Source organism: Mesoterricola sediminis, assembly GCF_030295425.1.
GTDB lineage: Bacteria > Acidobacteriota > Holophagae > Holophagales > Holophagaceae > Mesoterricola > Mesoterricola sediminis.
Genome location: NZ_AP027081.1, coordinates 4,052,128 through 4,108,097, shown reverse-complemented (window position 1 = coordinate 4,108,097; position 55,970 = coordinate 4,052,128). Strand labels below are relative to the sequence as shown.

49 protein-coding genes (2 of these 49 only partly in view) are annotated in these 55,970 nt (G+C 71.6%); 14 read left to right on the top strand and 35 right to left on the bottom strand.

From position 1 onward, the window contains the following. On the top strand, positions 1-3,641 hold the 3' portion of the coding sequence (locus R2J75_RS17865) for a CHASE domain-containing protein (RefSeq protein ID WP_316410725.1). 928 nt of this gene lie to the left of the window's left edge; 3,641 of the gene's 4,569 nt are visible here — the last part of the coding sequence; its start codon lies beyond the left edge, outside the window; its stop codon occupies positions 3,639-3,641. A 9-nt stretch (positions 3,642-3,650) separates the two neighbouring features. Here the strand turns inward: R2J75_RS17865 and asnB are convergent, their stop codons facing one another. Further along, the gene (asnB, locus tag R2J75_RS17860; RefSeq protein WP_243328991.1) at positions 3,651-5,342 is read right to left on the bottom strand and encodes an asparagine synthase B; all 1,692 of its coding nucleotides are present in this window, start codon (positions 5,340-5,342) and stop codon (positions 3,651-3,653) included. Between the two features lie 219 nt (positions 5,343-5,561). Between asnB and R2J75_RS17855 the strand changes: the two genes are divergently transcribed. The 5 genes from R2J75_RS17855 to leuD all read left to right on the top strand — a co-directional run bounded on the left by R2J75_RS17855 (position 5,562) and on the right by leuD (position 11,556). Further along, on the top strand, positions 5,562-6,605 hold the full coding sequence (locus R2J75_RS17855) for a prephenate dehydrogenase/arogenate dehydrogenase family protein (protein ID WP_316410724.1): 1,044 nt from the start codon (positions 5,562-5,564) through the stop codon (positions 6,603-6,605). An 84-nt stretch (positions 6,606-6,689) separates the two neighbouring features. Beyond that, positions 6,690-8,369 carry a dihydroxy-acid dehydratase gene (gene ilvD / locus R2J75_RS17850; protein WP_243328993.1) on the top strand — a complete coding sequence of 560 codons (1,680 nt, stop codon included), beginning with the start codon at positions 6,690-6,692 and terminating at the stop codon, positions 8,367-8,369. Positions 8,370-8,478: 109 nt separating this feature from the next. Then, complete coding sequence (gene leuB / locus R2J75_RS17845; protein WP_243346049.1) at positions 8,479-9,558, top strand: 3-isopropylmalate dehydrogenase; 1,080 nt, start codon at positions 8,479-8,481, stop codon at positions 9,556-9,558. Further along, entirely contained in the window at positions 9,555-10,961 is a 1,407-nt protein-coding gene (leuC, locus tag R2J75_RS17840) for a 3-isopropylmalate dehydratase large subunit (RefSeq protein ID WP_316410723.1), read from the top strand. The genes leuB and leuC overlap by 4 nt, the downstream gene beginning before the upstream one ends. A gap of 7 nt (positions 10,962-10,968) precedes the next feature. Beyond that, positions 10,969-11,556: a 3-isopropylmalate dehydratase small subunit gene (leuD, locus tag R2J75_RS17835; RefSeq protein ID WP_316410722.1), complete on the top strand. Its 588-nt coding sequence runs from the start codon at positions 10,969-10,971 to the stop codon at positions 11,554-11,556. A 22-nt stretch (positions 11,557-11,578) separates the two neighbouring features. Here leuD and R2J75_RS17830 read toward each other — a convergent pair whose 3' ends face one another. From R2J75_RS17830 to R2J75_RS17800, 7 genes are all read right to left on the bottom strand, one after another. Then, positions 11,579-12,469 (bottom strand): LysR family transcriptional regulator, encoded by an 891-nt coding sequence (locus tag R2J75_RS17830; RefSeq protein ID WP_243328997.1) that lies wholly within the window; start codon positions 12,467-12,469, stop codon positions 11,579-11,581. A 27-nt stretch (positions 12,470-12,496) separates the two neighbouring features. After that, positions 12,497-13,522, bottom strand: a complete 1,026-nt coding sequence (ilvC, locus tag R2J75_RS17825; protein WP_316410721.1) for a ketol-acid reductoisomerase — start codon at positions 13,520-13,522, stop codon at positions 12,497-12,499. 11 nt (positions 13,523-13,533) lie between these two features. Beyond that, positions 13,534-14,046, bottom strand: a complete 513-nt coding sequence (ilvN, locus tag R2J75_RS17820; RefSeq protein ID WP_243346044.1) for an acetolactate synthase small subunit — start codon at positions 14,044-14,046, stop codon at positions 13,534-13,536. Continuing rightward, on the bottom strand, positions 14,028-15,737 hold the full coding sequence (gene ilvB / locus R2J75_RS17815; protein ID WP_243329000.1) for a biosynthetic-type acetolactate synthase large subunit: 1,710 nt from the start codon (positions 15,735-15,737) through the stop codon (positions 14,028-14,030). Before ilvB ends, ilvN begins: the two co-directional genes overlap by 19 nt. Beyond that, entirely contained in the window at positions 15,734-17,428 is a 1,695-nt protein-coding gene (leuA, locus tag R2J75_RS17810; protein WP_316410720.1) for a 2-isopropylmalate synthase, read from the bottom strand. The genes ilvB and leuA overlap by 4 nt, the downstream gene beginning before the upstream one ends. 268 nt (positions 17,429-17,696) lie before the next feature. Then, on the bottom strand, positions 17,697-18,398 hold the full coding sequence (locus R2J75_RS17805) for a response regulator transcription factor (RefSeq protein ID WP_243329002.1): 702 nt from the start codon (positions 18,396-18,398) through the stop codon (positions 17,697-17,699). 163 nt (positions 18,399-18,561) lie between these two features. Then, positions 18,562-20,001 (bottom strand): glutamine synthetase family protein, encoded by a 1,440-nt coding sequence (locus R2J75_RS17800; RefSeq protein WP_243329003.1) that lies wholly within the window; start codon positions 19,999-20,001, stop codon positions 18,562-18,564. Between the two features lie 167 nt (positions 20,002-20,168). On the opposite strand from R2J75_RS17800, the gene R2J75_RS17795 reads away from it, so the two are divergent. Next, a complete protein-coding gene (locus R2J75_RS17795) occupies positions 20,169-22,223 on the top strand; it encodes an ATP-dependent DNA helicase (RefSeq protein ID WP_243329004.1) in 2,055 nt (684 codons plus the stop codon). A 60-nt stretch (positions 22,224-22,283) separates the two neighbouring features. Here R2J75_RS17795 and yihA read toward each other — a convergent pair whose 3' ends face one another. From yihA to R2J75_RS17770, 5 genes are all read right to left on the bottom strand, one after another. Beyond that, positions 22,284-22,874, bottom strand: coding sequence for a ribosome biogenesis GTP-binding protein YihA/YsxC (yihA, locus tag R2J75_RS17790; protein ID WP_243329005.1), 591 nt, complete (start codon positions 22,872-22,874; stop codon positions 22,284-22,286). 62 nt (positions 22,875-22,936) lie between these two features. Continuing rightward, positions 22,937-23,221 (bottom strand): hypothetical protein, encoded by a 285-nt coding sequence (locus tag R2J75_RS17785; RefSeq protein ID WP_243329006.1) that lies wholly within the window; start codon positions 23,219-23,221, stop codon positions 22,937-22,939. A gap of 246 nt (positions 23,222-23,467) precedes the next feature. Further along, positions 23,468-24,196 carry a cell division ATP-binding protein FtsE gene (gene ftsE / locus R2J75_RS17780; RefSeq protein ID WP_243329007.1) on the bottom strand — a complete coding sequence of 243 codons (729 nt, stop codon included), beginning with the start codon at positions 24,194-24,196 and terminating at the stop codon, positions 23,468-23,470. A gap of 4 nt (positions 24,197-24,200) precedes the next feature. Beyond that, positions 24,201-25,202: a ThiF family adenylyltransferase gene (locus R2J75_RS17775; RefSeq protein WP_243329008.1), complete on the bottom strand. Its 1,002-nt coding sequence runs from the start codon at positions 25,200-25,202 to the stop codon at positions 24,201-24,203. Positions 25,203-25,266: 64 nt separating this feature from the next. After that, on the bottom strand, positions 25,267-25,728 hold the full coding sequence (locus tag R2J75_RS17770; RefSeq protein ID WP_243329009.1) for a DUF6941 family protein: 462 nt from the start codon (positions 25,726-25,728) through the stop codon (positions 25,267-25,269). A gap of 109 nt (positions 25,729-25,837) precedes the next feature. Between R2J75_RS17770 and R2J75_RS17765 the strand changes: the two genes are divergently transcribed. Then, positions 25,838-27,442 carry a bifunctional metallophosphatase/5'-nucleotidase gene (locus R2J75_RS17765; protein ID WP_243346041.1) on the top strand — a complete coding sequence of 535 codons (1,605 nt, stop codon included), beginning with the start codon at positions 25,838-25,840 and terminating at the stop codon, positions 27,440-27,442. A 5-nt stretch (positions 27,443-27,447) separates the two neighbouring features. Then, positions 27,448-28,020: a thiamine phosphate synthase gene (locus tag R2J75_RS17760; RefSeq protein ID WP_243346040.1), complete on the top strand. Its 573-nt coding sequence runs from the start codon at positions 27,448-27,450 to the stop codon at positions 28,018-28,020. 10 nt (positions 28,021-28,030) lie between these two features. Here R2J75_RS17760 and pip read toward each other — a convergent pair whose 3' ends face one another. Further along, positions 28,031-29,005, bottom strand: coding sequence for a prolyl aminopeptidase (gene pip, locus R2J75_RS17755; protein ID WP_243329012.1), 975 nt, complete (start codon positions 29,003-29,005; stop codon positions 28,031-28,033). A gap of 101 nt (positions 29,006-29,106) precedes the next feature. Here pip and R2J75_RS17750 point away from each other — a divergent pair, with 101 nt between their 5' ends. After that, a complete protein-coding gene (locus R2J75_RS17750; RefSeq protein WP_316410719.1) occupies positions 29,107-32,499 on the top strand; it encodes a DUF2339 domain-containing protein in 3,393 nt (1,130 codons plus the stop codon). 1 nt (position 32,500) lies between these two features. Here R2J75_RS17750 and hemW read toward each other — a convergent pair whose 3' ends face one another. Together hemW and gmhA are read right to left on the bottom strand one after the other, a co-directional pair. Beyond that, on the bottom strand, positions 32,501-33,658 hold the full coding sequence (hemW, locus tag R2J75_RS17745; protein ID WP_243329014.1) for a radical SAM family heme chaperone HemW: 1,158 nt from the start codon (positions 33,656-33,658) through the stop codon (positions 32,501-32,503). Next, positions 33,639-34,205 (bottom strand): D-sedoheptulose 7-phosphate isomerase, encoded by a 567-nt coding sequence (gene gmhA, locus R2J75_RS17740; RefSeq protein ID WP_243329015.1) that lies wholly within the window; start codon positions 34,203-34,205, stop codon positions 33,639-33,641. The genes hemW and gmhA overlap by 20 nt, the downstream gene beginning before the upstream one ends. A gap of 95 nt (positions 34,206-34,300) precedes the next feature. On the opposite strand from gmhA, the gene R2J75_RS17735 reads away from it, so the two are divergent. Next, a complete protein-coding gene (locus R2J75_RS17735; RefSeq protein ID WP_243329016.1) occupies positions 34,301-34,675 on the top strand; it encodes an Hpt domain-containing protein in 375 nt (124 codons plus the stop codon). A 54-nt stretch (positions 34,676-34,729) separates the two neighbouring features. Here the strand turns inward: R2J75_RS17735 and R2J75_RS17730 are convergent, their stop codons facing one another. Genes R2J75_RS17730 through R2J75_RS17690 form a run of 9 tightly spaced genes read right to left on the bottom strand, consistent with a single transcriptional unit; the run spans position 34,730 to position 43,872 of the window. Next, complete coding sequence (locus R2J75_RS17730) at positions 34,730-35,782, bottom strand: NAD(P)-dependent alcohol dehydrogenase (RefSeq protein WP_316410718.1); 1,053 nt, start codon at positions 35,780-35,782, stop codon at positions 34,730-34,732. 37 nt (positions 35,783-35,819) lie between these two features. Beyond that, entirely contained in the window at positions 35,820-36,647 is an 828-nt protein-coding gene (locus R2J75_RS17725) for a transglycosylase SLT domain-containing protein (RefSeq protein ID WP_243329018.1), read from the bottom strand. Between the two features lie 32 nt (positions 36,648-36,679). Then, a complete protein-coding gene (locus R2J75_RS17720) occupies positions 36,680-37,249 on the bottom strand; it encodes a cob(I)yrinic acid a,c-diamide adenosyltransferase (RefSeq protein ID WP_316410717.1) in 570 nt (189 codons plus the stop codon). An 8-nt stretch (positions 37,250-37,257) separates the two neighbouring features. Further along, a complete protein-coding gene (locus tag R2J75_RS17715) occupies positions 37,258-37,887 on the bottom strand; it encodes an orotate phosphoribosyltransferase (RefSeq protein ID WP_316410716.1) in 630 nt (209 codons plus the stop codon). 8 nt (positions 37,888-37,895) lie between these two features. After that, positions 37,896-40,319 carry a leucine--tRNA ligase gene (leuS, locus tag R2J75_RS17710; protein ID WP_243329021.1) on the bottom strand — a complete coding sequence of 808 codons (2,424 nt, stop codon included), beginning with the start codon at positions 40,317-40,319 and terminating at the stop codon, positions 37,896-37,898. Positions 40,320-40,374: 55 nt separating this feature from the next. Beyond that, positions 40,375-41,454 (bottom strand): 23S rRNA (adenine(2503)-C(2))-methyltransferase RlmN, encoded by a 1,080-nt coding sequence (rlmN, locus tag R2J75_RS17705; protein ID WP_316410715.1) that lies wholly within the window; start codon positions 41,452-41,454, stop codon positions 40,375-40,377. Further along, positions 41,451-41,717, bottom strand: a complete 267-nt coding sequence (locus R2J75_RS17700; RefSeq protein ID WP_243329023.1) for a hypothetical protein — start codon at positions 41,715-41,717, stop codon at positions 41,451-41,453. The genes rlmN and R2J75_RS17700 overlap by 4 nt, the downstream gene beginning before the upstream one ends. A 41-nt stretch (positions 41,718-41,758) precedes the next feature. Further along, the gene (locus R2J75_RS17695) at positions 41,759-43,174 is read right to left on the bottom strand and encodes a cyclic nucleotide-binding domain-containing protein (protein WP_243329024.1); all 1,416 of its coding nucleotides are present in this window, start codon (positions 43,172-43,174) and stop codon (positions 41,759-41,761) included. Between the two features lie 50 nt (positions 43,175-43,224). After that, complete coding sequence (locus R2J75_RS17690) at positions 43,225-43,872, bottom strand: DedA family protein (protein ID WP_243329025.1); 648 nt, start codon at positions 43,870-43,872, stop codon at positions 43,225-43,227. Positions 43,873-43,918: 46 nt separating this feature from the next. Between R2J75_RS17690 and smpB the strand changes: the two genes are divergently transcribed. Continuing rightward, entirely contained in the window at positions 43,919-44,374 is a 456-nt protein-coding gene (smpB, locus tag R2J75_RS17685) for an SsrA-binding protein SmpB (RefSeq protein ID WP_243329026.1), read from the top strand. Between the two features lie 4 nt (positions 44,375-44,378). Here the strand turns inward: smpB and rseP are convergent, their stop codons facing one another. The 4 genes from rseP to uppS are packed head-to-tail and all read right to left on the bottom strand — an operon-like array spanning position 44,379 to position 48,276. Then, the gene (gene rseP, locus R2J75_RS17680) at positions 44,379-45,503 is read right to left on the bottom strand and encodes an RIP metalloprotease RseP (protein ID WP_316410714.1); all 1,125 of its coding nucleotides are present in this window, start codon (positions 45,501-45,503) and stop codon (positions 44,379-44,381) included. After that, on the bottom strand, positions 45,500-46,666 hold the full coding sequence (gene dxr, locus R2J75_RS17675; RefSeq protein ID WP_243346036.1) for a 1-deoxy-D-xylulose-5-phosphate reductoisomerase: 1,167 nt from the start codon (positions 46,664-46,666) through the stop codon (positions 45,500-45,502). The genes rseP and dxr overlap by 4 nt, the downstream gene beginning before the upstream one ends. 3 nt (positions 46,667-46,669) lie before the next feature. Continuing rightward, positions 46,670-47,575 carry a phosphatidate cytidylyltransferase gene (locus R2J75_RS17670; protein WP_243329029.1) on the bottom strand — a complete coding sequence of 302 codons (906 nt, stop codon included), beginning with the start codon at positions 47,573-47,575 and terminating at the stop codon, positions 46,670-46,672. A 14-nt stretch (positions 47,576-47,589) separates the two neighbouring features. Further along, positions 47,590-48,276 carry a polyprenyl diphosphate synthase gene (gene uppS, locus R2J75_RS17665; protein ID WP_243329030.1) on the bottom strand — a complete coding sequence of 229 codons (687 nt, stop codon included), beginning with the start codon at positions 48,274-48,276 and terminating at the stop codon, positions 47,590-47,592. Between the two features lie 158 nt (positions 48,277-48,434). Between uppS and R2J75_RS17660 the strand changes: the two genes are divergently transcribed. Next, complete coding sequence (locus R2J75_RS17660; protein WP_243346035.1) at positions 48,435-50,801, top strand: response regulator; 2,367 nt, start codon at positions 48,435-48,437, stop codon at positions 50,799-50,801. Here the strand turns inward: R2J75_RS17660 and R2J75_RS17655 are convergent. The 6 genes from R2J75_RS17655 to R2J75_RS17630 form a co-directional block, all read right to left on the bottom strand. Next, positions 50,798-51,940 (bottom strand): D-alanyl-D-alanine carboxypeptidase/D-alanyl-D-alanine-endopeptidase, encoded by a 1,143-nt coding sequence (locus R2J75_RS17655; protein WP_243329031.1) that lies wholly within the window; start codon positions 51,938-51,940, stop codon positions 50,798-50,800. The two genes, R2J75_RS17660 and R2J75_RS17655, sit on opposite strands and share 4 nt — an antisense overlap. 19 nt (positions 51,941-51,959) lie before the next feature. Continuing rightward, positions 51,960-52,526: a type II secretion system protein gene (locus R2J75_RS17650; RefSeq protein ID WP_243329032.1), complete on the bottom strand. Its 567-nt coding sequence runs from the start codon at positions 52,524-52,526 to the stop codon at positions 51,960-51,962. A gap of 67 nt (positions 52,527-52,593) precedes the next feature. After that, positions 52,594-54,297: an HD-GYP domain-containing protein gene (locus tag R2J75_RS17645; protein WP_243329033.1), complete on the bottom strand. Its 1,704-nt coding sequence runs from the start codon at positions 54,295-54,297 to the stop codon at positions 52,594-52,596. Between the two features lie 88 nt (positions 54,298-54,385). Next, the gene (locus R2J75_RS17640; RefSeq protein WP_243329034.1) at positions 54,386-54,589 is read right to left on the bottom strand and encodes a cold-shock protein; all 204 of its coding nucleotides are present in this window, start codon (positions 54,587-54,589) and stop codon (positions 54,386-54,388) included. Positions 54,590-54,725: 136 nt separating this feature from the next. Further along, entirely contained in the window at positions 54,726-54,929 is a 204-nt protein-coding gene (locus tag R2J75_RS17635; RefSeq protein ID WP_243329035.1) for a cold-shock protein, read from the bottom strand. A gap of 224 nt (positions 54,930-55,153) precedes the next feature. Further along, complete coding sequence (locus R2J75_RS17630) at positions 55,154-55,357, bottom strand: cold-shock protein (protein WP_243329036.1); 204 nt, start codon at positions 55,355-55,357, stop codon at positions 55,154-55,156. A gap of 320 nt (positions 55,358-55,677) precedes the next feature. On the opposite strand from R2J75_RS17630, the gene R2J75_RS17625 reads away from it, so the two are divergent. After that, a protein-coding gene (locus R2J75_RS17625) for a pyridoxal phosphate-dependent aminotransferase (protein ID WP_316410713.1) crosses the window boundary here: on the top strand, positions 55,678-55,970 show its 5' end (the start). It continues 922 nt past the right edge of the window; 293 of the gene's 1,215 nt are visible here — the first part of the coding sequence; the start codon lies at positions 55,678-55,680; its stop codon lies off the right edge, out of view.

Sequence of the window (55,970 nt, the reverse complement as noted above, 5' to 3'; positions counted from 1 at the left end):
TCGTGATCCTGACGGGGGCCCTGGCGACCCTCCTCCTGGCCACCCTCGCCTGGGAGCTGGCCCGGGCCCGCGACCTGGCCATGTCCCGGGCCCAGGCCGGCGAATCCATGTTCAAGAGCCTCCTGGACGCCATCCCGGACGTGGTGTTCTTCAAGGGGCTGGACGGGCGGTACCTGGCCTGCAACCCGGCCTTCCAGGAGCTGGAGGGGCGGACGCGGTCGGAGATCGTCGGCCTGCGGGACGAGGACCTCTATCCTCCGGAGATGGCGGCGGGGTTCCGCCGGGACGATCACCGGGCGCTGGAGGGGGGCGGCCCCATCCACATCGACGAAGTCCACCACTACCCCGATGGCCGGGTGCTCCACGTGGACACCCTCAAGTCCCCGGTGCGGGATGCGAACGGCAAGGTGCTGGGCGTGCTGGCCGTGGGCCGGGACGTGACGGAGGCCCGCAACCTGCGGGACGAACTGGCCCGCCTCAGCCGGGAGCAGCAGGCCATCCTCGATTCGGCCAGCGTGGGCATCACCCACGTGAAGGACCGCCACTTCGTGTGGACCAACCGCCGCATGGCGGGCCTGGTGGGCTGGTCTTCCGAAGAGCTGGAGGGCAGCTCCGTGCGGCGGGTGTATCCCGACGAGGCCGCCTACGAGGCCCTCCGGGCCCAGGCCTACCCGGTCATCCTGGCCGGCGGCGTCCACAAGGCCGAGGTGGCGATGGTCCGCAAGGACGGCACGCCCATCTGGGTCTGGCTGTGCGGCTCCCTCGTCGATCCCCAGGACCCCGCCCGCGGCAGCATCTGGACCTGGGAGGACATCACGGAGCGGAAGGCCACCGAGCACAAGCTCTCCCTGAGCGAGGCCCGCCACCGCATGCTCTTCGACGAGTCCCCCGACGCCTACCTCCTCATGACGGGGGGCCGCTACACCGCCTGCAATCCCTCGGCCCTGTCCCTGCTGGGGGTGGACCGGGCGTCCCTCCTGGGGCATTCCCCGGTGGATTTCTCGCCGGAGGTCCAGCCGGATGGCACCCCCAGCGTGGACCTGGCGCGCCGCCACCTGCGCCGGGCATCGGAGGTGGGGGTGATCCGCTTCGACTGGACCCATGTCCGGCCCGACGGCACCTCCTTCATCGCCACCATCGCCCTGTCGCGCTTGCCCGTCCCCGAGGGCAACACCTTCCTGGTGAGCATGCGGGACGAGACCCCCCGCATCCAGGCCGAACGCCGGCTCACCTACGCCATGGAGGCCACGGGGGAGGGCATCTGGGACTGGGAGATCCGCAGCGGCCGCGTGACGCACAACGTGCGCTGGTGCCGGATCCTGGGCCTGGACGAGCGCTTCCTGGAGCACCCCTTCGACACCTTCTCCGCCTGGATCTTCCCCGACGACCTGCCCGCGCTGCAGGACCGAATCCAGGCGAGCCTGGACACGGGGGCGCCCTACCTGAGCCGGCACCGCCTCCGCCGCACCGATGGCGAGACGGTCTGGGTGCTGGACCGGGGGCAGGTGGTGGAGCGGGATGCCGCCGGCGCGCCCCTGCGCATGGTGGGCAGCATCGCGGAGATCACGGACCTCATGAACGCGGAACTGGCCCAGCGCCGCGCCCTGGAGGAAGCCGGCCGCCTGAACAGCCTGCTCCAGGAGGAGACCCAGCGCGCCAACGCCGCCAGCGTCGCCAAGTCGGAATTCCTCGCCAACATGAGCCACGAGATCCGGACCCCCCTCCACGGCGTGCTGGGCATGGCCGAGCTCCTGGCCGGAACCTCCCTCTCCCCGGAGCAGCAGGATTACGTCCTGGCCATCAACCGCTCCGGCGAGGCCCTCCTGGACCTGCTCAACGACCTCCTCGATTTCTCCAAGATCGAGGCGGGTCAGCTTTCCCTGGCCAGTCTGCCCTTCGACCTGGAGGAACTGGTCTTCGAGGTGGCGGAGCTGTTCCGCGCCCGGCTCCGCAACCGGCGGGTGGAGGTCCTGGTCGACTACGATCCCGCCACCCCGGCCCGGGTGGTGGGGGACGCGGGACGCGTCCGCCAGGTGCTCAACAACCTGGTGAGCAACGCCATCAAGTTCACGGAGGAGGGCCACGTCTTCATCGGCGTCGAGCGGGATCCGGACGGCCCCTTCCGCCTCACCGTGCAGGACACGGGGATCGGCATCCCCGAGGAAAAGCAGGGGCGCCTCTTCCAGCCCTTCGTGCAGGCGGAGTCCTCCACGGCCCGCCGCTTCGGCGGCACCGGCCTCGGCCTCGTGCTGGTCAAGCGCATCCTGGCCTCCATGGGCGGCTCGGTCCGCCTGGAGAGCCGGCCCGGCCTCGGCACCACCCTGTTCGTGGAACTCCCCCTCCAGGCCGATCCCGCCGCGCCCCCCGAACCCCGCATGCCGGAAGACCTGGCCGGGAAGCGGATCCTCATCCTGGATGACAACCCCCTGGACCAGAAGCTGCTGGCCCGGCAGCTGGAGGCCGCCGGAGCCGAACCGGCCTGCGCCGCCTCGGCCCCGGAGGCCCGGGCCCTGCTGGCGGAGGCCCTCGCGCAGGGGACCCCCTTCGACGCCGTCACCGTGGACTTCCACCTCCAGGGCCGGGAGGACGGCAGCGCCTTCGCCCAGGCCCTCCGGGAGGATCCCCGGTTCTCGCCCCTGGCCCTTGCCCTGCTCACCGGCACCGCCGTGGGGGACGGCTCGGTGCGCAGGGCGGGTCCCTGGTTCGACGCCTACCTGTTCAAGCCCATCAACCGGAAGAGCCTCGTCCATGCCCTCCGGGCCGCCCTGGGCCGCGAGCCGGGCCGCCCCGAGGTGGTGCGGCAGTCCCTCCCCGACCCGATCCGGCGCGGGGCTGAGCGGCCCGTTCAGCGCCTGACCGGACGGGTTCTCCTGGCGGAAGACCATGAGGTCAACCAGGCCATCGCCCGCAAGTTCCTGGAGGAGGCGGGCCTGGAGGTGACGGTCGCCCGGGATGGCCTGGAGGCCCTGGCCGCGGCGGAGCGGACGGGCTTCGATCTGGTCCTGATGGATTGCCAGATGCCCGAAATGGACGGGTTCCAGGCCACCCGCCTCCTCCGGGAGCAGGAGGCCCTCACCGGCCGGCGCGTGCCCGTCGTCGCCATGACCGCCAACGCCATGGCCGGGGACCGGGCCCGCTGCCTCGACGCGGGCATGGACGACTACCTCACCAAGCCCATCACCCGGGAGGCCATGCTCACGGCCGTGGGCCGCTGGCTGAAGGGGGAGGCCCCGACTCCGGTGCCCGACGCCGCGGGGAGCTTCCCGGCCCCCGACCCCGGCCTCGCCCTGGACGCGGTGCTCTTCGACAAGGTCTGGCAGGTGTTCGGCCGCGACGCGGTGGCGTTCCGCGAGGCCATCGTGGATCCCTTCCTGGGGCGCGGCATCGCCCTGGTGGAGGATCTCCGGCGGGCCGCCTCGGAGGGCGACGGCCGAGGCCTCGCCTTCGCCGCCCACGCCCTCAAGGGCTCGGCCCGCACCATCGGCCTCACCGCCCTCGGCACCGCCTGCGAGCGCCTGGAGGCGGCCGCCGAGGCCGGGGACCCGCTCCCGGTCCCCGGCCTCGCCGACGCCGCCACGGAGGCCTTCAAGGCCGCCCGGGCCTTCCTCGAGTCCCTGGGCGGCGTGGAGGAGCCCCGCTGAGGCCCTCCCTCACCCGAGCGCGTCCCGGTGGACCCCGGCGACGGCCCGGCCCGAGGGGTCGGCCCGTCCCGCGAAGCTGGGATCCCAGGCCAGGGCCGCCGGGGTGCTGCAGGCGACGCTGGCCTCGAAGGGCACGCAGTTGACGGCCGTCGCCATGGGGAAGTGGCTCTCGAAGATCTGGCGGTAGAGGTAGGCCTCCTTGGTGAGCGGGGTCTTCACGGGGAACCGCTCCGCGGCGCCGCGCATCATGCCGTCCGTGACCTCGATCTCCGCGTGGGCCTTGAGGCTGTCGATCCAGCGGTAGCCCACCCCGTCCGAGAACTGCTCCTTCTGGCGCCAGAGCACCTCGTCCGGGATCCAGCCGTCGAAGGCCTCCCTCAGCAGGTGCTTCTCCATGCCGCTGGCGGTGTTGCGGGGCAGCTTCGCCGCCGGGTCCATGGCCATGGCCACGTCGAGGAACTCCCGGTCCAGGAAGGGCACCCGGGCCTCCACGCTCCAGGCCGCCGCGGACTTGTTGGCCCGCAGGCAGTCGTAGAGGTGCAGCTTCGAGAGCTTGCGCACCGTCTCCTCGTGGAGGGCCGCCCCCGAGGGCGCCTTGTGGAAGTACAGGTAGCCCCCGAAGATCTCGTCGGCGCCCTCGCCGGAGAGGACCATCTTGATGCCCATGGCGCGGATCTTCCGCATCATGAGGAACATGGGCGTGGAGGCCCGGACCGTCGTGATGTCGAAGGTCTCCAGGTGGTAGATCACGTCGGAGAGGGCGTCCAGCCCCTCCTGGACGGTGAAGTGGATCTCGTGGTGGATGGCCCCGATGTGCTCCGCCACGCGGCGGGCGGGAGCCAGGTCCGGCGCCCCCTCCAGGCCCACGGCGAAGGAGTGGATGCGGGGCCACCAGGAGGGGCCGCGGTCCTCCTCCTCCACCCGCGCCTCGCGGTACTGGGCCGCCACCGCCGCGATGATGGAGGAGTCCACCCCGCCCGAGATCAGGAGGCCGTAGGGGACGTCGCACATGAGCTGGCGGTGGACCGCGGCCTGGAGGGCCTCGCGGATGGCCGTCGGATCGGCAGGGCGGTCCGGCACGTGGCCGGGTTCGGCCCAGGCCGGCGTGTAGTAGCGCTGGAAACCCTTCTCCCGCTCGCTTCCCAGCAGGTAGCACCCCGGCGGGAATTCCTGGATGCGCTCGCAGGTGCCGGCCAGCGCCTTGAGCTCGGAGGCGGCGTAGAGGTTCTCGTTCCGGTCCCAGCCCAGGTACAGGGGCACCACCCCGAGGGGGTCACGGGCGATCAGCCAGGTGTCCCGGCGGGGATCGTAGAGGACGAACGCGAAGATCCCGTTCATGCGGTTGAGGAAGGCGCGCGGCGAATCCTCCTCGTAGAGGTACAGGATCACCTCGCAGTCCGAGCGGGTCTGGAACAGGTGGGCGTCCCGCAGGCCCCGGCGGAGCTCCTGGTGGTTGTAGATCTCACCGTTGACCGTCAACAGGCAGCCCGTCCGCACATCCTCCAGCGGCTGGGCCCCGTGCTCCACGTCCACGATGGACAGGCGCTCGTGGGCCAGGATGGCGCGCCCGTCGCTGCGGATCCCGCTCCAGTCGGGCCCCCGGTGGCGCAGCTTCCGCGCCATGGCGAGGGCCTGCCGCCGGAGCTCGGCGGGATGGGACCGGGCCGGGTCGATGTCGAGGATGGCGAGGATTCCGCACATGGGCGCTCCTGAAAAAAAAAGCCCCACGTCGGGACGTGGGGCGAAGGTCGGGATCCCGCGGATCACCTGCTCCACCCCGGGGGAGGATGATTGCTGGCGACGTTGGCGAGGACGAAGGTCATCCGGGGAGTATCGTTCCCGGTCCCCCTTCCGTCAAGGCGCCCCCCCGGTTGTGGCGGAGCGCCGACCCGTGCGAGCCTGTTACGCGGGGAGGGCTGCGTGCGGGTCGGGATCCTGGGCTTCGGACAGTTCGGGCGGGCCCTGGGCGGCCTGATGGAGGAGGCCGGCGTCCCCTACCGCGCCCTGGATCCCCGCGCCGACATCCCCGCCCTGGTCCAGGCCTCGGACCTGCGCGGCCTGGTGGCCGAGGCCGACCTGGTGGCGCTGGCGGTGCCGGTGCTGGCCCTGCCGGGCGTCCTGGACACGGTGGCGCCCCTCCTGGAGCCCGGCCAGGTGGTGTTCGACGTGGCCAGCGTGAAGGTGCTCCCCGCGCGGTGGATGGCCGAACGCCTCGGCGACCTCCCCCGGGCCGGCGCCCATCCCCTCTTCGGGCCCATGAGCCTCGTGCGCGCCGAGCGCCCCATCCGCACCGTGGTCTGCCCCGATCCCGCCTGCCCCGGCGCGGCGGAGCGCGTCTCGGCCCTCTTCGGCGCCCTGGGCTGCGAGGTGCTCGTCCAGACCCCCGAGGACCACGACCGGGTGATGGCGACCACCCACGCCCTGACCTTCTTCCTCGCCAAGGGCCTGCTGGACGCCGGCGCCGGCGCCGACCTGCCCTTCGCGCCGCCCTCCTTCCACGCCGTTCAGCGCACGCTGGAGACGGTGCGCGAGGACGCGAGCCACCTCTTCGCGGCGATCCAGAACCTCAACCCCTTCGCCGCCGAGGCCCGCACGCGGCTCCTGGAGGCCCTCGGCGCCATCCACGCGGGCCTGGAGGCCGCGGGACAGGGCGGGCCCGTGCCCGCCGCCCTGGCCCTGCCGGACCTGGGCCAGCGTTCGCCGGCCCTGCAGGAGATCCGGGAGGGCATCGACGCCGTGGACCGGGACCTGGTGGCCCTCCTCGCCCGGCGCGCCGAGCTGAGCCGCCGCGCCGGCCGGGCCAAGGCCGCCCTGGGCGCGCCCGTGCTGGACCCCGTCCGCGAGGCCGCCGTGATGGCGGAGCGCCGGGCCTGGGCCACCGCCGCCGGCCTGGATCCCGAGACCGCCACCGACGTCTTCCAGACTGTCATTCGTGCGAGCAGACGCGACCAGGGCCAGGCCTGAATTCGTTATGGGCCTATTCGAATTGAAACCGGCGGGCCGTAGGACCGCCCCAAGCTGATAGGGTTCGGCCAGGGAGGCCGGTCCATGCGCTCGGATGCGGTGAAACAGGGTTTGGAGAGGGCGGGCCACCGGAGCCTGCTGCGGGCCGCCGGCGTGGCCGAAGCGGACCTGGCCAAGCCGTTCATCGGCATCGCCAATTCGTACACGGACCTGGTGCCCGGCCACGCCCACCTCCACGGCTTCGCGGCCCTCGTGAAGGAGGCGGTGCGGGAGGCGGGAGGCGTGCCCTTCGAATTCAACACCATCGCCGTGGACGACGGCATCGCCATGGGCCACGACGGGATGCGCTTCTCCCTGCCCAGCCGGGAACTCATCGCGGACGCCGTGGAGACCATGGCCCAGGCCCACTGCCTCGACGCGCTCGTGTGCGTCTCCAACTGCGACAAGATCACCCCCGGCATGCTCATGGCCGCCGTGCGCCTCGACCTCCCCACGCTCTTCGTCACCGGCGGGCCCATGCTCAAGGGCACCCGGCCCGACGGCGGCCCCGCGGACCTCATCACCGTCTTCGAGGGGGTGGGCGCCGTGCAGAGCGGCCTCATGACGGAGGAGGAGCTCCGCCGCCTGGAGGCCTCGGCCTGCCCCACCTGCGGCTCCTGCTCCGGCATGTTCACGGCCAACTCCATGAACTGCCTCCTGGAGGCGGTGGGCATGGCCCTTCCCGGCAACGGCACCATCCCCGCCACCGATCCCCGGCGGCTGGACCTGGCGCGCGCCGCGGGCCGGCGGATCCTCGACCTCCTGGCCACGGGCCCCACCCCCCGGCAGCTGGTGACGCAGGCCTCCCTGGACAACGCCTTCGCCCTCGACATGGCCATGGGGGGCTCCACCAACACCATCCTCCACACCCTCGCCGTGGCCTTCGAGGCCGGCCTCGACTACCCCCTGGCGCGCATCAACGCCATCTCCGCCCGGACCCCCTGCATCTGCAAGGTCTCGCCTTCCGTCAGCGACGTCCACATCCAGGACGTGGACGCCGCCGGCGGCGTCCCCGCCATCCTGAAGGAGCTCTCCCGCCGGGAGGGTCTGCTGGACCTCGCGTGCCCGACGGCGGCCGGGGGCACCCTCGGGGACCTCGCCGCCGCCGCCCCGGACCCGGACGGGACCGTCATCCGGCGGCTGGAGGACGCCTTCTCCCCGGACGGGGGCCTCGCCGTGCTCTTCGGGAACCTGGCCCCCGGCGGCGCCGTGGTCAAGAGCGCCGGCGTGGACCCCGGCTGCCACGTGTTCGAGGGGTACGCCCGGGTCTTCGAGGGCCAGGACGCCGCCCTGGCCGCCCTGGGCCGCCGGGAGGTGCGGCCGGGGGACGTGGTGTTCATCCGCTACGAAGGGCCCCGGGGCGGACCGGGTATGCCCGAGATGCTCTCGCCCACCTCCATGATCAAGGGCCAGGGCCTGGGCCGCGCCGTGGCCCTCGTCACCGACGGGCGCTTCTCGGGGGGCACCGCCGGCCTCTGCATCGGCCACGTGAGCCCGGAGGCCGCCCAGGGCGGACCCATCGGCCTGGTGCGGGACGGCGACCCCGTGCGCATCGACATCCCGGCGCGCCGCCTGGACCTGCTGATCCCCGACGGCGAATGGGCGGCGCGCGAAGCGGCCTGGACGCCCCCGGCGCCGCCGCGGCGGAACGGCTGGCTCGGTCGCTACCTCCGGATGGTGACGAGCGCCGACCGGGGCGCCGTCCTGGATCCCGAACGCCGGTGATTGCCCCCGGTTATCGGACCGGTAGGTTTGTGGATAGTCGTGGACGCTCCCGGCCGCGGCCGTGCCTAATGGACCTCCGCGCGCCCAGCGCGGCGAGGAGGAGTCCCCCATGAAGGCCCGGATCGCAGTGCTTCCAGGAGACGGCATCGGCCCCGAAGTGGTCCGCGAGGCCCTCGGGTGCCTGGACCGCATCGCGGACCTGGGCGGCCACACCTTCGTCTGCCAGGCCCTGCCCGTCGGCGGCGCGGCGCTGGACGCCTGCGGGGATCCCCTCCCGGCCTCGACGCTGGAGGCCTGCCTCGCCTCCGACGCGGTGCTCCTGGGCGCGGTCGGGCACCCCCGGTTCGACGCCAACCCCAACCCCCTGAAGCCCGAGACGGGCCTGCTCCGCCTGCGGGCGGGCCTCGGCGTCTACGCGAACCTGCGCCCCGCCTTCGTGCACCCGATGCTCGCCGGCGCCTCGCCCCTGCGGGAGGAGATCGTCCGCGGCACCGACATGATGATCGTCCGGGAACTGGCCGGCGGGCTCTACTTCGCCGAGCCCCGGAGCCTCACGGCCGAGCGTGGCGTGAACACCCTGGCCTACGCCCGGTTCGAGGTCGAGCGCATCGCCCGCGCCGCCTTCGAGGCGGCCCGGGGCCGCCGGCGCCGCGTGACCAGCGTCGACAAGGCCAACGTGCTCGAATCGAGCCAGCTGTGGCGGACGGTGGTGAAGGAGGTGGCCGCGGACTATCCGGACGTGGCCCTGGACCACCTCTACGTGGACGCCTGCGCCATGGCCATCGTCACCCGCCCCGCCTCCTTCGACGTGATCCTCACCGACAACATGTTCGGGGACATCCTCAGCGACGAGGCCTCCGTGCTCACCGGCGGCCTCGGCATGCTCCCCAGCGCCAGCCTCGGGGGCGCGGTGGCCCTCTTCGAGCCGGTGCACGGCTCCGCCCCCGACCTCGCGGGGCAGGACGTGGCCAACCCCTTCGGCGCCATCCTGAGCGCGGCGATGCTGCTCCGGCACGCCCTGGGCCTGGCGGCGGAGGCCGCGGCCCTGGAGGCGGCGGTCTACGACGTCCTCGCCAGCGGCCGGGGCACCCGCGACCTGGCCGTGCCCCGCGCCACCCTCGGCACCGCCGAGGCGGGCGAGGCCGTCCGCGCGGCCCTCGTGCCCCGGCTCCAGGGGATCCCCGCATGAAGACCCTCTACGCCAAGCTCTGGGACAGCCACGTCGTCGAGGACCTGGGCGACGGCAACGCGCTCCTCTACATCGACCGGCACCTGGTGCACGAGGTCACCAGCCCCCAGGCCTTCGAGGGCCTCGACCGGGCCGGAAGGCCCGTTCGGCGGCCCCAGGCGGCCCTGGCCGTGGCCGACCACAACGTCCCCACCCGCGACCGCGCCCTGGGCGCCGCCGGCATCGGGGATGCCACCAGCCGCCTGCAGGTGGAGACGCTCGAGGCCAACGTCGCCCGGTTCGGCGTGCCCTACATCCCCCTGCGGGACCCGCGCCAGGGCATCGTCCACATCGTGGGGCCCGAGCAGGGCTTCACCCTCCCCGGCACCACCGTGGTGTGCGGCGACAGCCACACCAGCACCCACGGGGCCTTCGGTGCCCTGGCCTTCGGCATCGGCACCAGCGAGGTCGAGCACGTCCTCGCCACCCAGACCCTCGCCCAGCGCCGGGCGCGCACCTTCCGCGTGGACGTGCGGGGCGTCCTCCCCCCGGGCGTGGGCGCCAAGGATGTCGCCCTCCGCCTGATCGGGGACATCGGCATGGCCGGGGGCACCGGCCACGCGCTGGAATTCACGGGCGAGGCGGTGCGCGCCATGGGCATGGAGGCGCGCATGACCCTCTGCAACATGGCCATCGAGGCCGGCGCCCGGACGGGTCTCGTGGCCCCGGACGAAACCACGTTCGCGTGGCTCGAGGGCCGGCCCATGGCGCCCCGGGGGCCCCGCTGGGACGACGCGGTGACCCGCTGGCGGGCGCTGCGGTCCGACGCGGGCGCGGCCTTCGACCGGGAGCACCTGCTCGACGTCTCGGACCTGGCCCCCCAGGTCACCTGGGGGACCAACCCGGAGGACGTGGCCGCCATCACCGGGCAGGCCCCCGACCCCGCCGCCCAGCCGGACGCGGCCAGGGCCGAGGCCGTGGCCCGGGCCCTCGCCTACATGGGGATCCGCCCCGGCCAGCCCCTGGCGGACCTGGCGGTGGACGTCGTCTTCATCGGTTCCTGCACCAACGGGCGCCTCGCCGACCTGCGGGAGGCCGCGGCCGTCCTCCGGGGCCGGAAGGCGGCCCCCGGCGTGCGGGTCCTCGTCGTGCCCGGCAGCGGCCTCGTCAAGGCCCAGGCCGAGGCCGAGGGCCTCGACCGCGTCTTCCTGGAGGCCGGCTGCGAATGGCGCGAGCCGGGCTGCTCCATGTGCCTGGCCATGAACGAGGACCGGCTGCGCCCGGGCCAGCGCTGCGCCAGCACCAGCAACCGCAACTTCGAAGGCCGCCAGGGCAGGGGCGGCCGCACCCACCTCGTCTCGCCGGGCATGGCCGCCGCCGCCGCCGTCGCGGGGCGCCTCGCCGACGTGCGCGACTACCTCTGAGGCCGCCATGGAACCCTTCACCGTCCACAACGGCACCGCGGCCGCCCTCGTGCGCGGGAACATCGACACCGACTTCATCATCCCCAAGCAGTTCCTCACGACGATCTTCCGGAGCGGCCTGGGCCGCCACCTCTTCCACGACGAACGCTACCTGGAGGAGGGGGTGGAGAACCCCGCCTTCGTCCTGAACCGCCCCGAGGCCCGCGGCGCCACGGTCCTCCTGGCCGGGCCCAACTTCGGGTGCGGATCCAGCCGGGAGCACGCCCCCTGGGCCCTCCTGGACTACGGGTTCCGCGTCGTGATCGCGCCCGGCTTCGCCGACATCTTCCGCACCAACAGCTTCAAGAACGGCCTGCTGCCGGCCGTGGCGCCGCCGGAGACGATCGCCGCCATCCAGGCCGCCGGAGGCCCGGTGACCGTGGACCTGGCGAACCTGGAGATCCGGGCCGGGGGAGGCGCCTGGCCCTTCACCTGCGAAGCCTGGGGCCGGGCGGCCCTCCTGGAGGGCCTGGACGAGATCGCAGGCACCCTCCGGCGCCTGCCCGCGATCGAGGCCTACGAGGCCGCCCGCGCCGCGGCGGGGTGGATGGTCTGAGGGGGCCGGCGGACCTGCCCGGTCACGCCGGCGGATAGGCCCGGTCGATGATCTCCAGGAAGGCCTTGCCGGCCAGGGAATGGTTCCGGGCCGCGCGATGGACGAGGCGGACGTCGCGGCCGATGGCGAGGCCGCGGACCTTGGGGGACACGAGGGTCCCGGCCTCCAGCTCGGCGCGCATGCTCATGCGGGGGATCAGGGCGATGCCCTCCCCGGCCTTCACGAAGTCCTTGATGGTCTCCAGGCTCGAGAGCTCCATGACGATGCGGAGCGGCACCCGCTCCCGGGCGAAGAGATCGACCAGGTGCATGCGGGCCGGGGTCTGGGCCAGGTGGGCGATGAAGCTCTCCTTCCCCAGATCCTCCAGGTCGACGGCGGCCCGGGCGGCCAGGGGGTGGCCCGGGAAGAGGGCCAGGGCCAGCTCGTCCCGGAAGAGGACCCGGGATTCCAGGTCCTTGTGGGGCGGCGCGTAGGAGAGGAACCCGAAATCGAAGTCCTGGTCCACGAGGAGCACGGGGATGGAGGACGAGGTGCTCTGGACGACCTCGAGCTTGATGGCCTGGTACGCGTGGCGGAAGGCCCGCAGGAGCGGGGGCAGCACGTAGTGGCAGACGCTCTCGCTGGCGGCGATGCGGATCACGCCGCGCTTGAAGTGGCGCAGGTTCTCCAGGGTGTGGAGCGCGTCCTGGCGCAGCTGGACCATGCGGGTGGCGTGGTCCAGGAGGGCGGCGCCGGCGGCGGTGAGGGTCACCTTGCGGCTGGAGCGGTTGAGGAGGGGCAGGCCCACCTCGTCCTCCAGCCTTTTGATGGCCTGGCTCACCGCCGGCTGGGACCGGTTGAGACGCTCCGCGGCCCGGGAAAAGCTCCCCTCCTGGGCGAGGCTGATCAGCACTTCCAGTTCTGGGAAATCCATCCGGTCGCCGCCTCCAGTATTTATCGATTATACCTTCGCCGGATCCGGGGCGAGCAGGTCCACGGGCTCGAGGAAGGGCATGGCGCGCCGGAGCTCGCGGCCCACCTGCTCGATGGCGGACGCCCGACCTTCTGCACGCTGGGCTTCGAACCAGGTCCGGCCCTCCCGGTTCTCCTGGATCCAGGCCGCCGCGTACGTGCCGTCCTGGATCTCGCGCAGGATGCGCTTCATGGCCTCCCGGGAGGCGGCGTTGATGACCTGGGGGCCGCCGGTGTAGTCGCCGTACTCGGCGGTGTCGCTGATGGAATGCCGCATGTAGGTGAGGCCGCCGCGGTACATCAGGTCGACGATCAGCTTGAGTTCATGGAAGCACTCGAAGTAGGCGATCTCCGGCTGGTAGCCGGCCTCGACGAGGGTCTGGAACCCGGCCTGGACGAGGGCCGAGACCCCGCCGCAAAGCACGGCCTTCTCGCCGAACAGGTCGGTCTCCGTCTCCTCCGTGAAGGTGGTCTCGAGCACGCCGGCGCGGGTGGCGCCCAGGCCCTTGGCGTAGGCCAGGGCGAAGGCCCGGGCGCGGCCCGAGGCGTCCTGGTGGACCGCGAAGAGGGCCGGGACGCCGCCCCCCGCCGCGAAGACCTCCCGCACGCGGTGGCCGGGGCCCTTGGGGGCGACCATGCTCACGTCCACGCCCTCGGGGGCCTTGATGAGCCCGTAGCGGACGTTGAAGCCGTGGGCGAACATCAGGGTCTTGCCGGGCGCGAGGCCCGGGGCGATGGCCTCGTCGTAGAGCTTCGCCTGGCCCGTGTCGGGGGTGAGGACCATGATGGCCCGGGCCCAGGCGCAGGCCTCGGCCGGCGCCATGACCTGGAAGCCGTCGGCCTCGGCCCGGGCCCGGGAGCGGGAGCCCTCGGGCAGGCCCACGCGCACGTCGGCGCCGCTGTCCCGGAGGTTCTGCGCGTGGGCGTGCCCCTGGGAGCCGTAGCCCAGGATGGCGATGCGCTCGCCGCGGATGAGGGACAGGTCGGCGTCGGATTCGTAGTGGAGCTTTGCCATGGGTTCTCCTTTCAGAACGAGGCGGCGGGATGGAGGGCGGAAGCGGGGTCCCCGCTGGAGCGGACGGCGATGACGCCGGTCCGGCCGAATTCGAGCAGGCCGTAGGGGCGCAGGCTCTCCACGAAGGCCCGGATGCGCTCCGGGGCGTCGCAGCAGGCCAGCACCGCCGACTCGGGGCCCACCTCCAGGATCTCGGCCCGGAAGATGGCCGCGAGCTGGAAGAGCCCGGGCCGGTCGGCGGGGCCTGCCGCGACGCGGATGAGGGCCGTGTCGCGGAGGAGGGGGCCCGCGTCGGTGAAGTCCTCGACGCTGTGGACGTTCACGAGGCGCTCCAGGAACGACTTGGCGGCGCGCGCCGCGCGGTCGTCCAGGTCCGTGACGAGGGTGATCCGGCTCACGTCGGGATCCAGGGTGGGGCTCACCGTGAGGCTGTGGATGTTGAAGCCGCGGCGGCGGAAGATGGAGGCCACGCGGTCCAGGACGCCGGGCTCGTTGTCGGTGAGGGCTACAAGGATCCGCTGCATGGGGCCTCCGTGGGCGGGGGGGTGTGGATGGTCGCCGAGATGCCGGCGCCGGGGGGGACCATCGGGTAGACGCCGGCTTCGGGACTGATGACGAATTCGATGAGGGTGGCCCCGCCGCCGGCGCGGGCCTCCCGGATGGCCTCCCGGGCCTCGTCGAGGGTGCGGGCCGAGGCGGCCTTGAGGCCGTAGGCGCGGGCCAGGAGGCCGAAGTCCGGGGCCAGGAGGTCCACGGAGGCGCGGCGGTCGCCGTAGAAGTGGGTCTGGAACTGGCGGACCATGCCCAGGTAGCTGTTGTTGAGGACCGCCACGTTCAGCTCGAGGCCCTCCTGGGTGAGCGTCATGAGCTCCTGGACGTTCATCTGGGTGCCGCCGTCCCCGGCCACCACCCAGACCTCGGCCTCGGGGCACGCCAGCTTCGCGCCGATGGCGGCGGGCAGGGCGAATCCCATGGTGCCGAGCCCGCCGGAGGTCAGCAGGGTGCGGGGCCGGCCGTGGGGGACCACCTGGGCCTCCCACATCTGGTGCTGGCCGACGTCGGTGACCCAGATCGCGCCGGGGGCCTGGGCGCTCAGCTCGCGCAGCACGGCGGTGGGGCTGAGCCCCTCGCCCTGGGGATCCGGGGGCCAGGCCGGGGCGTCGTGGGCGGCCCTGAGTTCGGCGATGCGGTCCAGCCACGCCCCGGAATCCAGGGCCGGGACCGCGGGCGCGAGCCGCTCCAGGACCTCCCGCAGGTCGCCCAGGAGGGCCACGTCCACCGCCACGTTCTTCCCGACCTCGGTGGGGTCCACCTCCACGTGGATCTTGCGGGCATAGGGAGCGAAGGCCTTGAGGTCGCCGGTGACGCGGTCGTCGAAGCGCATGCCGAAGGCGAGGAGGAGGTCGGCCTCCTGGATGGCCTGGTTCGTCCAGGGGGACCCGTGCATGCCCATGAAACCCACGTAGAGCGGGTGCCCGGGAGGGAAGGCGTCCAGGCCCAGCAGGGTCGCCGCCACCGGGGCCCCGGCCTTCTCGGCGAAGGCCAGGAGGGCCCGGTGGGCGCCGGAGAGGGTGACCCCGTGGCCGGCCAGGATGAGCGGGCGCCGGCTCGCGGAGATGAGGGCCAGGGCCCGGGCCAGGTCGGCCTCGGGCACGGGCGGCGGCAGGTGCCGGGTGTGCCGGCGGGGCTCCGCCCCCTCCCAGTCGAACACCGCCTCCCGGGTCTGGGCGTCCTTCGTGATGTCGACGAGGACGGGGCCGGGACGGCCCGCGTTGGCCAGGGCGAAGGCCTCGCGGAGGGCGGGGGCGATGCCCTCCGGCTCCCGGACGAGGAAGTTGTGCTTGGTGATGGGCAGGGTGACGCCGGTGACGTCCACCTCCTGGAAGGCGTCGGAGCCCAGCAGGGGCGAGGCGACCTGGCCCGTGATCGCCACCAGGGGCACCGAGTCCATCATGGCCGTGGCCAGCCCCGTGACGAGGTTGGTGGCGCCGGGGCCCGAGGTGGCGATGACGACGCCGGTGCGCCCCGAGGCGCGGCTGTAGCCGTCGGCCATGTGGGCCGCGCCCTGCTCGTGGCGGGCCAGGATGTGGCGGATGCCGCTGGCTTCGAGGGCGTCATAGGTGGGGAGGATGGCGCCGCCGGGGTAGCCGAAGACGAGATCGACCCCTTCCCGGGCGAGGCATGCGCAGAGGATATCGGCCCCCTTCATCCTCATGCGGCACCCCCCGCCTGGGCGGCGGCGGGCTCACGCTCCGCGGGGGCCAGGCGGTTCACGCCGCTGAGCACGGCGCGCAGGGACGCGGCCACGATGTCCCGGTCCTCGCCCACGCCGAACCTGGCCGGGCCGTTCCCCGCGCGGATCCGTACGTAGGCGACGGCCTCGGCGTCCTGGCCCGCGTCCAGGGCGTGCTCGCTGTAGTCGCACACGGCCAGGGGCAGGCCGAGCCAGCCAGCGAGGGCGCCCACGAAGGCGTCGATGGGCCCGTTGCCCGTGCCCGCCAGGTCCACCTCCCGGGCCCCGTCGCGGAGCTTGAACTGGAGGGCGGCGCGGCCGCCGGGCTCGTGGCGGGCGTGGAAGTCCAGCAGCTCGATGCGGCCCGGGGCCAGGTACTCCCGCTGGAAGGCCGCGAACACCCCGTCGGGGGAGAGCTCCTCCCCGGTGGCGTCCGTGATGCGCTGGACGGCGCGGCTGAATTCGGCGGCGAGGTCCCGGGGCACCTGGAAGCCGAAGGCCTGCTCCAGCACGAACGCGATGCCCCCCTTCCCGGACTGGCTGTTGATGCGGATGATCGGCTCGTACTGGCGCCCGATGTCGGCGGGATCGATGGGCAGGTAGGGCACCTCCCAGAGGGGGTTGGCCTCCGCCTCGAGGGCGGCGAGGCCCTTCTTGATGGCGTCCTGGTGGCTGCCGCTGAAGGCGGTGAAGACCAGCTCGCCGGCGTAGGGGTGGCGCGCGGGCACGGGCATGCGGGTGCAGTGCTCGTAGGCCTCGATGACCGAGGGCAGGTCTCCCAGCTCCAGGCGGGGGTCGACGCCGTGGGTGTAGAGGTTGAGGGCGAGGGTGACCAGGTCCACGTTCCCGGTGCGTTCCCCGTTCCCGAAAAGGGTCCCCTCGACCCGGTCGGCGCCCGCGAGCATCGCGAGCTCCGCGGCGGCCACCGCGCAGCCCCTGTCGTTGTGGGGATGGACGCTGAGGACCATGCGGTCCCGGTTCCGGAGGCGGCGGCCCATCCACTCGATCTGGTCCGCATAGTGGTTGGGGCCGGCCATCTCGACGGTGGCGGGCAGGTTGATCAGCACCCGCTCCCCGGGGGCGGGGGCCCAGGTCTCGGTCACGGCGTCGCAGACCTCGGCGGCGAAGTCCAGCTCGGTGCCGGTGAAGCTCTCGGGGGAGTATTCCAGGTCCACCCTGCAGCCGCGGAGGAGGGAGGCCGCCTCCTTCACCCAGCGGGTGCCGCGCAGGGCCAGGTCGAGGATGGCCTCCCGGTCCTGCCGGAAGACCACGCGCCGCTGCAGGGCGGAGGTGCTGTTGTAGAGGTGGATGATGGCCCGGCGGGCGCCCCGGAGGGCCCCGGCCGTGGCGGCGATGAGGTCCTCCCGCGCCTGGACGAGGACCTGGATGGTCACGTCGGCGGGGATCCGGTCCTCCTCGATGAGGAGGCGCACGAAGTCGAGGTCGGTCCGGGAGGCGGAGGGGAAGCCCACCTCGATCTCCTTGAAGCCCAGTCCCACCAGGGTGTCGAAGAGCCGGAGCTTGCGCTCGGGGCCCATGGGCTCGACGAGGGCCTGGTTGCCGTCCCGCAGGTCCACGCTGCACCAGCGGGGGGCTTGGGTCAGGGTCCGGCCCGGCCATTGCCTGTCAGGCAGATGGATGGGGGGGACGCCTCGGTATCGACTGGGATTCATCAGGTGCTCCGGAAAGGGGGTCTGGTTCCGGAGCGGCCTGCCTCATCAGCCCCCTCCGGTCAGCGCGGGAGAGGGATGAGAGCCATGAATGATGGATGTGCTCAGTCCTCCCCCGCGCCGCTAATAAGCAGCAGGCCAAGGTGGAGGTTCAGTACGTTGAGCGAGAACATCAGAGGGCCAGTCTGCGATCCAAAGGCTTCCCGGTCAATGTGCCATCCTGGAAATTTATGGCCCTATCATCAAACCTGGGGTTGGCCCGCCGGAAGCCTCAGCCGTTCCAGCTGTACCCTTCCCCGTCCAGGGTGAGGATCCAGGGGTGGTCGGACTCGCGGCCGAGCTTGCTGCGGAGACGCGTCACATACACGTCCACGGTCCGGGGACTGGCGGGCCTGCCGTCGGGTGGCCAAGCCTTCTCCAGGAGCTCCGCCCGGGGCACGGGCCGGTCCGGCGTCCGGATCAGGTGGCTGAGGACCCGGAACTCCTGGGGGGTGAGGTCCAGCACCTGGCCCTCCCGCTCGACCCGCATGGCGGCCCAGTCGATCGTGAATGGCCCATGAACCGAGGTGTCCGGAGGCAGGGCGGGAGACGGGCGGGCGCGGCGCAGGAGGGCCCGGATCCGGGCCTCCAGTTCGTCGACGGAAAAGGGCTTGCCCATGTAGTCGTCGGCCCCTTCCCCGAGGCCCTCCAGCTTGTCGCCCAGTTCGCCGCGGGAGGTGAGGAGGATGATGGGCACGGCGTCGCCCTTGTCCCGGAGGTGCCGCAGCGTGTCCAGGCCATCCGCGCCGGGGAACATGCGGTCGAGGAGGATGAGATCCGCCCGGTGGACGGCATGGAGGGCGAGCCCCACCTCGGGGTGGGACGCCACGGTCACGGTCAGCCCGCGGCCCTCCAGGACTTCCTGCACCATCGCCGCCAGGATCTCGTCATCTTCGATGAGCAGGACCCGGGCCGCCGAAAGGTCATGGCGCACAAAATCATTCATGATCCCAACGATAGCAGACCCTCGCGCGCGCCTCGCGGGGGTTTTGGCCGGCCCCGGGGCTCCGGCCACCCCCTTCCGTTCCCCTTCATGCCAAGTGCGGGCGGCGCCTGGGGTTACCCTCGCGCCGCCCGCACCCGCCGGAGCGGTCCCCTCAGAACTGGGACCAGAGGAGCTGGTTCGTGACCTCGTGGTGGAACTGGATCTCGCAGGCCTTCACGATGGCCCCGAGGGCCTTGGGGCAGCGTTCGGCCTGCATGAGCTTCAGTTCGGCGAACTTGGCGTGCACATCCTCCCCGAGCTGGTCGGCCAGGAGCCGGGAGGCCTTGAACAGGCGGATGGCGTCCTGGATGTTGTCCGGCAGGAAGCGGGTGCGGGGACGCTTGGTCGTGTCCTCGGGCTCGGCGCCGGGGCCCTCCAGGCCGGTGCGGAGGAGGGTGTAGTAGAGGAGGTAGGGGTTGGCGTCGGGGCCCACCGAGCGCACCTCGATGCGGGCGGAGTGCTCGTTGCCGAGGGGGATGCGGATCATGGAGCCCCGGTCGGTGGGGGAGACCTTGATCTGGTTGGGGGCCTCGAAGTGGGGATCCAGGCGGCGGTAGGCGTTCACGCTGGGGTTCAGCACGAGGCAGAGCTCACCGGCGTTGGCGAGGAGGCGCTGCAGGAAATCCCAGGCCCGGGGGGACAGGCCGTCACGGCCGCCCGCCTCGTGGAAGAGGTTCCGGCCGTCCTTGGCCAGGCTGAGGTTGGAGTGCATGCCGTTGCCGTTGACGCCGGCCACGGGCTTGGGGAGGAAGGAGGCGGTCAGGCCCATCTGGGCGGCGACCTGCCGGGCCAGCAGCTTGTACAGCTGCACCTGGTCGGCGGCGATGTTCACTTCCGCATACTTGTAGTTCATCTCGAACTGGGAGGGGGCCACTTCGGGGTGGTCCTTCTCGTTGCAGAACCCGAGGGCGCGCTGGGCCTCCGCGGTGCGGTCGATGAAGTGCCGGAGCTCGTCGGTGGGGAGCGAGTGGTAGTAGCCGCCGGTGGAGATGAACTCGAAGGCGCCGGTCTCGTGGTAGTGGCGCTCCGCGTCCCGGCCCTTGAAGAGGAAGCCCTCGATCTCGTTGGCCGCGTTCATGACCACGCCCTCCCGGGCGTAGAGGGCCTCGGTGGCCTCCCGGAGGCGGGCGCGGAAGTCGGCGCGGTAGGGGGTGCCGTCCTTCTCCAGCACGAAGCCGAAGACGAGCACCTTGCCGGGGCCGAAGACGTCGGAGGGGAGCCAGTAGAAGGCGGGCCAGTCGATTTCGAGGCGGAGGTCGCTCTCGGCCTGGGCCGAGAAGCCCCGGATGGAGGACCCGTCGAAGGTGAGGTTGTCCGAGGACTTCAGGAGGAACTTCTTGTCGTAGTCCAGCATGTGGAGCCGGCCCTCGATGTCCGTGAAGCAGACCGTGACGGCCTTGATCCGCTTTTCCCCGGCCAGGTAGGCCATGCGCTCCTCGCGGACCTTGTCGGCGGGCACCCGGTCGAGGCGCTGCTGGCGCGCCTGGAGGTTCATCTCCTCCAGCGTGTCGTACGGGATTTCCAGAAAGTCCCTGAGAGCATCGGCGGCCATGGCATCTCCTTGAACGGGAAGCCTAATTTTCGGCTTCTGAAACCTAATCATGCACCGTTTTAGTCTAAAAACAATGAAAATTAATTTTTATGACCCCATTCGGGAATCCGCCGGCGCCCCTTTCGCATTCGCTCAAATTCCGCCATTCTGGGAGGATGCCGCATCCGATGGACCCCTACTTCGCCCCGCCCGAAGGCCGCATCTTCAGTTGCTTCCCCGGCGCGGAGGTGCGGAAGGGGCAGCAGGAGATGGCCCAGCTGGTGGCGGACGCCATCCAGGAGGGGCAGGCGCGCTTCGACGCCTGGCGGAACCGGGGCGCGGAGCGGGACGCCCGGCCCGATGCGGTGGTCCAGGCCATCGAGGCCGGCACCGGCACCGGCAAGTCCCTGGGCTACCTGGTGCCCGCCCTCGCCATGGGCCGCCGCCCGGTGGTGGTGGCGACGCGCACCAAGCAGCTCCAGCGGCAGCTCCTGGAGGACGACCTGCCCCGGGCCCGGGGGATCCTGGGCCGGGACGTGAAGGCGGTGCTCGCCAAGGGGCGCGCCAACTACCTGTGCAGGACCGCCTGGGAGGAGCTGGAGGCCCATCCGCCCGCGGAGCTCGCCCGGACCGACCACGCCCTGTGGATGGCCCTGGGCCGCTGGGCCCGGGAGAGCGCCACCGGCGACCGGGAGGAGCTGGGCGCCTACGGCGAGGGCGAATCCGAGCTCTGGGACCGCATCAACGCCCGGGCCGAGCGCTGCACGGGGCGCCAGTGCCCGCGCTACGAGGACTGCCACCTGACGCGCCTGCGCCAGGAGATCCTGGAGGCGGACCTGGTCGTCGCCAACCACGCCCTCCTGCTGGCGGACCGGGTCCTGCGCGAATCGGCCTTCGGCCAGGTCCTGCCCGACGCCCCGGTCCTGATCCTGGACGAGGCCCACGAGGTCGAGGAGCAGCTCACGGAGAGCTGCTCGGAGCAGTGGTCGAACCGGGCCATGACCCTCCTCTTCAAGGACCTCGCGGACGAGGCGGGGAAGGAATCCGACGCGGCCCTGCTGGACGCGCGCCTCAAGCCGTGGGAGGACGCCTGGGGCGCCCTGCTGGAGCGCGTGCCTCTGGAATCCGGCACGTACGGCTTCGAGGACGAGCGCGTGGACATGGGTCCCCTCGCGGACGCCGTCGCGGCCTGGGTCGAGGCGGGGCAGGCGGTCTGGACCGAGGCCAAGCGGCTCGCGGCCCGGCGCGTCGACGGCAAGGCGGAGGACATGGCCTGGCGCAAGCTGGCGGAACGCATCGGCCTGGCTTTCGACCGCATGGAGCGGATCTTCGCCCAGCCCGAGGGGTGGGTCTCCACCCTCACGCGGGAGGGCCCGCGCATGATCCTCTTCAAGGCCAACCCCGTGGACGTGCGCCAGTTCTTCCACCAGCACCTGCGCCGGGGCTTCGAGACCGTGATCCTCACCAGCGCCACGCTCCGCGACGGCCGCGGGTTCAACGGCCTGCGGCTGCGCCTGGGCCTCACGGAGGAGGAGGGCACCCGGAGCCGGCACGTGGAGAGTCCCTTCGACTTCGAGCGCCAGGGCCTCCTCTTCATCCCGCCCGGCATGCCCGCGCGGCGCCCGGGGCGCGACGCCATCGGCGATCCCCAGTGGGTGGAGGCGAGCCTCGACGCCATGGAGCGGCTCATCCGGGCCAGCCGGGGCCGGGCCCTCGTGCTCTTCACCAGCCGCAAGATGCTGGCGGCCTTCCGCCCCCGGCTCGAGTCCGCCCTGCCGGAGGTGACCTTCTTCGTCCAGGGGGAGGGCATGACCCGCTCGGCCATGATGGAGCGCTTCAAGCGGACCCCCCAGGCGGCCCTCCTCGGCCTGGCCAGCTTCTGGCAGGGCGTGGACCTCCCCGGGGACGCCCTCACCCTCGTCATCGTCACCGCGCTGCCCTTCGCGCCCCCCGACGACCCCGTCCTCCAGGCCCGGGTCCGCGAGGCCGACGCGAAGCACCAGGGCCTGGGCTTCATCGGCATCCAGGTGCCCCAGATGACCCTCAAGCTCAAGCAGGGCATCGGCCGCCTCATCCGCACCCGCACCGACCGCGGCGCCGTGTGCATCCTGGACCCCCGCCTGATGCTCCCCCACGAGGACCCCGGCGGAAAGCGCTACGCCGCCCAGGTCCGGGCCGCGCTGCCGCCCTTCCCCCTGAGCCGCGACTGGGAGGAGGTGGAGGGCTTCCTGCGCGCGCTCTGAATCTGGGGTGGTGGGGATGGTGGACCGGGTGGGCCGGGAGGTTCCCGCGTTCCCGCCGCGTCAGAGCAGGTCGAGGGTCGCCGCGATCTCCATGCGCAGGTCGGGGACGCCGGTGCCCTTCTCGGAGCTGACCCAGGCGATGTCGTTGGGCAGGAGGCCCAGCACCTTGGCCACGTCCCGGCGCTGCGCCAGCTGGCGGCTGGGCTTCACCTGGTCGGCCTTGGTGGCGACGATGCGGCAGGGCAGGTCCGCCTCCCGGAGCCAGTCCACCATCTGCAGGTCCAGTCGGGTGGGTCCCACCTCGGCGTCCACGAGGACGTAGACCATGCGGAGGGTGGCCCGCCCCCGCAGGTAGCCCTCGATCATGCCCTGCCAGGCCTCGCGCTCCTTGGCGGGGCCGGTGGCGAAGCCGTAGCCCGGCAGGTCCACGATCCAGCGGTCCGGCCCCGTCAGGAAGACATTGATGAGCCGGGTGCGCCCGGGGGTCTTGGAGGTCTTCGCCAGGCCCCGCTGGTGGCAGAGGGCGTTGAGGAGGGAGCTCTTGCCGACGTTGGAGCGGCCCACGAAGGCCACCTCGGCATGGCAGACGCCCAGCGTCTTCACGCTGGAGGCCGAAACGAGGAAGCGGGCATCCTTGAGGGGCTGGGCCATGGGCGGGTCCTTCGGGCGAATGGGCGCCCCTCCCAGGGTATCAGACGCCAGCCGCCGGCCGGCTACGCCACGCCGGTGGCGCCCTGCCGGATGAGCTCGGGGAAGGTGTTGACGAAACTGGCCCCATAGCCGGGGTTCTCGATGCGCAGCTTGCCGGAGTGTTCGTTGCCCACGATGGTGCGCACCCGCACGTGCTGGCCCAGTTCGGCGTCCTCCATCAGGAACCCTGCGACGCGCACCACCTGGGGCGGACGGGCCGCTTCGCGGCCGAGGCTGGAGATCCGCTCCCCGGGGCGGGTCACGATCCGTTCAACTTCCACCCAGGTACCCTTGGCGACGATGCACATGGGTTTCCCTCCAATGCATTCAACCGTTCAGACCGTCCAGCGGGTGCCGGTTACGGGAAAGCTGGTTTCGCCCTCGATCATGGCACAAATTGACAACCAAACTGTGATTTTTTTGTGCAATGTATACAGGTGTTCCAACTTCATCGAAGGGGCTCTCCGGGGCCCCTTGACCAAGTGTTCAATAGCGATTTGTGGGCTAGCGACCGCCAGCCTCCGAAACCTCGCGCGCCGAGGCTTCCTTTGACGCTATGTAAAAAGGGGAAGGGTCCCCGGATTCTCGGCCGGCGGACCCAGCTGGACGGTGCTCGCCGGGGCCGGGTAGTCGTAGGCCAGGCGCCCGTGGTCCAGGCCGATGAGGCGCTTGCGCATGCGCTGGATGAGGCTGCGGTCGTGGGTCGCCACCAGCACCGTGGTGCCCTGGCCGTTGATGCGCTCGAAGAGGGCCATGATCTCCTGGGCCAGGTCCGGATCCAGGTTGCCGGTGGGCTCGTCGGCCACCAGCACGAGGGGGTCGTTGACGAGGGCCCGCGCGATGGCCACGCGCTGCTGCTCGCCGCCGGAGAGCTGGAGGGGATAGCTGGCCAGCTTGTGCTGGAGGCCCACCATCTTCAGGGCGCGGAAGGTGCGCTGCTTCTGCTCCGCGTGGCTCACGCCCAGGATCTTGAGGACGAAGGCCACGTTCTCGAACACGGTCATCGTCCGGATGAGCTTGAAGTCCTGGAAGACGACCCCCATCTTGCGCCGGAGGGCGGGGATCTCGCCCAGGGGCATGGACGCGAGCCGGTGTCCCGCCACCCGGATCTCCCCCGTGGTCGGCACCTGCTCCCGGAAGAGGAGCTTGAGGAGGGTGGACTTGCCCGCGCCGCTGGGGCCGGTCAGGAAGATGAACTCGCCGGCCTCGATGTGGAAGCTCACATCGGCCAGGGCGGTGTGGATCCGGCCGTACTGCTTGCCGACGTGGGTGAGGGTGATCATCGGCTCAGCATCCCACGACTTCGGTGTACCAGGAACGGGCCCGCTCGGGGGTGATGTCCCCGTGGAACAGGGCCCGGCCATCCCGGAAGACCATGATGGAGATCTCTCCCTCCTTGCCGGCCAGGGAGAGGGGGGTCAGCTTCCACGCGCTCCCGGTCCGGCGCTCCACCCGGGTCCGGATCCCGTCCAGGTCGAGGGCGCCCGGGGGGTTCACCCGGATCTGGACGCCGTCGAGGCCGCAGAGGCGCGAGGCCTTCACCGTCCACCGGGCGTTCAGGAACTCCGTCACCCGGTCCGTGCAGAAGCGGCAGCGGGTCGCGGGAAGGGTGAGGAACTGGCGCTCGTTCCGCCAGAAGTCGAACCGGGCCAGGTCCGGCTGGGGCGCCTCCCCCGTGAGGAGCTTGAGGCCCTCCAGGGCCGCCCAGCTGCCGACGATGCCCACGGCCGGTCCCAGGACGCCGGCGGTGTCGCAGGTGTCCACGTCGCCGCTCTGGGGGGGCTCCTCCATGAGGCAGCGGAGGCAGGGGGTGCGGGGCGGCTGGATGGGCCAGACGAGGCCCTCGCCGCCGATGGCCCCCGCGTAGACCCAGGGGGTCCCGTGGAGGATCGCGTAGTCGTTGATGAGGTACCGGGCCTCGAAGTTGTCGGTGCCGTCCATGATCAGGTCGTAGCCCGCCAGGAGCTCCCGGGCGTTGCCGCTGGTGAGGTCGGTGACGGCCGGGATGACGTCGATCTCCGAATTGGCCTCGCGCAGGCGCGCCGCGGCCACCTCGGCCTTGGGGCGGAACAGGTCCCGCTCCTGGAAGAGGATCTGGCGCTGGAGGTTGGAGGTCTCGACGATGTCGCGGTCGATGAGGGTGATCAGGCCCACCCCGGCCCGCGCCAGCCAGCTGGCGATCACGCTCCCCGTGGCGCCGACGCCCACCACGGCCACCCGCCGCGTGCGGAGCCGGGTATCCGCCTGGGGACCCAGGAAGATGCGCTGCTTGGCATAGCGATCGGACATGACACCATCATAGACAACAAGGGACGGATCCGATCCGTCCCTTGTCGCGGAAAGAAGCCTGGGTCTACTGGCCCTGCTGGGCGGCGGACATGGCCTTCTCGTAGTCGGCCTGGAGGCGCTGGCCGTCGGAGATGGCGAACTTGTAGATGTACTCGAAGCGGTCGGCACCCTTGGTGAGGCCCACGATCACTTCGTAGACGCCCTCGCCGCCCACTTCGAAGGGGGAGGCGATGACGTTGAAGGTGCCTTCCTTGGCGCCCTCGGGGATCTGGACGTCGCTGTCGCGGATGATGTCCTTGCGCTCACCGCCGGGGGAGACGATGGAGAAGCTGAACTTGAACTGGCCGTCCATGCGGGAGAAGCGGGTGTAGAAGCACACCTTGGGGAGGACGAAGGGCACCTGGGGCACGACGATGTGGTGGTCGTAAAGGCCCATGAGGCTGGTCTTGCCGCCAACTTCCTGGCGGATGTCGTCGCAGAGCAGGGTGAATTCGTGCTTGGGCGCCTTGATCTGAACTTCTTGCATGAGGTCTCCTGGGTGAACCTTCAGTCTACCGCTTCAGTGTCGCCGGACCAAGCAAAGTGCTCAAGGCCAAGGGGCCGGGTTAATCTGGAGAAGTCCAAAGGAAGATCCCATGCTGTCCCGCTGCTTCTGCGTCCTTCTGTGCGTCCTCGGCCTCCAGGCCCAGGAGGCCCGGATCCGCATCCTGGGCACCTCCGACCTGAAGGCCCAGGTCCTGCCCCAGGACCCCTTCACCCTGGCCCCCGTCCCCGGCGGCTGGGCCCGGCTGGGCACCCTCGTCCGGCTGCTTAAGGCGGAGGTTCCGGACAGCCTGCTGGTGGATTGCGGCGACGGCACGGGAGGCTCCCCCATGGCCTACGTGTGGTCGCGCCTGCACCCGGACCGCCCCGAGCCGGTCACCGCCGTCCTCAACGGCCTGGGGGCCACCGCCATGACGGTGGGCCACCTGGAGCTCATGGGCGGCTTCAAGCAGATCCGGGCCATGGAAGAGCAGGCCAAGTTCCCTTGGCTGGCCGCCAACGTGCGCTTCGCCGCCACCGGCAAGCTGGCCTTCACCCCCTACCAGAAGGTGGAGGTGGCCGGCGTCCAGGTGGCCATCCTCGGCCTGGTGGCGCGCCCGCGTCCGGCCCTGCCCGATCCCCTCGAAGGCCTGGTCGTCGAGGATCCGGTGGCCTGCGCCAAGGAGATGGTCCCGGTCCTCCGCCAGAAGGAGAAGGTGGACGTGGTCATCGTGGCCCTCCACGGCGGCGCGGCGGAGACCTGCGCCGGGGACCCGGAAAGCCCGTCAGCTTGCCTGGCCCAGCAGGTGAAGGGCATCGATCTCATCCTGGCCGGGCACACCGGCGTCCTCACCCAGGCCCACCCCGGCGGAGTGCCCGTCCTCCAGCCCGGGTCCCGCGGGGCCGCCGTGGCCGTCGCCGATCTGACCCTCCGCCGGGCCCGCGGCCGCTGGGAGGTGGGCGCCGTGGCCACCCGCCTGGAGCGCCCCGCCGCGGACCTGGAGCCGGACCCGGGGGTCCTCCAGGCCACCGCGGAGCTGCGCGCCTTCACGGACGCCTACCTGGACACCCTGGCCACCCAGCTGGCCACGGACCTGGACGGGCGGTGGGGCCGCATGGAGGACACCCCCCTGGCCCACCTCCTCCACACCGTGCTGCGCCAGGCCACCGGGGCCCAGGTGACCGCCGTGCCGGCGCCTTCCAAGACCCTGTTCATCCCCAAGGGCCCCACCTCGGTCCGGCAGTTCTACGCGCTGTCGCCCACCGACGATCCGGCCGTGCGCATCCAGGTCACCGGCCGCCAGCTCCGGGCCTACCTGGAGCACGCGGCCAAGTTCTTCAGCTACAGCCACCACCCCGATCTCTTCAACCGGCAGGGCGGCCCCGGCGAGTTCGATACCCTGGAGGGGGTGACCTACGCCCTGGATATCAGCCGCGAACCCGGCGCCCGGGTGGTCACCCTCACCGTCCAGGGGAAGCCGGTCAAGGACGACCAGGTGTTCAGCCTGGGCCTTCCCGCCCGCAGGCTGGCGGGGGCCGGCGGCTATGTGGAAGCCATGGGCTGGAAGGGCCGCCCGGAGGCCGTGACCGCCGAACCCCTGCGCAACCTCCTCCTCGCCCACGTCCTCGCCAAGCCCAGCCTGTCGGTGGGCACCGTGGACACCTGGCGGATCATCCCCGCCCTGGACCGGGAGCGGGTGCTCGCCCAGCAGCCCTAGCCGCCATGCACATCCTGGCCATCTCCCCCGGCGAGGGCTTCGCGCCCGCGCGCTGGGCCCGGGTCGCGGCCTCGGGCGTGGACGCCCTCATGATCCGGGAGCCCGGCCTCGAGGCGGGGGACCTGCTGCGGGCGGCCCGGTGGCTCCGCGCCGGCTGGCCCGACCTGGAGGTATGGGTGAACGGCCGCCTCGACGTGGCCCTCCTCGCGGGGTGCGGCCTCCACGCGCCCGAGGCCTACCCGGAGGTGGACCCCGCCCGGGTGCCCCTGTCCCGGCCGGTGCACGATCCGGCCCAGGTGGCCGCGCGGCGCGGGGCGCGCCAGCTGATCCTCTCCCCCGTCTACCCCGTGCCCGGAAAGAACCCCCCCTGGGGCCCGGCGGGCCTGCGTCGGGTCCTGGACGGGCTGCCGCGGGGGGCCTTCCGCGTCCTGGCCCTGGGGGGCATCGACCCCGCCAACGCGGGGTCCCTGCGCCACCCGCGCCTGGATGGCGTGGCCCTGATCCGCGCCCTCTGGGCGGCCCCGGATCCCGGGGCCGCGGTGCGGGCGCTGCGGGCGAGCTGGGCGGAGCCCCGGTAGGGGCGGCCCCTCAGAGGCCCGCGAACCGGTCGGTGGCGGCGACGAGGGCGCGGCTGTTGGGGGGATCGAAGGCGCTGTGGCCGCTGTCGGGGGTGATGACGAAGTCGGCCTCGGGCCAGGCGCGGTGCAGGGCCCAGGCGCTCTCCATGGGGCAGACGACGTCGTAGCGGCCCTGGACGATGACGGCGGGGAGGTGGCGGATGCGGTCCACGTCCCGCAGGAGCTGGTCCTCGGGATCCAGCCAGCCGTGGTTGGCGAAGTAGTGGCACTCGATCCGGGCGAAGGCGAGGGCGAACTCGTCCTCCCCGAAGTGGCCGGTGAAGTCCGCGTCGGGCAGGAGGCGGCTCGTGCTCCCCTCCCAGGTGCTCCAGGCCTTGGCGGCCGCGAGGCGGACCGCGGCGTCGGGGCTCGTCAGGCGGCGGTGGTAGGCGGCGAGGAAGTCGCCCCGCTCCGCGGGGGGGATGGCGGCCTCGTAGGCCTCCCAGGCGTCGGGGTAGAGCACGCTGGCCCCCCGCTGGTAGAACCAGTCGATCTCCTGGCGGCGCAGGAGGAAGATGCCCCGGAGCACGAGTTCGGTGCAGGCCTCCGGGTGCTTCTCCGCGTAGGCCAGGGCCAGGGTGGAGCCCCAGGACCCCCCGAAGACCTGCCAGCGCGCGATGCCCAGGTGCGTCCGGAGCCGCTCGATGTCCTCCACCAGGTCCCAGGTGGTGTTCGCCTCCAGGCAGGCGTGGGGGGTGCTCTGGCCGCAGCCCCGCTGGTCGAAGTTCACGATGCGGTACTTGTCGGGATGGAAGAACCGCCGCTGCTTGGGGTCGCTGCCGCCGCCCGGCCCCCCGTGCAGGAACACCACGGGCCGCCCCTGGGGGTTGCCGCTCTCCTCGTAGTACAGCTCGTGCACGTCGGAGACCCGGAGCCGCCCCGTGGCGTAGGGCTCGATGGGGGGATACAGCCAGGTCTGGGGATCCTTGGCGGGATGGGCGGGCATGCGTGCTCCTTCGGGGATGGTCCTGCCCCCTTAGATGCCGGACCGCGGGCCAGGGGTTCCGTTATAGTGGTTTGCAATTTCAAATCATGTCGAGGTGAGGCTTGCTCTACCTGCTCATTGCCGTGGCCGGGGCGTGGATCGCGTGGGAGGCCCTCATGCGCCGGGAGCGGGCGATCCTGGAGCGCCTCGGGGCCCTCGAGGCCGAGGTGGCGCGGCTCCGGCGCCCCCTGCCGCCCCCCGCCGCGGCGCCGTCCCCGGCGGCCTCCGCCGCCACGCCGTCCCCGGCGGTCCCCGCCGCCACGCCGTCCCCGGCGGTCCCCGCCGCCACGCCGTCCCCGGCGCCCCGCGCCGCGGCGCCATTCCCGGGGCTCCCGGCCGCGCCGGCGCCCAAGGTCCGCGGCCTGGACGACACGGTGGAGGTCGAGGTGCCCGCGTGGATCCGGGAGCTGCCTCCGCCGCCGGCCGCGCCCGCCCAGGCTCCGGTCCCGGCCTCCGCTCCCGTTCCCTCCCCGGTCCCGGCAGCCGCGCCGGTCCAGGCCCGCGCCCAGGCGCCGGGTCCGGTCCCCGCCCCCGTCCGGAACCCGGCTCCCGCCCCCGCGCCGGGCTTCGACTGGGAGGGCCTGGTCGGGGTCCGGCTCTTCTCCTTCGTGGCCGGGGTCGCCCTCCTCGTGGCCGCCATCGCGTTCCTGCGCTACAGCATCGAGCACGGCTGGCTCAGCCCGCCGGTGCGGATGGCGATCGGGATCGGGGTGGGCCTGGGCCTCCTGGTGGGCTGCGAGACCCGCTGGGCCCGGGCCTACCGGGTCACGTCGGAGGCCCTGGGGGCGGCGGGGGCCGCCACCCTCTTCGCCACCTTCTACGCGGCCTCGACCCTCTGGGAGCTCCTCCCGGCCGCCGCGGCGTTCCCGCTGATGGCCCTGACGGCGGCCGCGGCGGTGGGGCTCGCGATCCGGCGGGATTCCGTGGCGGTGGCCCTCCTCGGCCTCCTGGGGGCCTTCGCCACGCCGGTGCTGCTGGCCTCGGGCCAGGACCACCCGGCGACCCTCTTCGGCTACCTGGCCCTCCTCAACGTGGGGCTGGGCTGGGCCGCCCACCGCCGGGGCTGGCCCTTCCTGGGCGCCCTCTCCCTCGTCCTCACCGCGGGCTACCAGCTGGGCTGGGTCATCCGGTTCCTGGACGAGAGCAAGCTCGGGACCGGGTCGGCCATCTTCCTCCTGTTCCCCGTGCTGGGCTTCGGGACGGTGATCCTGACGGGCCGGGACCGGGAGGGGCAGCCCCCCCTCTTCCGCCTCGTGGCGGCCCTCTCGGCGGTGCCGCCCCTCCTCTTCGCGCTGACGCTGGCCCTGGAGCCCGCCTACGGCCGCCACCCGGGCCTGATGTTCGGGTTCCTCCTCCTGGTGGCCGCGGGGCTGGCGGTCATGGCCCTCGCGCGAGGCCCGGCGTGGCTCCACGCCCTGGGCGCGGGCGCCGTGCTGGCGGTCTGGGCCGCCTGGATCTCGGTGAGCTGGCAGCCCGGAGCCTGGCCCTGGATCCTGGGCTTCGTCCTGGCGTTCCAGGCCCTCTACCTGGCGGCGCCCCTCGCGGAGGTCCGGATCCCCGGCACCCGGCCCCTGGCGGGCTCCGGCCGGCTCGCGGTCTTCGCGGCGCCGCTCCTCGGCTTCGTGTACCCGGCCCTGGCGGCCCTGGCCCCCGGAGGCGGGGACCTCCTCCTGCCGGCCGCGGCCCTCGCGGGGCTGGCCCTCTGCGGCGCCCACGCGCTCCGGTTCTCGGAAGGCTGGGTCTGGCGCATCGCGGCCGTGGGGGCCGTGGCGGGCCTCGCGGCCTGGACCGGCCGGTACGGCGCCGCGGACACGGCCCCCGGCGCCCTGGGGGCCTGCGTCGCCACCGGCCTCGTCCTCCTGGGGGTTCCGGCCCTCCCCGGCCGCGGCGCCGTCCGCGCCTGGCCCGCGGGGCCGCGCCTGGAGGGCTTCCTGGGGCTGGCGCCCCTGCTCATCGTGCTGGCGATCGCGGCGGACGGCCACATCCAGCCCGGGCCCGGGCTCGTGGTCGCATCCCTGGCCCTGCTGGCGGCCGGGGCCGCGGCGGCCTCCCTCCGGACCGGCCTCGGCGCCCTCGCCGCGGGCGGGTTCCTGGGGGCCCAGCTCGTGCTGGGCGCCTGGATCTGCTTCGCGCCCCCCGCCCACCTGGGGATCGCCCCCTGGGCGGCGCTGGGCTTCGGCGCCGGCGCCTTCGCCACCTTCGAGGCGGGCCGGTCCCGGGGCGACGCCGGCTTCCCCTTCACGGCGGGCCTGGCCCTCCTCGGGGGCTTCGCGGCCCTCCTCTGCCTGCGGGAGGTCGCGCCCGCGGCGTTCCTGCCGGCGCAGGTCCTGGTCCAGGCCCTCCTGGCGGCGGGGCTCCTGGTCCTGGCCCGCCGCACCGGCGCCCAGGGCTGGTCCGTGGCCCTGGCGGCGGCCGGCGCCGTCGTGATGCTGGGCTGGGGCGGCCCGACCCGGGCCCAGGCCTGGCAGGCGCTGGCCGTGGCCGCGCCGTTCTACCTGCTCCAGGCGCTCAACCCCCTCCTCCTGGAACGGGAGGCGGGCCGGGACCGCCTGCCCTGGATCGCCTTCGCCCTGGCGTCCGCGGTCTTCTTCCTCGCGGCCCGCCCCGCCCTGGGCACCCTCGGGTGCGAAGGCGCCATCGGCCTCCTGCCCCTGGCCCAGGCCGCCCTCACCGCGCCGCACGTGCTCCGGGCCCGGGCCCTCGCGCGCGACGGCGGGTCCCGGACCCCGCTGGCCCTCGCGGCCGCGGTGGTGCTGGCCTTCGTCACCGTGGCGATCCCCCTCCAGCTGGACCGGGAGTGGATCACCCTGGGCTGGGCCCTGCTGGCCGCGGCCCTGGTCTGGCTCCACCGGCGGGTGCCCCATCGCGGGCTCCTCCTGTGGGCCGCCGCGCTCTACGCCGCGGTCTTCGTCCGCCTCGCCCTGAACCCGGCGGTGCTGACCTACCATCCGCGCGCCGAGATCCTGGTGTTCAACTGGTACCTCTACACCTACCTGGTGCCCGCCCTCTGCTGCTTCGCGGGGGCCTGGCTCCTCGCGCGGGACGGGGAGACGCCCGATCGCCTCCTCCGCATCCTGCGCGGGGCCCTGCCCGCGGGCGGCGCCGTCCTCCTCTTCCTCCTGCTCAACATCGAGATCGCCGACGCCTTCAGCGCCGGCGGCGCCCTCGCCTTCAACCTCACGGGGGGGACCCTGGCCGAGGGGCTGGCCACCACCATCGGGTGGGGCGTCTACGCCATCGTCGCCCTCGGGGCCGGGGTGGTCCTGCGCTCCCGGGCGACGCGGATCTCGGCGATCGCCCTGCTCACCGTCACCGTGCTCAAGGCCTTCCTGGTGGATCTCTCCAACCTGCGGGGCCTGTACCAGGCCGCCTCCTTCCTGGGGCTCGCCGTGTGCCTGGCGGGGGTGGCGGTGATCCTGCAGCGCTTCGTGCTGCGGGGAGGTCCGGAGGCCTGAATCAGCCCACGAATGTCTGGAGCACGCCGTTGCTCACCAGCATGCCCCGCGGGGTGAACCTCAGCCGCGGGCCGTCCCATTCCAGGAGGCCGCCCCGGGCGAAGGCGCGCATGCGGGCCTCCCAGGCGTCCACGAGGGGAACGAGGTTTTCCGCCTCGGCCCGGGCCCTCAGCGCGGCCCAGTCGACGCCGCGGTGCATGCGCAGGCCCAGGAGGGGCACTTCCGCCAGGGCCTCGGCGGCATCCAGCTCCTGCGCCTCCGGCTCGCCCCGGCCCTCCGCCCAGGCCTGGATGACCGGGGTCTCCGTCCAGCGCCGGGAGCCCAGGTGGGAGGCGGCGCCCGGTCCCACCCCCAGGTAGGGCCTGCGCTCCCAGTAGCGGGTGTTGTGGCGCGAGGCCTCGCCGGGCCGGGCATAGTTGCTGATCTCGTAGGGCTCCAGGCCGAGGGCGGGCAGCTCCCGCTGCAGGGCCTCGAAGACGTCGGCGACCTCGTCGTCGCTGGGGAGGACGAGGCTGCCGTCCTCGACGCGGGCCTTGAGGGGGCAGGCCTTGTCCAGGTCGAGCAGGTAGACGGAGAGGTGGGAGGCGCCCGCCGCCACGAGGGCCCGGGCATCCTCCAGCACCCGGTCCAGGCGCTGGCCGGGGATGCCCACCATGAGGTCGGCGCTGATGCGGCGGAAGCCGGCGCGGCGCGCCAGGTCCAGGGCCTCCAGGGCCTGGGCGGCGCCGTGGATGCGCCCCAGGTGGGCCAGGAGCGTGTCGTCCAGGGCCTGGACCCCCAGGCTGAGGCGGTCCCACCCGAGGGCCCGGGCGGCCTCCAGCCAGGGCAGGTCCACGGTGCCGGGGTTGGCCTCCAGGGTGGCCTCGTTCAGCGGGCCGAGGTCGAAGGCGGCCCGGATGGCCGCAGTGAGCCGGGCCAGCTCCTCCGCGGCGAGGATGGACGGGGTCCCGCCCCCCAGGTAGAGGGTGTCCACTTCCGGGCGGCCCAGCCAGCTGCCCCAATCGCCCAGGTCTCCGACCAGCCGATCCAGGACCGCGCCCTTGAGGGCCCCGTCGCGCGTGGTGACGAAGGAGCAGTAGGTGCACCGGTCCCTGCAGAAAGGGATGTGGACGTAGAGCCCGAGGGGCTCCCGCGGCGCCTCAGTCGAAGTGGGTGTCAAGGGCCTCGCACCAGAAGTGGTAGATCATGAGGTGGACTTCCTGGATCCGGGCCGTCACCCGGCTGGGGACGACGAGGCAGTCGTCGGCCAGCTCCCGCAGGCGCCCGCCGTCCCGGCCCAGGAGGCCGAGGGTGCGCAGGCCCAGGGCCTTGGCGGCCTCCACGGCGCGGATGACGTTGGGGCTGTTCCCGCTGGTGGAGATGCCGATGAGCAGGTCGCCGGGCCGGCCCAGGGCTTCCACCTGGCGGCTGAACACCTGGTCGAACCCATAGTCGTTCCCGATGGCGGTGAGGGCCGAGGTGTCCACGGTGAGGGCGATGCCGGCCAGGGCCCGCCGCTCCTTGACGTAGCGCCCGCTGAGTTCGGCCGCGAGGTGCTGGGCGTCGGCGGCGCTGCCGCCGTTCCCGCAGACCAGGATCCGGCCGCCGCGCCGGAGCCGCTCGGCCATGTCCGCCGCCTGCGCCAGGATGTGGTCGGCCTCGGCCTCGAAGAAGGCCTTCTTCAGGTCGACGGCGTCCTGGACGTGCTGGAGGAGGAGGTCGCGCATGGGGGCTCCGCGTGGCTTTCCAGTTTGACGCCAAAGCGCCTGGATTCAAATATCCCACCCGGCCCGTTCCGGGGATAATGGGGCAGGAGGAACCCATGGCCCCTGACGACCGTTTCGCGTGCCTCGACATGGACGTCATGGAGCAGCTGCTGGGCCTGGACGACGGCGCCGTGGGGCTCCTGGAGGAGATGATCGGCCTCTACCAGGAGGACACCCCGGGCCGCCTCGACGCGGTGGGCGACGCCCTGGGCCGGTCCGAGTGGTCCGACATGGCCGACGTGGCCCACGCCATCAAGGGGTCGGCGGGCACCATGGGCGCGCCCCGGGTCCGGGCCCTCGCCGCCCAGCTGGAATCTGGCGGGCGGACCGGCACGTGGGAGGGGGATCCGGCCGCGATCCTGGCCGCCCTGCGCGCGGCCTACACCGAGAGCCTCGGGGCCCTGGAGGCCTTCGTCGCCTCCCGCCGCTGAGGGCCGCCCGGGCGGAACGGCCCCCCTCCGCGGCGCGGAGGGGGGCCCGCCGGCTCAGCCCTTGAGGGTCGCCATGTCGATGACGAACCGGTACTTGACGTCGTTCTTCAGGAGGCGGGCGTAGGCCTCGTTCACCTTGGCGATGTCGATCATCTCCACGTCGGAGGTGATGCCGTGCTTGGCGCAGAAGTCGATCATCTCCTGGGTCTCCTTCATGCCGCCGATGCAGGATCCGGCCACGGTCTTGCGGCCGCCGATGAGGCTGCCGCCGTAGAGGGCGGGCTCCAGGGCCATGAGGGCGCCCACGAGCACCATGACGCCGTCGACCTTCAGGAGGCCGGCGTAGGGGTTGAGGTCGTGGCCGTTGGGGATGGTGTTGAGGAGGAAGTGGAAGCTGCCGGCGTGCCGCTTCATGGCCTCGGGGTCCGTGGACACCAGCACCTCGTCCGCGCCGAGGCGGAGGGCGTCGGCGCCCTTGGCGGGGGAGGTGGTGACCATCACGACGTGGGCGCCGAGGGCCTTGGCGAACTTGACGCCCATGTGCCCGAGGCCGCCCAGGCCGATGACGCCGACCTTCTGGCCGGAGCCCACGTTCCAGTGGCGCAGGGGGCTCCACGTGGTGATGCCCGCGCAGAGGAGGGGGGCCGCGCCGCGCAGGTCCAGCGCGGGGGGGATGTGGACGACGAACCGCTCCTCGGCGACGATCACGTCGGAGTAGCCGCCGAAGGTGAGGGTCCTGCCGTCCCGCTCCTTGCAGTTGTAGGTGAAGGTGGGGCCCTCCAGGCAGTACTGCTCGAGGTCGGCCTGGCACGAGGAGCAGGTGCGGCAGGAGTCGACCATGCAGCCCACGCCGGCGAAATCGCCCGGCTTGAGGCGCGTCACGTGGGCGCCGACCCGGGTGACCCGGCCGATCACCTCGTGGCCCGGGACCATGGGATAGAGCGAGTTGCGCCAGTCGTTCCTGGCCTGGTGGAGGTCGGAGTGGCAGATGCCGCAGTAGAGCACCTCGATCTGCACATCGTGGGGCCCTGGCTCCCTCCGCTCGAAGGTGAAGGGGACGAGGTCGGAGGCGGGGTCGTGCGCTGCGTAGCCTTTGGCCTGGATCATGGATCCTCCGGAAGTGGGACCTGGATTATGACACGCCCTAGTCGCTGAGCTTCACGCCGGGGGTGCCCTTGGGCGGGGGCTGGTCGCTGATCTGGGTCCGCCCGGAGGCGTCCACCCAGTGGTAGATGCGGGTGTTGCCCCGGGGCGGCTCGGCGGGCCGGGGCTGGGCCTCGGGGAGGGCCTTCTCCTCGACCTGGAAGCCGCCGCGGCCCTTCTTGAGGAGTTCCATGGAGCCCGCGGCCCTCGGGTCCGCCTGGACCAGGCGCTTGGTGAAGAGGTTCATCACCCGGGGCACGTAGGCCCGCGTCTCGGCGAAGGGGGGGATGCCCTTGTACTTGATGACGTTGGCCTCGCCGGCGTTGTAGGCGGCGATGACCCGGGGCAGGTCGCCCTGGAAGGCGTTCATGAGCCAGCGCAGGTACTTCACGCCGCCGGTGATGTTCTGCCGGGGGTCGAAGGGGTCCAGCACGCCGAAACGTTCGGCCGTCTGGGGCATGAGCTGCATGAGGCCCAGGGCGCCTGCCCGGCTCCGCGCTCGTGTGTAGAAGGCGCTTTCGGCCTGGATCACGGCCCGGGCCAGGAAGGGGTCCACCCCCTCCTCGGACGCGATGGTGTCCACCAGGGTGAGGAGCTCGGGGCTCTTCAGCACCTTGGCCATCTGGGTCGAGGTGATGGCCAGCCGGATCTGCCCGACGCCCACCCGCTTCAGGGTGAGGCCCTGGCCCTTCACGTACGAGGGCGGCAGGTTGTTGATGATCGTGTTCCCGTTCTTGTCGAAGTACGTGTAGAGGTAGGTCTGGCCCGGCTTCCCGGCGGCGGTGGCGGCCAGGGAATGGAGGAGGAGGAGGGGCAGGAGGCGTCTCATGGGTCGGCCCGTCCCCTATTCTAAGGGGGTTGTCACCGGTCGGCCCCCTCCCGGGGGGACCAGGTGATGTCCGGCACGGCCGCCACGGCGTTGGCGGCCCGGGCCAGCGCGAACAGCCAGTCACTCAAGCGGTTCAGGTACACGAGCACGTCCGAGGGGATGGGTTCGGCGGCCGCGAGGGCGACGGTCTCCCGTTCGGCGCGCCGGCAAACCGTGCGGGCCCAGTGGGCGTAGGCGGAAGCCTGGCAGCCGCCCGGCAGCACGAAGGCGGTAAGGGCGGGGGCCAGGGCGGTCAGGCGGTCGATGTCCGCCTCCATGGCGGCGATGGGCCAGGTGCCCCGGTCCAGGCGCTGGCCCAGCAGATCGGAGCGGTCGGCTGGAGTGGCGAGGGTGGCCCCCAGGGTGAACAGATCGTGCTGGACCCGTTCCAGGTGGCCCCCCGATTTCAGGGCCGGGGACAGGTGCGGGGCCAGCACCCCCAGGAGGCTGTTCAGCTCGTCGAGGGTCCCGTATGCGGCCAGACGGAGGTGCGACTTGGACACCCGCTCGCCCCCGAAGAGCCCGGTGGTGCCTTCATCGCCAGCGCGCGTATAGATCTTCACGGGGTCCCTCACTCGTGCCGCTTGCTCCAGGCCACGGTATCGGCCCGCCACTCGGACAGGGAGGCCATGTCCCGGGCCTCCAGGATGCCCTTCAGCTGGGCCTGTTCGGCCAGCTCGGGGAAGGTGGTGAGCACCTCCAGGGGTACGCCCGCCTCGGCGAAGGCGGCCTCGGCCTGGGGGAGCCCGTAGCTGAAGAGGGCCAGCACGCAGAGCACCTGGGCGTCCTCGTGGCGGAGGGCGTCCACGCACTTGATGCTGGAGCCGCCGGTGGAGATGAGGTCCTCGATGAGGACCACCCGGTGCCCGTCGGTGTGGGGGCCCTCGACCTGGCGCCCCATGCCGTGCTTCTTGGGCTCGGGCCGCACGTAGGCCATGGGCAGGCCCAGGTCGTCGGCGACGAGGGCGGCCCAGGCGATGCCGGCGGTGCTCGTGCCGGCGACGAGGGTCGGCGCGTGCTTCCGGGCGGCCTCGGCGAGGGCCGCGCGGATGCGGCCCCGCAGGGGGGGGAACCCCAGGAGCTGCCGGTTGTCGCAGTAGATGGGGCTCCTCAGGCCGGACGCCCAGGTGAAGGGCTTCCGGGGGCTGAGGCGGACGGCGCCGGCGTCGAGGAGGCCGGCCGCGAGATCGGATGCGAGCATGGGGGCTCCTACTTGACGACGATGCTCACGAGCTTGCCGCCCGGAGGCACGACCACCTTCACGATCGTCTTGCCGGCCAGGTGCGGCTGGGCCTCGGGGCAGGCCAGGGCGGCCTCGCGGCGGGCCTCCTCGCCGGCGGAGGCCGGGACCTGGACGCGGCCGCGGACCTTGCCGTTGACCTGGACCACCACGGTCACCTCGTCGGCGGTGAGCCAGCCCTCCTCGGCCACCGGCCAGGAGGCGTGCATGCAGAGGCCCGCGTGGCCGAGGGTCTCCCAGAGCTGCTCGGCCAGGTGGGGCGCGGCGGGGCTGAGCATGAGGGTGAAGACCTCCAGGGCGTGCTGCATCACGGGGCCCCGGTGGGGCGCGTCCGCGGGCAGGTCGGCGAGGGCGTTGGCCATCTCCATGAGGCTGGAGACGAGGGTGTTGAACTGGTAGCGGTGGCTCAGGTCGTCGGTGACCTTGTGGAGGGTCTGGTGGACCTTCACCATGAGGGCCTTCTCCTCGGCGGTGAGGACCTCCTTGGCGGGCACGGGCTCCTTGCAGGGGGCGTGGTCCTCGACCATGCGCGCGGCGCGGCGCAGGAACCGGGTGGCGCCCTCGATGCCCTCGAAGCCGGTCCAGTCGATCTCCTTCTCGATGGGGGCCGCGAAGATCATGAAGAGGCGGAGGGCGTCGGCGCCGTACTTGGCGATGACCTCGTCGGGGTCGACGATGTTGCCCTTCGACTTGGACATCTTGAACCCGTCCTTGAGCACCATGCCCTGGCAGATCAGCTTGCGGAAGGGCTCGTCGCCGGGCGCCAGGCCCAGGTCCCGCATGATCTTGTAGAAGTAGCGGGCGTAGATGAGGTGCATGGTGGCGTGCTCGATGCCGCCGATGTAGAGGTCGACGGGGCTCCAGGCGTCGGCCTCGGCCCGGGCGAAGGGGAGCTCGGTGTTCTTCGGGTCCAGGTAGCGCATCCAGTACCAGCTGGAGTCCACGAAGGTGTCCATGGTGTCCGTCTCGCGCCGGGACGGCTTGCCGCAGCGGGGGCAGGCGCAGTCCAGGAAGGTGCGGGAGGTCGTCAGGGGCGACGCGCCGGTGCCGGTGAAGGCGACGTCCTCGGGCAGGAGCACGGGGAGGTTCTCGGGCTTCTCGGGCACGACGCCGCAATCGGGGCAGTGGATGGTGGGGATGGGGGTGCCCCAGTAGCGCTGGCGGGAGAGGCCCCAGTCCTTCAGCTTGAAGGTCACGGCCTTCTCGGCGCGGCCGCCGAGCTTCGCGACCATGGCGTCCACGGCCGCCTCGGAGGTCAGGCCGTCGAACTCGCCGGAGTTCACGAGGATGCCGGGCTCCCAGGGGTCCGTGCTCTCGATGACCTTGGGGATCGGGAGGCCGTACTTCTCCGCGAAGGCGTGGTCGCGCTCGTCGTGGGCGGGCACGCCCATGACCGCGCCGGTGCCGTAGTCCATGAGGACGTAGTTGGCGGCGAAGATGGGCACCTTCTCGCCCGTGAAGGGGTGGATCGCCTCGAGCCGGGAGCGGTGGCCGAGCTTGATGTCGCTCATGAGGCGGTCCTCGCGGCTCATGGCGGCGACCTGGTCGCAGAAGGCCTTGAGCCCGGGGTCGCTCTCGGCGGCCTCCACGATGAAGGGGTGCTCCGTGGACAGGGCCATGAAGGTCACGCCGAAGAGGGTGTCCAGGCGGGTGGTGAAGACCTGCACCTGCTTCCCGTCGGCCAGGTCGAAGGTGAGGCGGGCGCCTTCGGACTTGCCGATCCAATGGCGCTGCATGGCCTTGACGTTCTCGGGCCAGTCCAGCTGGTCGTGGCCGGAGAGGAGCTCGTCGGCGTACTTGGTGATGGCGAAGAAGTACTGCTCCATGGGCTTCTGGACGACGGGGTGGCCCGTGCGCTCGTCCTTGCCGTCCACGACCTGCTCGTTGGCCAGGACCGTGCCCAGGGCCTCGCACCAGTTGACGTTGCGCAGGGCCCGGAAGACGTCGCCCCGCTCCCACATCTTGAGGAAGAACCACTGGTTCCAGCGGTAGTACTCGGGGAGGAAGGTGGCGATCTCCCGGTCCCAGTCGTAGCTGATGCCCATCTTCTGGATCTGGCCCTTCATCTCCTGGATGTTGGCCCGGGTCCACTTGGCGGGGTGGATGCCGTTCTTGATGGCGGCGTTCTCGGCGGGGAGCCCGAAGGAGTCCCAGCCCAGGGGGTTCATGACCTTGTCGCCCCGCATGCGGCGGAACCGCGCCACGACGTCGCCCAGGGTGTAGTTGCGCACGTGGCCCATGTGGATGCGGCCGCTGGGGTAGGGGAGCATGACCAGCATGTAGAACGTCCGGTCCGAGGCCTTGATCTCGGCGGCGCGGGGGGCCTTGAAGGCGCCGGCCTCCATCCAGCGCTGCTGGATCCTGGGTTCCTGCTGGAGCGGTTCGAAGGGCATGGCGGGTCCTCGCGGGTAAACCTAGAGTTTACCGGATGGGTCCCCGGCCCGCCATTCACCCCCGCCGGTCCTGTTCCCTCGCCAGCTGCCCGCAGGCCCCGGCCACGTCCTGGCCGCGGCTGCGGCGCACGCTGGCGGTGATGCCCTTGGCGGAGAGGATGCCCAGGAGCTCCGAGATGCGGGCCTCGTCGGGGGGCTGGAAACCGGAGCCCTCGTGGGGGTTGAAGGGGATGAGGTTCACCTTGGCCGGGAACCGGGAGGCGAAGGCCGCGAGGCGGCGCCCGTCCTCGGGGGCGTCCGTGACGCCCTTCAGAAGCACGTATTCCAGGGTGATGCGCTCTCCGGCCTCCAGGGGGAAGGCCGAGAGCTCCGCGGCCAGGTCCTCCAGCCCCCAGACCCGGTTCACGGGCATGATGCGGGACCGGTAGTCGTCCGTGGTGGCGTTGAGGCTCAGGGCGAGGCGGGGCCGGGGCCGGAAGGCGCCGAGGCGCCGGATGCCGGTGACGAGGCCGGAGGTGGAGACGGTGATCCGCCGGGGAGGGATGGCCAGGCCCTCGGGATCGGTGAGCAGGGCGAAGGCCTTCATGAGGTTGTCGAGGTTGTGGAGCGGCTCGCCCATGCCCATGAACACGAGGTTGACGGGCCGGCCCTGGGGGTGGGCGTGGGCGTTGAGCATGGCCACCACCTGGCCCACGATCTCGCCGGGCGTCAGGTTGCGCCGGATGCCCATCTGGCCCGTGGCGCAGAAGGTGCAGCCCATGGCGCACCCCACCTGGCTGGAGAGGCAGAGGGTGGTCCGGTCCTCGTAGGGCATGTGCACCCCCTCCACCACCGCGCCGTCCTCGAGCCGGAAGGCGTGCTTGGTGGAGCCGTCGGCGGAGGTGGCGCCGTCCACGAGGGCCGGCCATTCCAGGCGGACCTCGGCCTCCAGCCTGGACCGCAGGCCCTTGGAGAGGGAGGTGAAGGCGTCCCAGCCGGTCCAGCGCATGCGGTAGAGGCCCTGGTGGATCTGGACGGCGCGCCAGGGGCGCTCCCCCAGGCCCGCGACGAGGGCCTTGAGGGCCTCCAGGTCCATGCCGGCGGCGTTGGGCCGGGGGCCCGGGGCGAGTTCGGGGGCGGGGGCGTCCCAGTTCACATCGAGATCCGGAAGGTGCGGAGGAAGGCCCGGTCCTCCTCGGACCACGGGGCCGCCTCGGGTTCGGGCGCGCCGGGCTCCTCGGCCTCAAGGGCGGAGCGCGGCTGGAGGGCGATGGTGGCCTCCATGACCAGGGCGATGTCGTAGCCCCATTCCTGGACCTCCCGGGCCAGGGTCCGGACCTCCGGGTCCTGGGCCAGGGCGCGGACCATGGATTCGCCGAGGCGGTCCACGAGGGCCTTGAGATTGTCCGGAATGTCCATGGCCGCCTCCGTCCCCATGGTACTGCGGGGGCGGCCGGGGGTCACATGCGGAACCACCGCCGGATGCGGTCCAGGAACTCCTCGTGGAGGCTGGCGGCCCGCGGGGCCTCCTCGGGGCGGGGCTCCCGGGAGGCCATCAGGTCGGCGAGGCCCTCGATGATCTGGGGGTTGCGCTTCAGGCAGGCCTCCAGGGCGGCCTTGGGCATCTCCACGAGCTCGCAGGGGGCGGCGGCGACGATGGTGGCGCTGCGGGGGGACCCGGTGAGGAGGGAGCCCTCCCCGAACCAGTCGCCCGGCCCCAGGTCGGCCAGCACCTCCCAGAAGAGGCCGGTGTAGGGCTCCGTCCGTTCGGCAACCCGCACCACCTGGAGGGCGCCGGCCATGACCATGAACAGGGATTCGCCGGCGTCGCCCTCCCGGATGATGCCCTCCCCGGGGACGGCGCGGCGGAGGACGATGCCCTGCTGCAGCTCCGTCGCCCATTCGGCCGGGAGGTTCATCTTCCGGAGGAGGTCCTTGACCGTCCCCTCCTTCATGACGAGGGGGGGCACGTGGGGCGTCGTGGCCCCGTGGGGGCCCAGGAGGGGCACGCCGAGGCGGTTGAGCACGGTCTGGGCGAGGCGGACCGCCAGGAAGTTGCCCGCTCGTCCGTTGCGCCAGCCCAGGCTCCACCAGCGCAGCTCCAGGACGACGCCGCCCATGTCGAAGCTGTGGGAGACCACCTCGGGCTTGCGATGGGGGTGGTGGGGGATGCCCCCCAGGGCCTGCTCCAGGGCGGCCAGGGTGCGGTGCATGCCGGCGTGGGGCTGGACGGTGACCTTCAGGGTGCGCCGGTGCAGCCCCGAGGGGGCGTAGAGGTTGGTCACCACCGCCTGGGCGAGGATCCGGTTGGGGATGACCGTGGTGTCGCCGTTCTCGGTGATCATCTGGACGCAGCGCCAGGTCATGGTCTCCACCTGGCCCACGAGGGTCTCCTGGCCCGGGCCGCCGCGCAGGTTGCCGGTCACCTCGATCCAGTCCCCCACCCGGAAGGCCTCGTCCAGCTGCATGGAGATGCCCGCGAAGAGGTTGCCCAGGGTCTCCTGGAGCGAGAGGCCCACGACGGCCGCCGCGATGGCGCCGGTGCCCAGGAGGGCGCCGGGCTGGACGCCGGCCATGCGGTTGAGGAGCAGGACGGCGGCGGTGACGTAGAGGGCGAAGACCACCAGGTCCCGGGCGAAGCCGGGGACAGCGGTCTTCCGGTCGCTGAGGAGGGGGTCCAGGAGGAGCCAGGTGAAGAGGCGGATGCCCAGGTAGGCGCCCACCACCGCGAAGAGGGCCGTGGCGGCCCGGATGAACGGGGGATGGTGCTGCTGGGTGCCGAGGGTGAAGGCCCCCAGGCCCAGGGCGGCCAGGAGGAGGGCGTAGGCGGCGACGCGCCGCCGGACACTGACCGCCGTTCTGAGATCCCGGAACATGGGGGCATTCTACCGGACTCGGCCGGTCCCTCCGCCCTTTAATCCGCCGCTCAGCGCTTGCGGAAATGGCTCCAGACGAACCAGGCGACGCCCGCCAGGATGACGGCGCCGATGACCAGGTCCAGGCGGTGGAACCACACCCCGAGCGTGTCCCACTTCTCGCCCAGCTTGTAGCCCACCCAGGCCAGGCCCAGGCACCAGGGCAGGCTGCCGGCGAAGGTGTACAGGTGGAACTTGGTGCGGTCCATGCGGGCGATGCCGGCGGGGAGGGCGATGAAGGTGCGGATGACGGGCAGCATGCGGCCCGCCAGGATGGCCCAGTGGCCGAACCGCTCGAAAAAGCGATGGGCCTGGTCCAGGTGATCCAGGTTGAGGAAGATGTAGCGTCCGTACTTCTCCACGGCGCGGCGGCCGCCCCAGGCGCCCAGCTCGTAGGCGGGGATGGAGCCCAGGTTGCAGCCCAGGGCGCCGAAGATCCCGGCGATCCAGATCTGCGCGGCGGGGTTGCCGGCGCCCAGGCCCATGAACGTCATCTGCCCCTTGAAGGCCAGGAACCCGGCGAAGGGCATGATCACTTCACTGGGGAGGGGGATGCAGGCGCTTTCAATGCCCATGAGCAGGGTGACGCCCAGGGGGCCCATGGCGGCCATGACGGCGGTCATCCACGCGACGACAGGTGCGAGCAATCGGTGAAGCAATCGAGACTCCTGAACCCCTAAGCGTAACCTGGAATAGACTGGATCCATGAGCGAAGACCTCGTCCGCAACCGCAAGGCGACCCACGTGTACACGATCCTGGACACGTGGGAGGCGGGCATCGCCCTGGTGGGCACCGAGGTGAAGGCCCTGCGGGGCGGCCACGGTCAGCTCCAGGACGCCTACGTGGACGGGGAGAAGGGCGAACTGTGGCTCAAGCAGGCCAATATCAGCCCGTACGCCTTCGGCACCTACGCCAACCACGACCCCCTGCGCCCCCGGAAGCTGCTCCTCAACCGTGCTGAAATCACCAAGATCCTCGCCCGGGTGGACCGCAAGGGGCTGACCATCGTTCCCCTGGCCATCTACCTGAACCCCCGGGGCCGCATCAAGGTGCGGATCGGCCTGGCCGAGGGCAAGACGATGGGCGACAAGCGGGAGGCCCTGAAGGAGCGGGAGAACAAGCGCGAGCTGGACCGCATCCGCAAGGGGGACCGGGAGTAGGGGCTCAGTGCCTCAGCTTCAGCAGGTCCTGGAAGATGATCAGGGCGAAGAGCCCGACGATGAAGATGAAGCCGCCGGTGAGGATGCGCTCCTTCACCCGGGCGGACAGGTCCCGGCCCCGGATCTTCTCGATGATGAGGAGGAGGGCATGGCCGCCGTCCAGGAAGGGGATGGGCAGGGCGTTGAGGATGGCCAGGTTCATGGAGATGAGGGCCAGGAGGGCCATGAACTGCATGAGGCCGGCCTTGGCGGCGCGGCTGCCGACCCGGGCGATGGTGATGGGGCCGCCCACCTCCTTGACGCTTACGCGTCCGGTGATGAGCTTGCCGAAGTTGCCCAGGATGTCCACGCCCAGGCGCCAGCTCTCCCGGGTGGCGAAGGTGGTGCCGGTCCACAGGTCGCTGGCCTTCAGGGGGCGCTTCTCGAAGGTCCAGGCGGTGGGTTCGAAGTTGACGCCGATGCGGGCCGAGCCCGGGTCCCCCTGGGGCACGAGGGAAAGGGACACCTGCCGGCCGTCCCGGTCCAGGACCACGGGGAGGGACTTGCCCGCCTGGCTCCGCACGTAGGGGATCACCTCGTCGCTGGCGTTCCCGGGGAAGCGCAGGTCCCCCAGGACGCGGATCTGGTCCCCGGCCTGGATCCCGGCCTTGGCGGCCGGCAGGTCCTTCACCGCCTCCAGCACCATCAGGGGGCTGGACTGGGGCTTGGCGGAGACCACCCGGGCGCTGTGGACGCCCAGGAAGAAGAAGACCACGACCGTGATGAGGATGTTGGCGAGGATGCCGCCGCCGTAGAAGGCGAGGCGCTTCCAGGCCGGCTGGGCCAGGAAGCCGTGGGGGTCCTCGGCGTCCGGGTCCTCGGGGTTGTAGCCCGCGAGCCGGACGTAGCCCCCCAGGGGGAGCAGGGAGAGGCGGACGTCGGTCTCCTTCCAGGCGAAGCCCGCGACGCGGGGACCGAAGCCCAGGGAGAAGACCTCCACGGGGAGGCCCATCCACTTGGCCACGAGGAAGTGGCCGAGTTCGTGGAAGAAGATGAGGCTGACCAGCAGGATGACGGGTCCCCAGAACCCGACGCCGGGGATGAGGGACACGAGGGCCAGGGCCGGTACCGTGAAGAGAAGGCGCTTCATGCTGTTCCTGTGGGAGCGTGGTGGCGGATCCAGGTGGCGGCCGCCGCCCGGGAGCGCCGGTCGACTTCCATCACCTGATCCAGAGTATGGGCGGGTTCCGCCGGAATGCCGTCGAGGACCGCGGCCACGCAGGCCTGGATGGCCCAGAAGCCGAGGTGACCGGCCAGGAAGGCGGCCACGGCCTCCTCGTTGGCGGCGTTGAGGATCGCCGGGGCGGTGCCCCCGGCCTCGAGGGCCTTGTAGGCGAGGCCCAGCAGCGGGAACCGCGCCAGGTCCGGGGTCTCGAAGGTCCACTGGCGGGAGGCCTCCCAGTCGTAGGGGGGCACGGGGCCCGGGATCCGGTCCGGGTGGAGGAGGGCGTACTGGATGGGCAGCTTCATGTCGTTGGCGCAGACCTGGAGCTGGTAGGTGCCGTCCTCGAAGCCGACCATGGCGTGGACCTGGCTCTGGGGGTGGATGGTCACCTGGATGGCGGCGGGGGCCAGCCCGAAGAGGTGGGCGGCCTCGATGACCTCCAGCCCCTTGTTCATGAGGGTCGCCGAATCGATGGTGATCTTGGGCCCCATCTTCCAGGTGGGGTGGTTGAGGGCCTCGTCCACCGTGGCGGCCTGGATCCGCTCCAGGGACCAGGTGCGGAAGGGGCCGCCGCTGGCGGTGATGCGCACCTCCCGGACCGGGACCCGGCTTCCCGCGAGGAGCTGGTGGAGGGCGGCGTGCTCGGAATCCACGGGCAGGAGCTCCCCGCCCCCGGCCTCCAGGGCCTGGCGCATGAGGGCGCCGCCCACGACGAGGCTCTCCTTGTTGGCCACGCAGACCCGCATGCCGGCGCGCAGGGCGGCCTCGGTGCTCGCCAGCCCCGCGGCGCCCACGACGGCGGCCAGGAGGGTGTCGGCGCCCGATTCCAGGGCGCAGGCCTTCAGGCCCTCCATGCCGTGCAGGACGTCGGCCTTGTGGTCGAGGTTGGCGGCGATCCAGGCGGCGTCCTCGGCCCGGGAGACGGAGATCAGCCGGGGGCGGAAGCGCCGGGCCTGGGCGAGCATGAGGTCGCGGTTGCGTCCGGCGGCGAGGGCGGCCACCTCCAGGCGCCCGGGGTGGGCCGCCACCACGTCCAGGGTGGAAGTGCCGATGGATCCCGTCGACCCGAGGAGTGCGATCCTGCGCATCGTTCAGTTCAGCCCGTGGACGAAGTGGACGTAGGCGTAGAACACCGGCGCCGCGAAGGCGAGGCTGTCGAGCCGGTCCAGCATGCCCCCGTGGCCGGGGATGGAGATGGAGCCCATGTTGGAGTCCTTGACGCCGGCGCTGCGCTTCCAGGTGCTCTCGGCCAGGTCGCCGAGCTGGCCCGCCGTGCCCAGGAGGAGGCCGATGGCGACGGCGTCCACGGCCGTCCACTGGACGCACACGAAGGCGCGGATCACGAAGGCCGCCGCGACGTTGCCGGCCAGGTTGCCCAGGGCGCCCTCCCAGGACTTCTTCGGGCTGACCCGCCTGGCGAGCTTGTGGCGCCCCAGGAGGCTCCCCACGAAGTAGGCCGTCGTGTCGCCCATCCAGGTGATGAGGAAGAGGGCGAGCACGAGGCGGCCCCCGGTGTTGGAGAGGGTCGTCTCCGTGAACATGAAGAGCTTCATGATGAAGCCGGTGCCCAGGCCCATGTAGAGGGCGCCCATCCAGGTGATGGCCTGGCTCGTGAGGGCCTTGTCCAGGTCGCGGTCGAAGAAGAGGGCCCCGAAGTGGATGACGATGGCGCCGAAGGCGAGGACGGCCCAGAGGGGCAGGGGGTCCGTCACGTCGCGGCCCACCAGGAAGAAGTGGACGAGGATGCCCCAGGCCGCGAGGGTGCCGGCCGGGAAGGAGGGGTTGTGGCCGAGCTTCCGGCCCATGAGGGTCAGCTCGTGCACGCCCATGGCCGCGGCCAGGGCCAGGACCCCGAGGAAGACGGCCTTGGCCCAGGGCTGCGCGCCCTGGTAGAGGAGGGTGAAGAAGAACACGGCGAAGACGAGGGCGGAGCCGACGCGGACGGCCAGGTTGGCCTTGTCGATGCCGGGCCTCGTGGCGGGGGTGGCGGCGGTCATGGGGCGGTCTCCGGTCATATGCCGCCGAAGCGGCGTTCGCGCTGGGCGAAGGCTTCCAGGGCCTCCCGGAGCTGGGGGCCCCGGAAGTCCGGCCAGAGGCATTCGGTCATGTAGAACTCGGCGTAGGCTGCCTGCCAGAGCAGGAAATTCGAGATCCTGAGCTCCCCGGAGGTCCGGATGAGCAGATCGACGTCCGGCACGCCCGCCGTCCAGAGGCGGGAGGCCAGGGCCGCCTCGTCCACCTCCCCGGGGGCCAGGCCGTCCTCCACGCATCGGCGCGCCGCGTGGGCCAGTTCCAGCCGGGACCCATAGTTGACGGCCAGGTGGAAGACCATGCCCGTGTGGTCCGCGGTCTGGGCCTCCAGGGCGCGCAGATCGGCCAGAATGCCGTCCGGCAGGCCCTCCTCGCACCCCAGGTGGTGGAACCGGATCCCCCGGCGCCGCAGCTTGGGGAGGAACATGCGCAGGTACATGCGCAGGAGGGCCATGAGCATGGCCACTTCCGGGGCGGGCCGCTTCCAGTTCTCGGTGGAGAACGCGTAGAGCGTCAGGTGCTCGATCCCCAGGGCGCTGGCCTCGTCCAGGATGTCCTGGACGGCCCGGACCCCCTCCTTGTGACCCTTGATGCGGGGCCAACCGCGCTGGGCCGCCCAGCGTCCGTTGCCGTCCATAATGAGCGCGACGTGGCGGGGGAGGCTCAAGACAACTCCAAGGGGGGCTCCGGAGGGAAAGGGTGTGCTGCGGATTCTAACATGGGTGCACTTCAGCCCCTCTGGAAGGCATAAAATGCATACGGGCGAGCGTTTCGGCCCGGCGGTTGCGGTAATCTGGTCGCATACTGGGGAAACGGCGCATACGCATGGTCCAATTCAACACCCGAGCCAATGAGATCCTGCTCAAGCTGGTCTATTACGGGCCGGGTCTCTCGGGCAAGACGACGAACCTCCAGGCCCTGCACGCCATGTGCGCCGAATCCAACCGGGGCGAGATGTTCTCCGTGAACACGCAGGAGGACCGCACCCTCTTCTTCGACCTGCTGCCCATCAACCTCGGCTACATCTACGGGAACGCCATCCACCTGCAGATCTACACCGTCCCCGGCCAGGTGCAGTACGACGCCAGCCGGCGCGTGGTGCTGGGGGGCAGCGACGGCGTGGTCTTCGTGGCCGATTCCAGCGAGTCCAAGATGCAGGAGAACGTGGACTCCCTGTCGAACCTCTACCACAACCTCAACGCGAACCGGCTGAACATCAAGCAGATCCCCTTCGTCCTGCAGTACAACAAGCGGGACCTGGGGGACGCCATGCCGGTGGGCGTCATGAACCGCCGCCTCAACTTCCGGTCGGTGCCGTACTTCGAGTCCGTCGCCAACCGCGGGGAAGGGGTGCTGGACACCTTCCTGGCCATCACCCGGGAGACGGTGGGCACCACGTTCCGGAAATACCACCTGGACAAGAAGATCAAGGATTTCGATGAGATGCTCAACCTCATCGAGTCCAACATCCGCGCCAGCATGCGGGAGTTCCCCCGGGCCGAGGCCGAACCCGCGCCGCCCCAGCCCGAGTCCACGATCCTCCGCCACGCGGGGGTGAGCATCAACGAACTGGCCCCCGGCAAGGTGGCCGACGCCCAGGACCTGCTGGAGGACGCCCTCAAGTCCAACATGGAGACCGCCCGCCTCTACTCGGAGCTGCGGACGGCCCAGGAGTCCCTGGAGAAGAAGAACCAGGAGCTCCACACCCTCTATTCCCAGCTGGAGCGGGCGAACCAGGACAACCTGAAGACCCGGCGCTACCTGGAGGGGCTCGTCCAGAGCGTGGGCGAGGCCATCATCAGCTTCAGCGCCGACGGCCGCATCCTCACCTGGAACGCCGCGGCCGAGCAGATCTTCGGCTATCCCCGCGTGGAGATCGTGGGCCGCTCCATCCACCAGCTCACCCCCCCCGCCCGGGGCGGGGAGGTCGAGCAGGCCATGGCCGTGGTGGCCGGGGGACAGATCATCCGGGACGTGCCCACGAGCCGCCTGCGCAAGGACGGCACGGAGTTCCCGGTGCTCATCACCTACGCCCCCATCCGGGGCGCGGATGAGCGGGTGCTGGCCTACTCTGCCCTCATCCGGGACGAAGCCGACCGCAAGCGCCTGGAGGTCCAGCTGGGCGAAGCGGAGCACGTGGGCACCCTGGCGCGGATCCTGCCGTCCATGTTCAACGAGCTGTCCAATCGCTTGGCGCCGCTCGTCCTGCACCGGGACCTGTACCTGCAGGAGCTGGGGGACCCCCTGGCCGCGGAGCGGGCGGGGAGGATCTTCGCGTCCATCGATCACATCCAGGCCCTGCTGCGGCCCCTCCTCATGGTCTTCTCGCCCAGCGCGCCCCGCCTCGAGGCGGTCCAGCTCAACACCCTGGTGCAGGAGGCCCTCAAGCGCATGGAGCCCGAGGCCGCCGCCGCGGGCGTGGCCCTGGACCTGAGCCTGGACCCGGCCCTGCCGGAGGCGGCCCTGGACCCGGCCCTGCTCCGGGAGGGACTCGTCTGCCTGTTCCGGGTGGCCATCCGGGCCTCGGCCCGGTCCGCGGGGAAGCGCGTGCGCGTGGGAACCCGCCGGACGTCCGCTGGCCTCCAGCTCGTTTCCCAGGACACCGGTCCGGCCCTGCCGGAGGAAGCCGCCCGCCGGGTGTTCGACGTCGCCCAGGCGGCCGACGCCGACTCCCTGGGCACCAGCGTCATCGCCGCCGTCGCGCGGGCCCACGGGGGCCGCGTCTCGGTGCGCAGTCAGGAAGGCCTCGGCAACGCATACCTGGTGGAGCTCCCCATGTCCGAAGCAGCCCCCTCCTCCCCGAACGTTCCCGCCCTCGAGGGACATCGCGTGCTGGTGGTGGACGATGAACCCTTCCTGCTGGAGTGCCTCAACGACGCCATCACCTCCTGGGGATGCGAGGTGGTGTCCTGCTCCCTGGCCGCCGAGGCCATCCAGAAGCTCCAGGGCGACACCTTCGACCTCGTCGTCTCGGACATCCGCATGCCCGGCCTGAGCGGCATCCAGCTCTACGGGTGGATCCAGGAGCACCAGCCGGCCATGAGCCGCCGCGTCCTCTTCACCACCGGCGACTCCTTCGACCCCGAGACCCGCGCCTTCCTGGAATCGTCGAACCTGCCCCACCTGGGCAAGCCCTTCGATCTCAAGCGCCTGAAACAGTCCCTCGCCGACCTGCTGGCCTCGGCCTCCTAGCCCTGGCTCGCCCAGCGGCGCACGAGGTCCCAGGCGTCCGCTTCGGCGCAGGGGCCGTTGAGGATGACCGCGAAGACCCGCCGGCGGCCGTCCAGCATCTGCAGGTAGCCGCAGACGCTGGTGACGCCGTTGAGATGCCCGGTCTTGCACCGGATGCGCCGGGCCAGGTCCGGGTCCTTGATGTGGAGCCGGAAGGGCTCGCCCCCGATGATCTTCAGGGAGCCGACCATTTCGGGGCCCACCTCGAAGTCGTTCCAGGCGGCCCGGAGGACGATGGCCAGGGTCCGCGCGGAGAGGTGGTTCTCCTTGGAGAGGCCCGAGCCGTCCGTGAGGGCCACCTTGTCGGGACCCAGGTCCAGCATGGTCTGGTAGAAGGCCTGGATCTGCCGGATGCCCTGGGTCCAGGTGCCGCCGCCGAAGCGCTTGACGAGCATCTCGATCATGAAGTTGTTGGAGAACTTGTTGATGTCCCCCACCAGGTCCCGGAGGGGCAGGGAGGGGAAGGCGAGGAGGCGCCGGCCCTCCGAGCCGGAGGGGCCGCCCTCCACGGTGATGCCCGCCTGGCGCAGGGTGCGGGCGAGGGTTTCGAGGGCGAGGCGGTCGGGGTCCTTGACCAGCCGGCCGTCCTCCTTGTTGAAATTCACGGAGAAGGGGAGGATGGGCGGGGTCGTGTTGCTGGAGGTGCCCTCCCAGCCGTTCCCGTAGCGCTGGTCGTCGAAGGCGCCCTGGTCGATGCGCAGCTTGCCGGACACGGTGCGGACCCCCCGGGCCTTCAGCTCCTCGGCGAGGAGCCACAGGCGCTCGCCGGTGAGGAAGGGGTCCCCGGCCCCCTTGAAGACCAGGTCCCCGGCGACGGTGTCGCCGCGCAGGTCGCCCCACACCTCGGTCTCGATCCGGTAGTTGGGCTTCCAGGTCTTGAGGAGGGCGTAGGTGGACAGGACCTTGGTGGTGCTGGCGGGCACCAGGGCGAGGTCCATCTGGTGGCCCTCCAGGAGCCGGCCCGTCTCCAGGTCCCACAGGCCCGCGGAGGCGCGGATGTTCCGGGCCTCCATGCGCTGGACCCAGGCGCCCATGGGGTCGAGGGCGGCCGCGGGCAGGGCGAGGAGGAGGCACAGGGCGAGCAGGGCGCGTCGGATCATGGCGTGGGGCGTTCCGGGGTCACGGGGTGGTGGACTTGGTGTCGCCGCTCTTGGCCGGCGCCTCGGTTGCGTCCTTGCCGGGGGTCCCGGTGGCCGGGGCGGCCAGGAGGTTGGCGGCGGGCCCGGCCAGGCCGAGCATGTTGCCCGTGGCGGAGAAGGTCCAGTCGCTGATGAGGGTCTTGCCGTTGTAGATCTTGAACGCGTTGTCCGTGCACCGGCTCCGCACCCCGACGATGGGCAGGCCCGTGGTGTCGCCGGAGGCGCCGGGCTGGACGGCGGTGATGAGCTCCCATTCCCCGTCGGCCACCATGGGGTCCGTGTAGATCTGGCGGATGACCCGGGGCCGGAGCTTGCCCAGGTCGTCCAGGCTGAGGGGATAGCCCCCGGTCCGCGCCTTGTAGGCCCGGATGGCGCCGGCGATGGACTGGCCCCGGAAGATCAGCTCCGCCTCGCGGTCCCGCTGGACCTCGGTGGAGAGGGTGGGCTGCACGGCGGTCAGGAGGATCCCCATGCCGACGATGATCGCCAGCAGCATGGCCAGGATGAAGCCCCGCGACCCTCTGTGCTCGTCCCCGCCACGCGCCATGCCTGACCGGCCCTCCTGACCCATTCTAGGAGCCTGGCCGCGATAGGGAAGGGCGATCCGCGCCGCCTCAGTGCCCCAGCAGGTCCAGGAAGGCGGCCACCAGGCCGGGATCGAAGTGGGTGCCGGAGAGTTTCCGGATCTCGACGAGGGCCTCGTCCTCTGGCTTGGCAGCCCGGTACGGCGTGGGGGACGTCATCATCTCGTAGGCCTCGACCAGGCGGATGATGCGGCTGCCGATGGGGATCGCCTCCCCCTGGAGGCCCGAGGGGTAGCCCGATCCGTCCCAGTTCTCGTGGTGGTGGCGGATGATCTCCAGGACGTTGAAGGGGAAGTACAGGTCCTTGAGGAAGGTGGAAGCCAGCAGGGGGTGGGTCCGCACCTGGGCCAGCTCCTCGGAGCTCAGGCGCGGCTTGTCCAGCACCCGGTAGTCCAGGAGCAGGGTGCCCACGTCGTGGAGGATGGCCGAGATGCTGACGGCCTCCACCTCCGCGGTGGAGAGTTCCAGGCGGCGGGCCAGGTCCCGGCTCCGCTCGGCCGTGTTCACGCTGTGCGCCCGGATGGCCGGAAGGCGGCCCTCCGCCGAGGACAGGATCCGGTGGCTGACGGAGAGGAAGGCCTGGTGGTAGCGCTCGTGGAGGCGGACCTCCTGGAGGTAGAAGCCGAGCATCCGGGAAACCTGACGAACGTCCTCCTGCTCCTGCGCCGTGAAGGGGCGGTCCTCGATGCGGAGCAGCATCAGCAGGTTGTCCTCGCCCACCTCCTCCTCCAGGAACACGGGCAGGACGGTGGCGAAGTGCCCGGCCACGGGATCCCGCTCGGGCCATTCGGCCTTGAGGAGCAGGCGGATGTCCTTGCGCTTCAGGCGGGAGACCTGGGCCAGGGTCTGGCCGATGAGCTGGTGCTTCAGGTCGTTGGAGAGGGGGAACCGGCTGTAGGCGAGGAGGGGCCTCACGTCGGCGGGGTCGCTGAGCCAGAGGGCCACGGCCGTGGACGGGGCCAGCCGGCAGAGGAGGTTCGCCGTCTCCCAGAAGAAGGTCTGCTGCTCCGGAAGGAAGGCCTCGGGGTCGCCGGCCAGGATCTCCTTGAACGGATCGCCGGGGGACGAGGTGCGCGCGAGGGCGGTGGCCGATCCGGACGTGCCCGTGCCGCCCCAGGCCGGCGCCGTGCCGGTGCCGGCGGCGGGTTCGATGCGCGCCAGGGCCGCCGGGGGCGGGGCGTGGACGCGGAGGGCGGGGACCTCCTCCTGGGCCGTGGCCTGGGGCTCCAGGGCCGGGGTGTCGCCGGGCCAGGTCTCCAGGTCGTCGGCGGGGCCGAGGGTGCGGAGGGCTTCCACGAAGTCCTCGCAGATGGACTGGATCACGGGGTCCTGCCGTTCCGGCTCGAAGGCGCCGCCCCGGGGCGGGTCGCGCTGGATCAGGAGGCCCCGCCACTCGCCGCGGTCGTAGACCGGGGCCAGGTGGAAGCGCGGATGCTCGGATCCGGCGGAGAAGGCCTGGAGTTCCCGGGAGCCCCGGCTGTCGTTCACGGCGAGTCCCCGCTTCTCGCGGCTCACCATGACCAGGAGGGGGTCCAGGGGCGGAAGGTGGGCCGGCGGCGGCATGTTCCGGGGCCACCCGTAGTGGACGGCCAGGTCGAAGCCCCGGGTCGCCGGGTCCAGCATGTAGAAGGCGGCCTTGGTGGTGCCCAGGTCCTCCAGGCAGCGGTAGAGCACCTGCGCCAGGCGCTGCTGGAGCGGTTCATTGAGCCCTGGGGGGAGCGCCGGCATGGACATGGACCTCGCGCTTGGGGAAAAACGGCATCCGTGTGATCACCGTATCCTACGCGATGACGGCCTTCCCGTCCATGGCCCAGGCGCCCGTCTAGAGGCGGACCACCATCGTCGCCTGGGGGCCCCGGGCGCCCTGGGCGATCTCGAACTGGACGCGGGCGTTCACGTCCAGGGTCCGGATCCCGCCCTTCAGGACGGCGGACTGGTGGACGAAGATGTCGGGGCCGCCCTCGTCGGGGGTGATGAATCCGAAGCCCTTCTGGGCACTGAAGGATTTCACGAAGCCAGCCGTCATGGTGTCCATCCCCGGGCGGGGGGTCCGCCCAGAACCCAGCCTAGACAGGGCCCTTGATGGGTTCAATCATGTTAATTTCATGCCAAAAAAAGGGGGCGCCCATCACAGGCGCCCCCCGCGAAACGATCCGCGGATGCTACAGCTTCACGACGTTGGTGGCCTGGGGCCCCTTCTGGCCCTGGGCGACCTCGAAGCTCACGCGCTGGTTCTCGGTGAGGGTGCGGAAGCCGCGATCCTGGATGGCGGAATGATGAACGAAAAGATCGGCGCCACCTCCGTCGGGGGTGATGAAGCCGTAGCCCTTTTCAGCGTTGAACCACTTGACGGTGCCTTCGGACATTGAAGCCTTCTTCCTGCGGGGCGTCGCCCCAGTGCCTGGTGGGTATGTCAGGGTCCTTGCCAGGCCAAGGATCCAGGGGGAGAGGGACCTCCCGGTGCGCGATGGACAACCTGCCTTCGGCAGATGCCCCCTGGAGGTTAGCACGGCCCCCCAGGCCCAACAACACAATACGGCGAACAAAAAAGCGGCCTCCGGGCCCTTGGGCGGGGGGGCCGCTCATCGACCTACAGCTTGACGACGTTGGTGGCCTGGGGCCCCTTCTGGCCCTGGGCCACGTCGAAGCTCACGCGCTGATTCTCGGTGAGGGTGCGGAAGCCGCGATCCTGGATCGCGGTGTGATGGACGAACAGGTCGGCGCCACCCTCATCGGGGGTGATGAATCCGTAGCCCTTCTCGGCGTTGAACCACTTGACGGTGCCCTGAGCCATTGCAACTTCCTAGAAAAAGAAACCTGGGGGGGTGGCCGCCAGACGTCCCCCAGGCGGGACGGACTGGCACCTTGGGGAGCCTTTGGGGGAAGGATCCCAGGGTTGGAGAGATGAGAAATAGGGTAGAGGCATGAGAATAATATAGGAATCAGAAAAGTTCCCCAAGTTTTAAAAAAATATTCTGAATGCGGATGGGGGGTGCGGCCCATCCCTGGGGCGCTGGGACCGACGTCACACCTTGCCGCGCACCGCCTTTCTCTCGGGAAGGCGCGCTCCTAGACTTGACGAAGCCCTATGCTGCCTTTGAAAAGGATGCCCCGATGCTCCGAGTCTCCGAACGCGCCACGGTCTTCCCCGACTCCCCCATCCGGAAGCTGGTCCCCTACGCGGACCAGGCCCGCGCCCTGGGACGTACGGTCTATCCGCTGAACATCGGCCAGCCCGACATTCCCACGCCCCGGCCCTTCCTGGACGCCCTCAAGGCCTATGACCGGCAGGTCATCGCCTACGGCAAGTCCGAGGGCGAGCAGCCCTACCGGGAGGCCCTGGCGAAGTACTACGCCGGCTGCGACATCGAGGTCTCCGCCAACGACATCGTGGTGACCCAGGGCGG

What these genes read in the sequence shown, in the direction of transcription:
- R2J75_RS17635 (WP_243329035.1), bottom strand. Translation starts at nt 54,929, where the DNA reads ATGTCCGAAGGCACCGTCAAGTGGTTCAACGCTGAAAAGGGCTACGGC.
- ilvD (WP_243328993.1), top strand. Translation starts at nt 6,690, where the DNA reads ATGCGCTCGGATGCGGTGAAACAGGGTTTGGAGAGGGCGGGCCACCGG.
- R2J75_RS17670 (WP_243329029.1), bottom strand. Translation starts at nt 47,575, where the DNA reads ATGACCGCCGCCACCCCCGCCACGAGGCCCGGCATCGACAAGGCCAAC.
- R2J75_RS17700 (WP_243329023.1), bottom strand. Translation starts at nt 41,717, where the DNA reads ATGGACATTCCGGACAATCTCAAGGCCCTCGTGGACCGCCTCGGCGAA.
- rseP (WP_316410714.1), bottom strand. Translation starts at nt 45,503, where the DNA reads ATGAAGCGCCTTCTCTTCACGGTACCGGCCCTGGCCCTCGTGTCCCTC.
- R2J75_RS17800 (WP_243329003.1), bottom strand. Translation starts at nt 20,001, where the DNA reads ATGGCCGCCGATGCTCTCAGGGACTTTCTGGAAATCCCGTACGACACG.
- yihA (WP_243329005.1), bottom strand. Translation starts at nt 22,874, where the DNA reads ATGGCCCAGCCCCTCAAGGATGCCCGCTTCCTCGTTTCGGCCTCCAGC.
- pip (WP_243329012.1), bottom strand. Translation starts at nt 29,005, where the DNA reads ATGCCCGCCCATCCCGCCAAGGATCCCCAGACCTGGCTGTATCCCCCC.
- R2J75_RS17785 (WP_243329006.1), bottom strand. Translation starts at nt 23,221, where the DNA reads ATGTGCATCGTCGCCAAGGGTACCTGGGTGGAAGTTGAACGGATCGTG.
- R2J75_RS17655 (WP_243329031.1), bottom strand. Translation starts at nt 51,940, where the DNA reads ATGATCCGACGCGCCCTGCTCGCCCTGTGCCTCCTCCTCGCCCTGCCC.
- R2J75_RS17630 (WP_243329036.1), bottom strand. Translation starts at nt 55,357, where the DNA reads ATGGCTCAGGGCACCGTCAAGTGGTTCAACGCCGAGAAGGGCTACGGA.
- R2J75_RS17660 (WP_243346035.1), top strand. Translation starts at nt 48,435, where the DNA reads ATGGTCCAATTCAACACCCGAGCCAATGAGATCCTGCTCAAGCTGGTC.
- ilvC (WP_316410721.1), bottom strand. Translation starts at nt 13,522, where the DNA reads ATGGCAAAGCTCCACTACGAATCCGACGCCGACCTGTCCCTCATCCGC.
- R2J75_RS17650 (WP_243329032.1), bottom strand. Translation starts at nt 52,526, where the DNA reads ATGGCGCGTGGCGGGGACGAGCACAGAGGGTCGCGGGGCTTCATCCTG.
- dxr (WP_243346036.1), bottom strand. Translation starts at nt 46,666, where the DNA reads ATGCGCAGGATCGCACTCCTCGGGTCGACGGGATCCATCGGCACTTCC.
- R2J75_RS17770 (WP_243329009.1), bottom strand. Translation starts at nt 25,728, where the DNA reads ATGCAAGAAGTTCAGATCAAGGCGCCCAAGCACGAATTCACCCTGCTC.
- smpB (WP_243329026.1), top strand. Translation starts at nt 43,919, where the DNA reads ATGAGCGAAGACCTCGTCCGCAACCGCAAGGCGACCCACGTGTACACG.
- R2J75_RS17830 (WP_243328997.1), bottom strand. Translation starts at nt 12,469, where the DNA reads ATGGATTTCCCAGAACTGGAAGTGCTGATCAGCCTCGCCCAGGAGGGG.
- leuA (WP_316410720.1), bottom strand. Translation starts at nt 17,428, where the DNA reads ATGAATCCCAGTCGATACCGAGGCGTCCCCCCCATCCATCTGCCTGAC.
- leuC (WP_316410723.1), top strand. Translation starts at nt 9,555, where the DNA reads ATGAAGACCCTCTACGCCAAGCTCTGGGACAGCCACGTCGTCGAGGAC.
- leuB (WP_243346049.1), top strand. Translation starts at nt 8,479, where the DNA reads ATGAAGGCCCGGATCGCAGTGCTTCCAGGAGACGGCATCGGCCCCGAA.
- R2J75_RS17715 (WP_316410716.1), bottom strand. Translation starts at nt 37,887, where the DNA reads ATGCTCGCATCCGATCTCGCGGCCGGCCTCCTCGACGCCGGCGCCGTC.
- ilvB (WP_243329000.1), bottom strand. Translation starts at nt 15,737, where the DNA reads ATGAGGATGAAGGGGGCCGATATCCTCTGCGCATGCCTCGCCCGGGAA.
- R2J75_RS17760 (WP_243346040.1), top strand. Translation starts at nt 27,448, where the DNA reads ATGCACATCCTGGCCATCTCCCCCGGCGAGGGCTTCGCGCCCGCGCGC.
- R2J75_RS17695 (WP_243329024.1), bottom strand. Translation starts at nt 43,174, where the DNA reads ATGTTCCGGGATCTCAGAACGGCGGTCAGTGTCCGGCGGCGCGTCGCC.
- R2J75_RS17765 (WP_243346041.1), top strand. Translation starts at nt 25,838, where the DNA reads ATGCTGTCCCGCTGCTTCTGCGTCCTTCTGTGCGTCCTCGGCCTCCAG.
- ilvN (WP_243346044.1), bottom strand. Translation starts at nt 14,046, where the DNA reads ATGCAGCGGATCCTTGTAGCCCTCACCGACAACGAGCCCGGCGTCCTG.
- leuD (WP_316410722.1), top strand. Translation starts at nt 10,969, where the DNA reads ATGGAACCCTTCACCGTCCACAACGGCACCGCGGCCGCCCTCGTGCGC.
- R2J75_RS17645 (WP_243329033.1), bottom strand. Translation starts at nt 54,297, where the DNA reads ATGTCCATGCCGGCGCTCCCCCCAGGGCTCAATGAACCGCTCCAGCAG.
- R2J75_RS17795 (WP_243329004.1), top strand. Translation starts at nt 20,169, where the DNA reads ATGGACCCCTACTTCGCCCCGCCCGAAGGCCGCATCTTCAGTTGCTTC.
- R2J75_RS17730 (WP_316410718.1), bottom strand. Translation starts at nt 35,782, where the DNA reads ATGATCCAGGCCAAAGGCTACGCAGCGCACGACCCCGCCTCCGACCTC.
- ftsE (WP_243329007.1), bottom strand. Translation starts at nt 24,196, where the DNA reads ATGATCACCCTCACCCACGTCGGCAAGCAGTACGGCCGGATCCACACC.
- R2J75_RS17775 (WP_243329008.1), bottom strand. Translation starts at nt 25,202, where the DNA reads ATGTCCGATCGCTATGCCAAGCAGCGCATCTTCCTGGGTCCCCAGGCG.
- gmhA (WP_243329015.1), bottom strand. Translation starts at nt 34,205, where the DNA reads ATGCGCGACCTCCTCCTCCAGCACGTCCAGGACGCCGTCGACCTGAAG.
- R2J75_RS17735 (WP_243329016.1), top strand. Translation starts at nt 34,301, where the DNA reads ATGGCCCCTGACGACCGTTTCGCGTGCCTCGACATGGACGTCATGGAG.
- R2J75_RS17640 (WP_243329034.1), bottom strand. Translation starts at nt 54,589, where the DNA reads ATGACGGCTGGCTTCGTGAAATCCTTCAGTGCCCAGAAGGGCTTCGGA.
- R2J75_RS17725 (WP_243329018.1), bottom strand. Translation starts at nt 36,647, where the DNA reads ATGAGACGCCTCCTGCCCCTCCTCCTCCTCCATTCCCTGGCCGCCACC.
- asnB (WP_243328991.1), bottom strand. Translation starts at nt 5,342, where the DNA reads ATGTGCGGAATCCTCGCCATCCTCGACATCGACCCGGCCCGGTCCCAT.
- leuS (WP_243329021.1), bottom strand. Translation starts at nt 40,319, where the DNA reads ATGCCCTTCGAACCGCTCCAGCAGGAACCCAGGATCCAGCAGCGCTGG.